At 29.3% G+C, this 57671-nt stretch carries 53 protein-coding genes (2 of these 53 only partly in view); 32 read left to right on the top strand and 21 right to left on the bottom strand.

Going from position 1 to position 57671, the window contains the following annotated elements:
• On the bottom strand, positions 1-624 hold the beginning of the coding sequence (locus FDK22_RS06500; protein WP_138152100.1) for an NFACT RNA binding domain-containing protein. Its footprint begins 705 nt before the window's first position; 624 of the gene's 1329 nt are visible here — the first part of the coding sequence; the start codon lies at positions 622-624; the stop codon falls past the left edge of the window.
• Positions 625-719: 95 nt separating this feature from the next.
• On the opposite strand from FDK22_RS06500, the gene FDK22_RS06495 reads away from it, so the two are divergent.
• The 3 genes from FDK22_RS06495 to FDK22_RS06485 all read left to right on the top strand — a co-directional run bounded on the left by FDK22_RS06495 (position 720) and on the right by FDK22_RS06485 (position 3318).
• On the top strand, positions 720-1043 hold the full coding sequence (locus FDK22_RS06495; RefSeq protein ID WP_138152099.1) for a cytochrome C: 324 nt from the start codon (positions 720-722) through the stop codon (positions 1041-1043).
• A 167-nt stretch (positions 1044-1210) separates the two neighbouring features.
• Positions 1211-1534: a cytochrome C gene (locus tag FDK22_RS06490; RefSeq protein ID WP_138152098.1), complete on the top strand. Its 324-nt coding sequence runs from the start codon at positions 1211-1213 to the stop codon at positions 1532-1534.
• 215 nt (positions 1535-1749) lie between these two features.
• On the top strand, positions 1750-3318 hold the full coding sequence (locus FDK22_RS06485; RefSeq protein ID WP_138152097.1) for a DUF3373 family protein: 1569 nt from the start codon (positions 1750-1752) through the stop codon (positions 3316-3318).
• Between the two features lie 57 nt (positions 3319-3375).
• Here FDK22_RS06485 and FDK22_RS06480 read toward each other — a convergent pair whose 3' ends face one another.
• On the bottom strand, positions 3376-3888 hold the full coding sequence (locus FDK22_RS06480) for a hypothetical protein (protein ID WP_138152096.1): 513 nt from the start codon (positions 3886-3888) through the stop codon (positions 3376-3378).
• Positions 3889-3998: 110 nt separating this feature from the next.
• On the opposite strand from FDK22_RS06480, the gene thrS reads away from it, so the two are divergent.
• The 4 genes from thrS (at position 3999) to rplT (ending at position 7180) form a co-directional block, all read left to right on the top strand.
• Positions 3999-5807, top strand: coding sequence for a threonine--tRNA ligase (gene thrS, locus FDK22_RS06475; protein ID WP_138152095.1), 1809 nt, complete (start codon positions 3999-4001; stop codon positions 5805-5807).
• A complete protein-coding gene (infC, locus tag FDK22_RS06470) occupies positions 5804-6340 on the top strand; it encodes a translation initiation factor IF-3 (RefSeq protein WP_276309172.1) in 537 nt (178 codons plus the stop codon). Before thrS ends, infC begins: the two co-directional genes overlap by 4 nt.
• Positions 6341-6503: 163 nt before the next feature.
• Positions 6504-6701, top strand: a complete 198-nt coding sequence (gene rpmI, locus FDK22_RS06465; RefSeq protein WP_138152094.1) for a 50S ribosomal protein L35 — start codon at positions 6504-6506, stop codon at positions 6699-6701.
• 119 nt (positions 6702-6820) lie between these two features.
• Positions 6821-7180, top strand: coding sequence for a 50S ribosomal protein L20 (gene rplT, locus FDK22_RS06460; protein ID WP_138152093.1), 360 nt, complete (start codon positions 6821-6823; stop codon positions 7178-7180).
• A 144-nt stretch (positions 7181-7324) separates the two neighbouring features.
• Here the strand turns inward: rplT and FDK22_RS06455 are convergent, their stop codons facing one another.
• The 12 genes from FDK22_RS06455 to glmM form a co-directional block, all read right to left on the bottom strand.
• Positions 7325-8509: a rhodanese-like domain-containing protein gene (locus tag FDK22_RS06455; protein ID WP_138152092.1), complete on the bottom strand. Its 1185-nt coding sequence runs from the start codon at positions 8507-8509 to the stop codon at positions 7325-7327.
• Between the two features lie 15 nt (positions 8510-8524).
• Entirely contained in the window at positions 8525-9718 is a 1194-nt protein-coding gene (gene nrfD, locus FDK22_RS06450; RefSeq protein WP_138152091.1) for an NrfD/PsrC family molybdoenzyme membrane anchor subunit, read from the bottom strand.
• A 10-nt stretch (positions 9719-9728) separates the two neighbouring features.
• Positions 9729-10292 (bottom strand): 4Fe-4S dicluster domain-containing protein, encoded by a 564-nt coding sequence (locus FDK22_RS06445; protein WP_138152090.1) that lies wholly within the window; start codon positions 10290-10292, stop codon positions 9729-9731.
• 2 nt (positions 10293-10294) lie between these two features.
• Positions 10295-12742, bottom strand: coding sequence for a molybdopterin-dependent oxidoreductase (locus tag FDK22_RS06440; protein ID WP_138152089.1), 2448 nt, complete (start codon positions 12740-12742; stop codon positions 10295-10297).
• Between the two features lie 167 nt (positions 12743-12909).
• Positions 12910-14031 (bottom strand): cytochrome b/b6 domain-containing protein, encoded by a 1122-nt coding sequence (locus tag FDK22_RS06435; protein WP_138152088.1) that lies wholly within the window; start codon positions 14029-14031, stop codon positions 12910-12912.
• 295 nt (positions 14032-14326) lie between these two features.
• Positions 14327-14989 carry a c-type cytochrome gene (locus FDK22_RS06430; protein ID WP_138152087.1) on the bottom strand — a complete coding sequence of 221 codons (663 nt, stop codon included), beginning with the start codon at positions 14987-14989 and terminating at the stop codon, positions 14327-14329.
• Between the two features lie 15 nt (positions 14990-15004).
• Positions 15005-15574, bottom strand: coding sequence for a Tll0287-like domain-containing protein (locus FDK22_RS06425; protein WP_138152086.1), 570 nt, complete (start codon positions 15572-15574; stop codon positions 15005-15007).
• A 12-nt stretch (positions 15575-15586) separates the two neighbouring features.
• Entirely contained in the window at positions 15587-17068 is a 1482-nt protein-coding gene (locus tag FDK22_RS06420; RefSeq protein ID WP_138152085.1) for an NAD(P)/FAD-dependent oxidoreductase, read from the bottom strand.
• A gap of 100 nt (positions 17069-17168) precedes the next feature.
• Positions 17169-17735 (bottom strand): molybdenum cofactor guanylyltransferase MobA, encoded by a 567-nt coding sequence (gene mobA, locus FDK22_RS06415; RefSeq protein ID WP_138152084.1) that lies wholly within the window; start codon positions 17733-17735, stop codon positions 17169-17171.
• Positions 17736-17737: 2 nt separating this feature from the next.
• Positions 17738-19018, bottom strand: a complete 1281-nt coding sequence (locus FDK22_RS06410) for a 3-isopropylmalate dehydratase large subunit (protein ID WP_138152083.1) — start codon at positions 19016-19018, stop codon at positions 17738-17740.
• A 68-nt stretch (positions 19019-19086) separates the two neighbouring features.
• The gene (gene lspA / locus FDK22_RS06405) at positions 19087-19551 is read right to left on the bottom strand and encodes a signal peptidase II (RefSeq protein ID WP_138152082.1); all 465 of its coding nucleotides are present in this window, start codon (positions 19549-19551) and stop codon (positions 19087-19089) included.
• 3 nt (positions 19552-19554) lie between these two features.
• Complete coding sequence (gene glmM, locus FDK22_RS06400) at positions 19555-20889, bottom strand: phosphoglucosamine mutase (protein ID WP_138152081.1); 1335 nt, start codon at positions 20887-20889, stop codon at positions 19555-19557.
• Between the two features lie 107 nt (positions 20890-20996).
• On the opposite strand from glmM, the gene rpsT reads away from it, so the two are divergent.
• The 18 genes from rpsT (at position 20997) to FDK22_RS06310 (ending at position 41951) form a co-directional block, all read left to right on the top strand.
• Positions 20997-21257: a 30S ribosomal protein S20 gene (gene rpsT, locus FDK22_RS06395; RefSeq protein ID WP_138152080.1), complete on the top strand. Its 261-nt coding sequence runs from the start codon at positions 20997-20999 to the stop codon at positions 21255-21257.
• Positions 21258-21305: 48 nt separating this feature from the next.
• The gene (gene prfA / locus FDK22_RS06390) at positions 21306-22373 is read left to right on the top strand and encodes a peptide chain release factor 1 (RefSeq protein ID WP_138152079.1); all 1068 of its coding nucleotides are present in this window, start codon (positions 21306-21308) and stop codon (positions 22371-22373) included.
• Between the two features lie 173 nt (positions 22374-22546).
• Positions 22547-23599 (top strand): substrate-binding domain-containing protein, encoded by a 1053-nt coding sequence (locus FDK22_RS06385; protein WP_138152078.1) that lies wholly within the window; start codon positions 22547-22549, stop codon positions 23597-23599.
• 140 nt (positions 23600-23739) lie between these two features.
• The gene (locus FDK22_RS06380; RefSeq protein WP_138152077.1) at positions 23740-25461 is read left to right on the top strand and encodes a GGDEF domain-containing protein; all 1722 of its coding nucleotides are present in this window, start codon (positions 23740-23742) and stop codon (positions 25459-25461) included.
• Between the two features lie 59 nt (positions 25462-25520).
• Positions 25521-26450, top strand: a complete 930-nt coding sequence (gene pstC / locus FDK22_RS06375) for a phosphate ABC transporter permease subunit PstC (protein WP_138152076.1) — start codon at positions 25521-25523, stop codon at positions 26448-26450.
• Positions 26447-27631: a phosphate ABC transporter permease PstA gene (pstA, locus tag FDK22_RS06370; RefSeq protein ID WP_138152075.1), complete on the top strand. Its 1185-nt coding sequence runs from the start codon at positions 26447-26449 to the stop codon at positions 27629-27631. Before pstC ends, pstA begins: the two co-directional genes overlap by 4 nt.
• A gap of 13 nt (positions 27632-27644) precedes the next feature.
• Positions 27645-28415 (top strand): phosphate ABC transporter ATP-binding protein PstB, encoded by a 771-nt coding sequence (gene pstB / locus FDK22_RS06365; RefSeq protein ID WP_138152074.1) that lies wholly within the window; start codon positions 27645-27647, stop codon positions 28413-28415.
• A complete protein-coding gene (locus FDK22_RS06360; RefSeq protein ID WP_138152073.1) occupies positions 28415-29083 on the top strand; it encodes a phosphate signaling complex PhoU family protein in 669 nt (222 codons plus the stop codon). Before pstB ends, FDK22_RS06360 begins: the two co-directional genes overlap by 1 nt.
• Before the next feature lie 58 nt (positions 29084-29141).
• The gene (locus FDK22_RS06355; protein WP_138152072.1) at positions 29142-29816 is read left to right on the top strand and encodes a response regulator transcription factor; all 675 of its coding nucleotides are present in this window, start codon (positions 29142-29144) and stop codon (positions 29814-29816) included.
• The gene (locus FDK22_RS06350; RefSeq protein ID WP_138152071.1) at positions 29810-31186 is read left to right on the top strand and encodes a sensor histidine kinase; all 1377 of its coding nucleotides are present in this window, start codon (positions 29810-29812) and stop codon (positions 31184-31186) included. The genes FDK22_RS06355 and FDK22_RS06350 overlap by 7 nt, the downstream gene beginning before the upstream one ends.
• A gap of 76 nt (positions 31187-31262) precedes the next feature.
• Positions 31263-31682: a 50S ribosomal protein L13 gene (gene rplM, locus FDK22_RS06345; protein ID WP_138152070.1), complete on the top strand. Its 420-nt coding sequence runs from the start codon at positions 31263-31265 to the stop codon at positions 31680-31682.
• Between the two features lie 5 nt (positions 31683-31687).
• Positions 31688-32077 carry a 30S ribosomal protein S9 gene (gene rpsI, locus FDK22_RS06340; RefSeq protein ID WP_138152069.1) on the top strand — a complete coding sequence of 130 codons (390 nt, stop codon included), beginning with the start codon at positions 31688-31690 and terminating at the stop codon, positions 32075-32077.
• Between the two features lie 181 nt (positions 32078-32258).
• On the top strand, positions 32259-35003 hold the full coding sequence (locus FDK22_RS06335; protein ID WP_171012932.1) for a PAS domain S-box protein: 2745 nt from the start codon (positions 32259-32261) through the stop codon (positions 35001-35003).
• A gap of 35 nt (positions 35004-35038) precedes the next feature.
• A complete protein-coding gene (locus tag FDK22_RS06330) occupies positions 35039-36538 on the top strand; it encodes a peptide-binding protein (protein ID WP_138152067.1) in 1500 nt (499 codons plus the stop codon).
• A 38-nt stretch (positions 36539-36576) separates the two neighbouring features.
• Complete coding sequence (locus tag FDK22_RS06325; RefSeq protein ID WP_138152066.1) at positions 36577-37230, top strand: HAD family hydrolase; 654 nt, start codon at positions 36577-36579, stop codon at positions 37228-37230.
• 237 nt (positions 37231-37467) lie between these two features.
• Positions 37468-41046 carry a pyruvate:ferredoxin (flavodoxin) oxidoreductase gene (gene nifJ, locus FDK22_RS06320; protein WP_138152065.1) on the top strand — a complete coding sequence of 1193 codons (3579 nt, stop codon included), beginning with the start codon at positions 37468-37470 and terminating at the stop codon, positions 41044-41046.
• Positions 41047-41178: 132 nt separating this feature from the next.
• Positions 41179-41559, top strand: coding sequence for a hypothetical protein (locus FDK22_RS06315; protein ID WP_138152064.1), 381 nt, complete (start codon positions 41179-41181; stop codon positions 41557-41559).
• A 38-nt stretch (positions 41560-41597) separates the two neighbouring features.
• Positions 41598-41951: a hypothetical protein gene (locus FDK22_RS06310; protein WP_138152063.1), complete on the top strand. Its 354-nt coding sequence runs from the start codon at positions 41598-41600 to the stop codon at positions 41949-41951.
• Positions 41952-41957: 6 nt separating this feature from the next.
• On the opposite strand, the gene FDK22_RS06305 is transcribed toward FDK22_RS06310, so the two are convergent.
• Positions 41958-44225 carry a HAMP domain-containing methyl-accepting chemotaxis protein gene (locus tag FDK22_RS06305; RefSeq protein ID WP_171012931.1) on the bottom strand — a complete coding sequence of 756 codons (2268 nt, stop codon included), beginning with the start codon at positions 44223-44225 and terminating at the stop codon, positions 41958-41960.
• A 200-nt stretch (positions 44226-44425) separates the two neighbouring features.
• Between FDK22_RS06305 and FDK22_RS06300 the strand changes: the two genes are divergently transcribed.
• Genes FDK22_RS06300 through FDK22_RS06285 form a run of 4 tightly spaced genes read left to right on the top strand, consistent with a single transcriptional unit; the run spans position 44426 to position 47110 of the window.
• Positions 44426-44974 carry a DUF1439 domain-containing protein gene (locus FDK22_RS06300; protein ID WP_138152061.1) on the top strand — a complete coding sequence of 183 codons (549 nt, stop codon included), beginning with the start codon at positions 44426-44428 and terminating at the stop codon, positions 44972-44974.
• 51 nt (positions 44975-45025) lie between these two features.
• Positions 45026-45541: an S-ribosylhomocysteine lyase gene (gene luxS, locus FDK22_RS06295; protein ID WP_138152060.1), complete on the top strand. Its 516-nt coding sequence runs from the start codon at positions 45026-45028 to the stop codon at positions 45539-45541.
• Between the two features lie 11 nt (positions 45542-45552).
• On the top strand, positions 45553-46290 hold the full coding sequence (locus FDK22_RS06290; RefSeq protein ID WP_138152059.1) for a tRNA (5-methylaminomethyl-2-thiouridine)(34)-methyltransferase MnmD: 738 nt from the start codon (positions 45553-45555) through the stop codon (positions 46288-46290).
• A complete protein-coding gene (locus FDK22_RS06285; RefSeq protein WP_138152058.1) occupies positions 46277-47110 on the top strand; it encodes a hypothetical protein in 834 nt (277 codons plus the stop codon). The genes FDK22_RS06290 and FDK22_RS06285 overlap by 14 nt, the downstream gene beginning before the upstream one ends.
• Here the strand turns inward: FDK22_RS06285 and FDK22_RS06280 are convergent.
• From FDK22_RS06280 to FDK22_RS06265, 4 genes are all read right to left on the bottom strand, one after another.
• Complete coding sequence (locus FDK22_RS06280; RefSeq protein WP_138152057.1) at positions 47079-47900, bottom strand: bacteriohemerythrin; 822 nt, start codon at positions 47898-47900, stop codon at positions 47079-47081. The two genes, FDK22_RS06285 and FDK22_RS06280, sit on opposite strands and share 32 nt — an antisense overlap.
• Positions 47901-47981: 81 nt before the next feature.
• Positions 47982-49499 (bottom strand): gamma-glutamyltransferase, encoded by a 1518-nt coding sequence (gene ggt / locus FDK22_RS06275; protein WP_138152056.1) that lies wholly within the window; start codon positions 49497-49499, stop codon positions 47982-47984.
• Positions 49496-50575, bottom strand: coding sequence for a carboxylate-amine ligase (locus tag FDK22_RS06270; protein ID WP_138152055.1), 1080 nt, complete (start codon positions 50573-50575; stop codon positions 49496-49498). The genes ggt and FDK22_RS06270 overlap by 4 nt, the downstream gene beginning before the upstream one ends.
• 74 nt (positions 50576-50649) lie before the next feature.
• Positions 50650-51147: a hypothetical protein gene (locus FDK22_RS06265; protein ID WP_138152054.1), complete on the bottom strand. Its 498-nt coding sequence runs from the start codon at positions 51145-51147 to the stop codon at positions 50650-50652.
• 88 nt (positions 51148-51235) lie between these two features.
• Between FDK22_RS06265 and FDK22_RS06260 the strand changes: the two genes are divergently transcribed.
• Positions 51236-51835 (top strand): DUF2238 domain-containing protein, encoded by a 600-nt coding sequence (locus tag FDK22_RS06260; protein WP_138152053.1) that lies wholly within the window; start codon positions 51236-51238, stop codon positions 51833-51835.
• Between the two features lie 163 nt (positions 51836-51998).
• Here FDK22_RS06260 and metH read toward each other — a convergent pair whose 3' ends face one another.
• Both metH and FDK22_RS06250 read right to left on the bottom strand, forming a co-directional pair.
• Positions 51999-55472, bottom strand: coding sequence for a methionine synthase (gene metH / locus FDK22_RS06255; protein WP_138152052.1), 3474 nt, complete (start codon positions 55470-55472; stop codon positions 51999-52001).
• A 90-nt stretch (positions 55473-55562) separates the two neighbouring features.
• A complete protein-coding gene (locus FDK22_RS06250) occupies positions 55563-56159 on the bottom strand; it encodes an SAM-dependent methyltransferase (protein WP_138152051.1) in 597 nt (198 codons plus the stop codon).
• A gap of 179 nt (positions 56160-56338) precedes the next feature.
• Here FDK22_RS06250 and FDK22_RS06245 point away from each other — a divergent pair, with 179 nt between their 5' ends.
• Positions 56339-57259 (top strand): branched-chain amino acid transaminase, encoded by a 921-nt coding sequence (locus FDK22_RS06245; RefSeq protein ID WP_138152050.1) that lies wholly within the window; start codon positions 56339-56341, stop codon positions 57257-57259.
• A gap of 23 nt (positions 57260-57282) precedes the next feature.
• Positions 57283-57671 carry the 5' portion of an SPFH domain-containing protein gene (locus FDK22_RS06240; RefSeq protein WP_138152049.1) on the top strand. It continues 703 nt past the right edge of the window, so 389 of the gene's 1092 nt are visible here — the first part of the coding sequence; the start codon lies at positions 57283-57285; its stop codon lies beyond the right edge, outside the window.

Genomic DNA, 57671 nt, shown 5'->3' with positions numbered 1-57671 from the left:
AGTTTTTTCTAGTTTTCTTAATTTCTTTTCAACTTGAGAAATTTTTTGCTTTTTTATATTCTGAATATTTTTTTCTTCTATTTGTTCATAAACATTAAAAAGATACTCTTCTATATTATCTACCTTCTCAATTTTAGGTATAAAGTTTTGTTTAGGAATCTCTTCTAGTTTTATTCCAACTTTAACAACTCTGCTTGAAGAAAACTCATCAATATGTCTTAAAGCTTCTAATATCACTCTATTTTCATCTAATATGATAATATTTGTATGTTTCCCTGTAAACTCCAATTGTAGTATTGTTGTTAGTTTTTTATATGAGGAAGATGAGCTTACTTTTATATTTATAATTTTATCATCGTTATAAAGAGAAATATCTTCTATTTTTGACTTAATAAACCTTTTTTGAAGTACAACATCAAAAGGTGCATTAAAATCTTTTTTAGATTTTGGATCTTCTTTTCTTTTATAAATTAAACTATTTCCCTTACTCATATCGAAGTAAATAATATTTCTATTATTAAATTCAATTATAATTGTATTATTATCGATTCGTTTACAAAGCTTTATATTTTGGGCATTTATAGATAAATAGTTAATCACTTCTTTCAATAGATAGTATTTCACAATAAATTCACTTTTACTTATTAAGATTACAGCAGTTTTTTATCAACATGTGCTATAATTGTAGCCAAATTATAATTAGATAAGGAGAGAGTTAAATGAAAAACTTACTTAAAATTGCATTAGCAGTTACAGTATTCTTAGGTATTGCAGCTTCAACTGCATCAGCGGATCCAGTAAAGGGGCAAAAGATTTTTATTAAAAAATTTAAAAAGCCTTGCGGTTTCAATGGTGCTAAATTCGCAGTTAAACATACTCAAGGTGAATGGAAAGCACTTATGGATGAAGGTAAATTTGTTGATGAGATGATTAAAATTTGTCCAAATGTAAAAGCAGAAGATGTTAAAGAGAAATGGATTCAACATATTTATGATTTCTCATATGAATATGCAAGTGATTCAGGAAATGTTCCATCTTGTTAATATTTAATATAATATAAACTTATAAAAAGGGAGAAAGTTTTACTTTCTCCCTTTTTTTATCTCTAATTTATCAAAATTATAATGAATACTTATTCATAATTAATCTTACCTTAATTTTTTACATTATATAATTACATCAGCTTATATTAAAATTAAAAGGAAAAGTTATGAAACAACTTCTTAAAATAGCTCTAGCAGCTACAGTATTTTTAGGTATTGCAACAACTGTTGCATCAGCTGACCCAGTAAAAGGTCAAAAGATTTTTATTAAAAAATTCAAAAAGCCTTGTGGTTTCAATGGCGCTAAATTCGCGGTTAAACACACTCAAGGTGAGTGGAAAACAATTATGAGTGAAGGTAAATTTGTTGACGAGATGATTAAAATTTGTCCAAATGTAAAAGCTGACGATGTTAAAGAGAAATGGATTCAACATATTTATGATTTCTCATATGAATATGCAAGTGATTCAGGAAATGTTCCATCTTGTTAATCTATGAATAAGGTTTATCATTAGATTTAAATTATTTTTGAAAAGGAGGATTTTAAATTCTCCTTTTTTTACTTGGCAAAAAGTTTTATATAATATAAGTTAATATTATAAGTTTTAGTTTTAATTATCATAACAAATGATTATCTATTCTTAAATTTAACTTAAATAAATTGTTATATAATCCTTTTAAACTATTTAACACAAAGGAAGAGAAAATGAAAAAATCGATAGTTGTCCTATCAGCAATTGCTGCATTGTCTACAACTTCATTCGCTGCAGATGTAAGCAATGAAGCTATGTTAAAACAAATTGAGATGTTAAAAGCTCAAATTGCTGCATTAGAAAGTAAATTTGAAAAAACTGAAAAAGCAGTTAGTGATGAAAGATTCACAAAATTAGAAAAACAAGTTCAAAGTAATAAAAAACTAGCACTTGGCGCAAAAAAACAAAGTGCAAGTGATAATATCAAATGGGATATTGACTTTAGAACGCAAGTTGATAATATTCAATATAAAACAGTTAATGGTAACAAACCTAAAAATAATGCCCTATTAACTAATAGATTATGGTTAGGTGCAGCATATGCTCCAAACGATAATACAGTATTTAAAGGTAAAATCTCATATAACAAAGCATGGGGAGATACTGCAAATCACTCACAATCAAATACAACTCCTGGTTATGCAGATTTTGATTGGGTAACAAATGAAAATGCTACTGATAATACACTAAAAGTAAAAGAAGCATATTGGTTATATAAAGATAAAACAATTGGTGGACTTGATATTCCATGGACTGTTTCTGTTGGTAGAAGACCTTCAACTGATGGACTTCCAATAAATATGAGAAATATGCAAAAAGCAAATTCTCCATTATCACATGTAGTTGATGTAGAGTTTGATGGTTACTCATTAAAACTTGATACTGAAAAAGTTTTAGGACTTCCTGGTTCTTGGATTAAAATCTGTGGTGGTAGAGGTTTAACAAATGCAACTCCAAGATTTGATATGTTTAGCCCAGCTTATTCTACAGATAATTCAAAAAATGCTGATGTTGATATGTTAGGATTTATTGCTGTACCATACGATGATGGTCAATACTCAATTCATTTAAATTATGCACATGCATGGGATTTAATTGGGTTTGATGGTGCATCATTATCATCTTTTAATACAGCATATCAAACATATATGACTACACCTACAGCAGCAAATGCATATGCAATGCAAATGGCAATACCATCTTTTAAATCAGTAGGTAATATAGATTATGCAACAATTTTATTAAAAGCATATGGTATTGGAGATGGAATATCTGATTATTTAGATGATACTACAGTATTTGCATCATTTGCAATGTCAAAAACTGATCCAAATGCAAATGTTCCAGGAGGAATGTTAGGTTCAACAGAATCTGAAACAGGTCATTCAATTTGGGTTGGAGTAAATGCTCCTTGTCCAATTTCACCTAATGATTCAAGAATTGGTGTTGAATGGAATAAAGGGAGCAAATACTGGAGATCAATGACTTATGGAGAAGATTCATATGCTGGTTCTAAAATTGCGGCAAGAGGTACAGCTTGGGAAATTTATAGAAATCAAAAAATCAACAATGCACTATCATGGGGATTAAGTTATACTAATATTAAATATGACTACACAGGTTCAAACTCTTTCTTTGGGGCTGATGGTACACCGTATGATATCAATAGTGTAGCTGCACAACAACAAGATGCAGTAAAAGAAGCTCAAGATATTAGAGCTTACGTAAGATATACATTCTAAAAATGTATATACAAAATAAAAAGAGGTTCTCCTCTTTTTATTTTCCTATTAAACTTTTTATCTAAAAGAAATCTTATCTAAATCAAAAACAACTTTTTCAGCTAATTCAATCATCTCAATATTTAATCTTTTAAATTTTTCATCTTTTATATTTACAAGTAACTTATCATATACATTTGCATATGGATATATAGTAAAGTAGATATATTCTTTTGATTTTGATTCTTTATCTAATTCTTTAAACCAAACCGCAAGCATAGAAAAATATAACATTGCAGGATTAAAAAGTTTTCCACCTTCAAGTTCTTTTGAAACTCTTTTATTTATGAAATTGTAGCTTTGTAAAACTGCTTTAATTCTATAATGGTTTCTATTTGCTATATAGTGTTCATTTGGGAAGGTACATTTTTCAATTTGTTTATACATCTCATTTGAAATATCATCAATATATCTATTTATATCTTCATCAATTTCAAAAATAATTTCATCTTTATCTTTATAAGATGCAATTAAATCTTTACAAAACAATAGTAAGCTCTCAGTTTTTATTTTTGATAAGTTTAAAATCATAGTTAATTCTATCAAAAATATATTGAAAAATAACACTTAAGAATAAATTTAAGTTCATTTAAGATAAAATGTAGCAAATTTACGAAAAATAAACTAAAAAAAGGAAATTATTGGAACAAATTGGTGTTTTAAGTGAAGGAAATATATATGACCTTCAGACTGCTGAAGCTTTAAACATCACTGGTGATGAAATTAAAGCTGATAATTCGCCTGAGTCTCTAGAGATTCTTAGACACTCATGTGCTCACATGATGGCGCAAGCTATCAAAGAGTTATATCCTGAAGCAAAATTCTTTGTAGGACCTGTTGTAAAAGAAGGGTTTTATTACGATTTTAAAGTAGATTCAAAAATCTCGGATGATGATCTTCCAACCATTGAAAAGAAGATGAAAGAGATCGCCAATAGAAAACTTCCTATTGAAAGATTTCAAGAATCTAGAGAAGAGATTGAAAACAAATTTGCTAATGATGAATTAAAACAAGCTGTATTAAAAAATATTACTGATGATACGCTAACAGTTTACAAACAAGGTGATTTTGAAGACCTTTGTAGAGGACCTCATTTGCCAAATACAAGAATGATTCGAGCTTTTAAACTTACACGTGTAGCTGGAGCTTATCTTGGTGGTGATGAAGAAAATGAGATGATCACAAGAATCTATGGAATTGCATTTTTTGATAAAAAAGAGTTAAATGACTATGTAAAAATGCTTGAAGAAGCTAAAAAAAGAGACCATAGAAAACTTGGAAATGAACTTGAACTATTTGCTTTTAATGAAGATATAGGTGCAGGACTTCCTTTATGGCTTCCTAATGGGGCAAGACTTAGAGGGAAACTTGAAAGACTTCTTTATAAAGCACATAGAGTAAGAGGTTATGAGCCTGTACGTGGTCCAGAGATTTTAAAAGCAAATCAATGGGTTAAATCTGGTCACTATGCTAATTATAAAGAAAATATGTATTTCACTACTATTGATGAGCAAGAGTATGGTATCAAACCTATGAACTGTGTTGGTCATATTCAAATTTATAAAAATGACTTAGTATCATATAAAGATTTACCAAAGAAATTTTTTGAATATGGTGTTGTTCATAGACATGAATTAAGTGGGGCAATGCATGGATTATTTAGAGTAAGAGAGTTTACTCAAGATGATGCACATATTTTCTGTTTACCATCGCAAGTTAAAAATGTTATTATTGATGTACTTGAATTTGTTGATTCATTAATGAAACTATTTGATTTCAAATATGAAATGGAAGTTTCAACAAAACCTAAAAAAGCTATTGGTTCAGATGAATTCTGGGAAACAACAACGCAAGCTATAATGAATGCACTTGATTCAGAAGGTTTAGAATATGGAATTGATGAAGGTGGAGGAGCATTTTATGGTCCTAAAATCGATATTAAAATTCTAGATGCTATTGGAAGAAAATGGCAGTGTGGTACTGTTCAAGTTGATATGAATTTACCAACATCTTTTGAGATGGAATATATCAATGATAAAGGTGAAAAAGAACAACCAGTTATGATTCATAGAGCTATACTTGGTTCATTTGAAAGATTTATTGGTATTTTAACAGAACATACAGCGGGAGAATTCCCATTTGTAATTGCACCTACACAAGTAATTATTGTACCAATTGCAGATACACATGTTGAATATGCAAAACAGATTCAAAAAGAATTACTTTATGATGAAATTGATTCAGAAGTTTTTGATATGAATGAATCATTAAATAAAAGAATTAGAATGGCAGAGAAAAAAAGAGTACCTATGATTTTAGTTCTTGGTGATGAAGAGGTTGAAAATAAAACTGTAGCTCTTAGAGATAGAAGAAAAAGAGAGCAATCAAATATGAGCAAAGAAGAGTTCATAAAAATGTTAAACGATATAAATAATGGGAGCAAAATTTGAGTAGAGGGAAAAAACAAGAAGCAATAATGAATGAAGACATTACTGCAAGTGAAGTAAGATGTATGGGGGATGATGGTACTAACTATGGTATTATATCAACAAAAGATGCACAACAAACTGCAGATGATCTAGGTTTAGACTTAGTTCTTATTGCTCCTGATGGAAAACCACCAGTTGCTAAAATTATGGATTATGGTAAGTTTAAATACCAACAAGAAAAGAAACAAAAAGAAGCTAAGAAAAAACAAAAAATCATTGTTGTTAAAGAGGTTAAGTTTTCTGTTAAAATTGCAGAAAATGATATTAACTATAAAGTTAAACATGCAATTGAATTCCTTGAAAAAGGTTATCATGTAAAATGTAGGGTTTTTCTAAAAGGGCGAGAAATGGCTCATCCTGAAGCTGGAGCAGAAGTACTTGAAAGAGTATGGCCAATGCTTGAAGAATACGGACAAAGAGAATCAGAACCTAAACAAGAGGGAAGATTTGTAAATATGTATGTAACACCAAAAGGTGAACATAGTAAAAACTAAAAATGAAAAAGAGAATCTACTCTCTCTTTTTCATACTTTAAAACACTCCAAAACAATTCATTTAAACTTAAATAAAGCAAATTTTAAGTAAAATCTCACACTTTTTCAATATTTAAAATATTTTTTAATTGAAAATGCAAATTTATAAGAAAGGAACTGTACGATGCCAAAGATGAAATCTAACAGTGGAGCTTTAAAAAGATTTAAAGTAAAAAAGAATGGTTCTATCAAAAGAGGATCAGCTTTTAGAAGCCACATCTTAACAAAAATGTCTCAAAAGAGAAAAAGAAATCTTAGAGGACCACAAACTGTTGCTAGCACTGATGCTGGTAGAGTTAAATTAATGTTAAACAAAGCGTAATTAAGTAAACAAACTTAATTTTTAGTCCCTCCATCTAAAAAATGGACAAGTTCGACCCACCAATTTATGGAAGAGTTGTCGACACCTATTAAATAAATAGAGTAAAGAAAGGAAACGATATGCCTAGAGTAAAAACTGGTGTAGTTAGAAGAAGAAGACACAAAAAAGTTTTAAAGCAAGCTAGAGGATTTTTCTCAGGAAGAAGAAAACACTTTAGAAAAGCAAAAGAACAATTAGAGCATTCATTAGTATATGCTTACAGAGATAGAAGACAGAAAAAAAGAGATATTAGAAAGCTTTGGATCGTTAGAATCAATGCTGCTTGTAGATTAAATGATATTAACTATTCAAGATTCATGAACGGTTTAAAATTAGCTAACATTGAACTTGATAGAAAAATATTAGCTGATATGGCTATCAATGATGCTGAAGGTTTCTCATCACTTGTAGTAAAAGCTAAAGAAGCATTAGCAGCATAATTATAAATTTGCAAATAATACAAAAGGGTTGAAGTTTTACTTCAGCCCTTTTTTTATGTCTAATACTTTTTTAGTATCAAATAAGAAATAAAAAAAGGGAAAAGCCTAAACTCTTCCCTTTTTAATAAGTAAAAATATTAATAATTAACCGATAGGTTCATTAACCTCAACTTTACACTCAGTTCCTTTACAATCTATATTTGCATCAAAATAGAAAATCTCAGAAACATCATATTTCGCACCTTGTAATTTTTGCCAAGCTTCTACAGATCTACCACCAGCACTACAATGGAATACTAAAGTTTTACCTTTTGGTAGTTTTTCATAAAACTCTTTAGCGCTTGCTTTTTCAGCTGGTACATTAATAGCACCTTTTAGGTGACCTTCTTTATATTCAGCTGCATCTCTAATATCAACAATTTGGATATATGAAGGAACATTACCAGCTTTATATAAACCATAGAACCATTCACCATCAACTCCACCTTCGTCAATACTTAGTTTTGCTCCATTTTTAGAAAACTTAGGTCCTTCTGCTTTTACAGGCGCTTTAGCTGTTGATGCAGATTTAGTTGTAGCTAATCCAGCTTTTTTCCATTCTGGCATACCTGCAGCATATACAGATACATCACTATATCCCATAGAGATTAATTTTTTTGCAACAATATGAGATTTTGCACATTTAAATCCACCACAGAAAGTGATAATTTTTTCACTATGGTTTACAGGAAATCTTCCTTTTAACTCTTCAACTTGAGTATCTGGAATAGCAATTGCTCCTGGGATTGTTTCTTGTAAATATTTAGGGAATGGTCTTGCATCAATAATAACTCCACTATTTTTAGCTTGTACTGCTTTAATAACAGGAAGACCAACTTCTCTATAATTTAATTTGTTCCACTCAGGTTCACCTGCTTGATATAATTTTACATTTGTAAATCCATCTTTTTTTAGCATATTTGCTACTTTTGGAGATTTACCACAATTCCATCCACCACAATAAACAACAATCTCTTTATTTTTTGGAGTATCTTTTAACTGTCCAACATAATTTGCATAATCAGTATCAGGGATGTTAATTGAACTTGGAATTGTTCCACCCATATATTTTTTAGCTGGTCTAGCATCAACTAAAACTATACTAGCTGTATTTTTTGTTCCCTTACCAAGTCTTGCTTTAACATAGTTGTAATCAACCATCTTAAGACCAAACTTGTCAATCATACTTTGTACTTTTGCACTAGGCTTTGTTAAAGCCCCTGGGTCGTTTGCTAAAACACCTGTAGTTAATAAACCAACTACTACTAAACTTCTAAGAATCATTTTCATTACATATCCTTTCTGTTAATGTTGTTTTTTATCGTGATCTAAATTAAATAGTTTCTCTGCAAAGTAATACATTACAAAGCAAACACCAATTCCACCAATTGCAATTCCAATTTCTGAAAATGATGGAAAATACTCAATAAATTCAGGTGCTACAGAATACTCTCTTAATTTAAGAGGGTTAAGTGGCATTAATTGTGTATCATGAACTAAATCATATCTCATAAAGAAAATACCAATCATACCAGTTACTGATGCCCAAACCATACCTTTTATATTTTTTCCTTTACTAGCTAAGATTACAATAAATGGAATTACCATTCCAAGTAATACTTCACCAATTAAGAAATTAGGTCCTGTTAAGATATGCCATGCAGCTTCTGCTTTGTCTGGCATTCCACCATAAATTGTTGTAAACATTCTCCAAATTTCAAAGAACATTAATATTGCTAATAATAATCCCAAGATTTTTGCTAATTTAGTTAGCATCACTTTAACTTCTTCTGGAAAATCCATTTTATATCTAAATCCATACATTAAGAATAATAGATATGATCCTGTAATCATTGCTGATAGGATAAAATAGATTGGGAAGAAAACACCATTAGCAATGGGTCTTGCAATAAGAAAACCAAATACAGCACCTAAATTTGAGTGTGCCGCAATACCAACTAGTAAACCTCCAAGTCCAAAGAACTTAGACCATTTATGGTCATCTCTCATTAAAAAGATGAATTCCATAATAATAAAACATAAATACAATCCGTATAACGTACCCATCCACCAAATAGCAGATGTGAAGTTTGGAGTTAAAACATTATAAATAACCATTCTTATTGGGTGACCAATCTCTAAAGCAATTACAACAAAACCACTACAAATAGTTACAATTGCACCTAAAATTGCTCTTTTACCAATAATTTCAAACTCTTTTATACCAAATACATGTCCTAGTGAAGACATAATACATAATCCTGTACTTGATACAACAAAGAATACATACATACCAATTATCAATCCCCAAGGGTGTTGTTTATATACATTGTATGAATGGTGTCCTTCAATAAAATAAATAGCAGCTCCAGCAATAAATAGAGCTAACAATCCTAAAGTTAATAAAGCCATTGTTACATTACTAAATCTTTTTTCAAATGTAAATAAGTCTTTTAAAGAGACCTCATTAAAAGGAATAATTGATCTTAAAAAATTCATTACAGCCTCCTTATGTTAAATAAAACAGTTTAGGTTTTGTACCTAAATGTGTTTTTAAAGTGAAATGTTCTCTAGTTCTTAATAATTCAGAAATTTCACTGTTTGGATCATCTAAATCACCAAATACCCTAACTTTTGTAGGACATGTATTTTGACAAGCAGTTGTTGTTTCACCTCTTGCAATTCTTGTATCTGCACAGAAATTACATTTATCAACTGTAACTGTTCTATCATCTACATATCTTGCATCATAAGGACATGCTGTCATACAGTAAGTACATAAAATACATTTTTCAGGGTCAACTCTAACCACACCATTTTCATCATAGAATGTTGCATTTGTTGGGCATACATCTTGACATGGTGCATTTTCACATTGTTGACATTGGCTTGGCATAAAATTTGCTGATGAGATATTTAAGAAAGGAAACTCCCCTTCAATCTCATGTGTTCCTACCCAAATTCTATGGCTCTCAGCACCTAATAAAATTCCGTTTTCTTCTTTACAAGCTGTTTCACAAGCTTTACAATTTATACAATCTTTATAATCTAAAGCCATTCCATATCGTGCCATGATTAAACCTTTCTAACATCAACAATTGTTTCGTGCATTGCTGCACTTCCGAACACTGGTTCTATTACATCATCAATAATCATATTGTCTGGTGCACCATTATTTTTAGCCAGTGTTAAACCATCAGAAGAAGCTCCAAATCCATGTACAAAGAATAATGTGTTAGGCCCAATTTTTTCTGTTGGGTAAGCTTTGATTTGGATTTTCCCTATTTTACTCTCTACTTCTACTAAATCTGCAAACTCAATACCTTTTTCTTTTGCAACTCTTTTATTAATCCATAAATAGTTTTCAGGCATCAAGTCTAATAACATCGCATTGTTTGCTGTACCATTTTGTGTAAACTGTGCATGTCTTCCAGTAATAAATTTAAATTTACCTTTAGGTGTTGGAGTATACATATCATCTTTCCAAACTGGCATTGCATCAACACCTTTTTTTGCCATATTTGGTAAAACACATTCTACTTTTCCAGTTGGTGTTTTAAAATTCTTTTTAAGTACAGCAATCTCTTTTTCATCAACACATGTGTCATGGAAAACATCAGATTTAAACTCACCTTTTACAACTGAATAAAATCTTCTTTGTTTTGGATACCATTCATATTCATTTGCTGATAGTTTTTTGAAATATTTATCCATATTTACATAAAACACACCTTTTTCTCTCAATGTGTGCCATGCTTCTTCACCATAAACTGATTCAACCATATGTTTATTAATCTCCTCTTGAGAGTGTTCATATGCATCAGCTAGGTTATAACCATTTTTTTCAAAATATTTTTCTTGTTCTTCATCAGACAAACCATCTAATTCATCTTGTAAATCTTCATCATATTTTTTAGAGATTTCCCATAGTGGTTTAGATAGTTTTTTACCTAATCCTCTTACTATTTCAATTACCGGTTTAGTCTCATACATTGGTTTTACGGCACGCTGTCTTAATGCAATTGAAGGTTGTGTACCACCAAATGATTTAACAGGGTCTTCTCTTTCTAAATAAGTACACTCTGGTAAAATAACATCTGCCATAATTGCACTATCACTTGGCATTGTGTCAATTGCAACAACTAAATCCATTTTTTTGAACATTTCAATAGTTTTTTTACTATTTGGAACTGATAAAACTGGATTTTGTTTATAAATAAACATTGCTCTAATTGGATATGGAGTTTTACCTTCTTGCACCATATTTCTCCAAGCAATCCATGAACCAGATCCACCAATTACAGCTGCTGCATCTTTTTCAATTCTTGGTTTTGGATTAGCATACATTGGAGCATTTACAGTATGACTTCCAAGTGGTAGTTTTTTACCAAAAACAATTCCACCCTCTCTATCAATTCCTCCACCTAATGCAGTAAAAATAGCTTGAGCTCGTCTTAATTGGAAGTCTTGTTTACTCCAAGCTGTTCTTCTACCTTGATAGTAAATAGATCTTGGTGCATAATGCATAAAGTCTCTTGCCATTTTTTTAATTTGAGCAACTTTTATACCAGTGATTTTTTCAGCCCATTCTGGAGTATAACCACTTTCAAAAATATGTTTTTTATATTCTTCAAAACCATTAAAGTTTAATCCAACAAATTTTTTATTATAAAGTTCTTCTTCTAATACTACATGTGTCATTGCTAAAACTAAAGCTAAGTCAGTACCAACTTCAATTGCAACCCACTCATCTGCATGTGCAGCAGTATTTGAGAATCTTGGATCAACAACTACTAGTTTTGCTCCTCTTCCTTTTGTTCTTTTAAAAATATCCATTGTATCAGGTGTTACTATCGCCTCAGCTCTGTTTGCTCCAGCCATAATAACATATTCAGCATTTTCTAAATCAGCTTGACCATATCCACCAATTGTAAGTGCATATCCTGAAACTGTTGTTTGAAGACAAATAGAAGCATGGTTTATAAAGTTAGTTGAACCTAATTTATCAAACATAAATGTTTTATAAGTATGTTCTGCCATACCTTCACCAGCACAATATCCTATAGTAGATCTATTGTCTTTTTCTTCGTCTAAAATTTTAACCATTTTTTCGGTGATGTAATCATAAGCTTCATCCCAAGTAACTCTTTTATATTTACCATCACCTCTTTCACCTACTCTAATAAGTGGGTATTTAAGTCTATCTGGATCATATATAGCTTGAATTCCTGCATTTCCTCTAGCACATAGCATATTTTTTGATTTTGGGAAATGTGGATTTGGATCTAACTTTTTAACTACACCATTTTCAACAACTGCATAAGCTGCACATTTATTCACGCACATTTCACATAAAGTAGGAACCTGTGTGATTTTGTTTTTATCAAAAGAAGTTTTTGATGTTCCAAAACTATTTGGTTCTTCATGTGTTTTTGTACTTGAAAGTGCAGAAGTTGATGCAGCTACAACTGATAAGGCAACTGTACCTTGAAGAAATTTTCTTCTTGAAATCTCAACTTGCATTTTCTCTCTCCTATCTATTATTAATATTTACTTATTATTTTATATTAACTGAATAATTTTAACATGTTTTTTGATAAATTATTCTTATTCTTGAATGATTATTCACTAAATTTATAAGATTTTTTGATTTTTTTTACTAATTATAAGAAAAAGTTATCAAAAATGGGCTATTTTGATAAAAATGTAATATTTATGTCTGCAAGAATTCCCTTTTCAAAATCTTTATGACATGCGATACAATTGGACTTTGTTTCTATTGTGTCACTTTTGAAGACTTCTTCGGGGATTTTTTCGTGTAATTTTTTCCAATAATCAGTTTTAGTTATAATAAATGCATTAGAATTAGATAATTCTTTCGTTATTTTATATGATGATTCTCTTGTTGAAGATTCAGAAGAATTTCTTATTAAAAAGTTTTCTATTGATTTTACCATTGTACTATCTAATTCTAAATCTTCTTCAAAATGATTGTCTTGATTTGCCATCAAATTTTTCCATGACTCTTTTGGTAATAAAAAAGGTGGAATTAAATTGTGACAGTCAGAACATTCAAATTGAAAATCTGAATGCAACTTTTTATAATCTATTTTTTCAAATTTACTTTTAACTATAAAATTATTAGGTATATAATATGTATATGAAGCTAAAGATAAAACAAATACAATATATAAAGAGCCATAAAATTTCATACAAAAAGTTGGTTCAATATCTTCACCCTTAGCTTTTTTATATCCAGTTATCATAGCAAACACCATAGATGTTTTATGATAAAACTGTTCTATTAATACTCCCGATATATGTGTTAATATCATTACTAATAATATATATGATAAAACCTCATGAATATCAAATAGATTTTCCATATACATATAATATGTAGTATTTAAAAAAGAAAAAATTCCATTACCTTCTTGAATACCATATAAAAGAAGTCCAATAAGACAACAAAAAATTCCAAACCATGTAACTAAAAAAGCAAACCATGAAGAAGCAGGATTGTGACCAGGTTCAATTTTTCTATATCTATTTCTAATTTTTTCTACAAAATAAAAATTTAAATCTTTTAATTTAAATTTGTAATCACTCCATCTCGCATATTTAGGACCAATTAATCCCCACACAATTTTTTTAATAAACATACCTAAAGCAATAATTCCAAATGTAACATGTAACTTTAAAAGGTTTTCATGAAAAGAAGTTATAAATGATATAAAAAATGAGATTACTAATAACCAATGACTAAGTCTTCCTAAGAAAGACCAAACATAAGTTTTATAATGATTATTCATTCAAATAAACCAACTAAAAAAATTTAGCCTCTGTTAAATAGTTTCTTTATAAGCTTGATAACAAGTCTTATAATACCAAATACTAAGTAGATTAAAAATGTATATAAAAAAGGATGGTAAGGCATGCCATGAGAAAAAAGAGCATTTATATGCTCAATTGGATGTGAAAACCAAATACTATTATGCACAAGCAATGATGAGATTATAAATAAAACAATATAAATTGTAATCTCTTTTTTAAAATTTATCAACATCTTTTCCCCATTTTAAATCTATAAGTAAAGAGGGTTTCTCTTTACTTATTATAGAAATGACCTTCTATATATTTAGCCATCTCTTTTGGGTCATATTTCATACCCTTTTTTTCAATCTTAGCTTGATTGTGTTCCATAACTTCATGATTAGTTCCAGAAGATTGATTCATCCCCTCATTTTGTATAGCATAAAGTTCAGATTCTATTTCGTGAGCAGTCATATCATTTAAAGCTGGACCTTTTTTTGCTGGATTACCCTCTGCATTTACTCCATGACATTTTGCACACATCTCTCCATATATTTCTGAAACTGTATATTTATGGTTAGGTTTAATCTCTTTATAAAAAACTGCATCTGGATTATAAGATTTAAAAATGTACATTGCCATCTCTTTAGGTTTATAATCCATACCTTTTTCTATAATTTTTTTCATATTGTGTTCCATTACTTCATGTTCAGTTCCAGATGATTGATTTAATCCTCCAGCCCTTAATTCAAAAAGTGAAAGTTCTAACTCATGTGCAGTTTGGTCATTTAAAGCTGGACCTTTTTTTGCTGGATTACCCTCACCATTTACTCCATGACAATTAGAGCACATTTGTTCATAAATTTCTGCATTTGTATATTTGTTTTCAGTAGCACTTGCACTTATAGTTATTAAACTTGCTAAAAAGCTTAAAAAAATTGTTTTTTTAATTTCCATAATAAATCCCTTTCCCTATTTAAAGATGGTGACAACAACTGCACCTCTTACATCTCCACTTTTATATCCATAAGCATTGTTATTTTTATAAACCTCGAAGAATCTATCTTTTGATTTTTTATCAACTTTCTTTTCAACCCCATGACATTTTTTACAGTCTCTACTATTCATAGTAATTGGTGAATAAACTTTAAAAGTGTTATCATCAACAACTTGGATAATTTCATCTGGCTGATACGCATCAGATTTTGCAATTAGTTCAAATGCTTTTAAAATCTTTTCTTCACTCTCGTCTGCTTTAGCTTTTTCATTTCTATTATTAAGACTAATTCTTTTTATAGAAACTTTTGGAGCATATTTTTCGTTAAGTTTTTTTGCAACCAATTTAGAGTCATTGATACAGTAATTAACCATACCCTCCAAATTGTTAGCTCTTTTTGAATCTTTTAACTCTTTTTTTAATGTAGAGTTATACTCTTTTATTACATCATGAGCTAATTTTTGAACACTTTCTTTAGTAAATTCTTGGGCAAAAGAACTAAAACTAATTGATAAAATCAAACCACTTATTAAAAACTTTTTCAATTTTTACTCTTTTTATGCTCGTCCAGATAACATTCCATAAACGGTCATAGGCTTAAGTGCATAAACTTTTAATAACCACCAAATGTATCTTTCAACTGTTGGGTCAAGAGGAAATGATGGAGTAGGTTTTGCTGTCCAGTTAAATTCAGCTAACATAACTGTTCCAATACCAGTGATTAACGGACATACAGTATAACCTGCATATTTAGAAGTCATCTCTTTCCCTTCCATTGCAGCAATTAAATTATCAGCTAAAACGGTATATTGCTTTCTTGCACTACCACCAGTTTTTCCCATAGCAATTCCAGCAACATCTCCAAGACCAAAAACGTTTGGATATCTAGTGTGTTGTAAAGTCTCTTTGTTAAGCTCTACCCATCCACCTTTTGCAGCACTACCTCTTTGCCATGCTAAAGAAGAGTTTTTAACAGCATCAGGTGCTCTCATTGGAGGAGTGATATGAATAAAGTCATATTCTCTTTCAATTTTTTTAGACATTGGAATCATCTCATAGTCTTCAATAATCTCATCATATGCACCTTTTTCTAACCATTTTTTCTCAAAAGTTGCAATTTTTTTATTTACATCTATTTCTACAAGATTGTTTTTATATTCCCATCTCATATCTCTTTCTTCAAACTGTTTTACAATAGCTTCATGATATTCTGGAACACCAAACATTTTTCCACCATTTGGATAGAAATATAATTCAGCATTGTCTCTAGCTCCTGCTTCTCTTAATCTAGCATCTGTTAAATACATGATTTTTTTAGGAGCTCCACCACATTTAATTGGTGTATTTGGGTGAGTAAATAAACCTTTTACTTTTTTACCCGATTTTGCCTCAGCAATAAACTCTTGCATACCTTTCCAAGTATTAACTGCTCCATCTGCATAATAAATAGAGTGAACTCCATTTTTACCAACTTTTTGAGATACTGTTTCATTTGCTTCAGAAGAGTAACCAACACCTTCTAAACCTTTAATTTTTCCATAATCAAGTACTAAACCTGTTGCAACAACCAAAAAGTCATATGAAATCTCTTGTCCACCTTCAGTTTTTACTTTATTTGCTTCAGGGTCAAACTCTACAACTTTATCTTTAATCATTTTAACGCCACTTGGAACAAAATCTTTTGTATTATAAACAATATCTGATTTTTCCCATACTCCTGATGCAACTAATGTTTGTCCTGGTTGATATGAAACAGAAATTGGATTTGGTTCAATAACTGTGATATCTGGGTTTGATAAGTTATTTGAAAGTTTTGCAGCAGTTGCAATACCAGCTAATCCACCACCAACAATTACAATTTTACCTTTTGCTTCACTAGCTTTTGCCTCTGTTGCTGCTTCAGCTTCAGTTCCTCCCATTAAAAATGAAGCTGAACCAAGTCCAGCAAGTTTAAGTGCATCTCTTCTAGATATCCCCTTCTTTTTAAGTTCACTATCTAGTATATCCAGTGCCCTTTTTAGCTCCTCATTTCTTCCCATTATAAAAGTCCTTAATTTAAATTGTATTTCCATTAAGATACCAAATGTTTGATAATAAGAAACTTAAACTATGCTGAATAAATAAATTATAATTATTACTTTAGCTTATAATAGATTTTGCCTTATAATATTCTTCTTTATTATTAAGATTTAAAAATTCATCTTCATTTTGAAACTCTATAAAAGTAGTATCCATTTTTTTTAGAAGGTAACCAACTTTATGAATATCCTTTTCTAGCATCTTTTCAACTTCAATAATTGCTTTAGTAGAAAAAACTCCACATAAGTTATGTTCTCTACTTGATGTCTTTGCAAGGGTTATATCATAATCTTTTGATTCATTTATCAATTTTTCTATTGTTGAGATTTCTACAAGAGGAGTATCCACTGTTATAATAAATAGTTTATTTTCATCTTTAAAAAATTCAAATATCGATTTTAAAGCAACTATAGGAGAATACTCTTTTTCTTTATCTAATATTAATTTATTTTTAAAGTTAAACTTTTCAGTTTTTGATGATAAATATACTTCTTTGAAATGGGGTTTTAATTTTTTGTATTGATATTCTGTGAGAGTTTTAAAAGTAGAGAATGGAAGAAGAGCCTTATCTTCTCCCATTCTTGAACTTTTACCACCGCATAAAATTACGCATGGTAAATTAAACATAATTAGATACTTTTTGGGTCAGTAATATAACCAGAAATTGCAGATGCTGCTGCAACAGCTGAATTTGCTAAGTAAATTTTAGATGATCGTGAACCCATTCTTCCTACAAAGTTTCTATTAGTTGTAGAGATACAAACTTCATTATCACCTAAAATTCCCATATATCCACCTAAACATGCTCCACAAGTTGGATTTGATACAACTGCGCCTGCATCAACTAAAGTATCAATATACCCTGCTTTAGTTGCATCTCTTAGGATTTTTTGAGTACCTGGTGTTAAAATCATTCTAACATGACGAGCAACTTTTTTACCCTCTAAAATCTCTGCAGCAATTTTAAAATCACTCAATCTACCATTTGTACAAGACCCAATAAATACTTGGTCAACTTTGATATTATCTTTTACAGCTTGAGAAACTGAGTGTCCATTATCTGGTAAGAATGGATAAGCAATTACAGGCTCTAAATTTGCTACATCGATCTCAATAACTTTAGTATAGTTTGCATCTTCGTCAGAATAATGAATTTTTGGCTCAGCTCTTAATCCACCATTTAACTCAGCAGTCTTTTCTAAGAACTCTTTTGTAGTTTCATCATATGCAAAAATTCCATTTTTAGCACCTGCTTCAATAGCCATATTGCAAATAGAGAATCTATCATCCATACTTAAGTATTGAACTGTATCACCAGTAAACTCTAAAGCTTGATATAAAGCACCATCAACACCTAATTGTCTAATAACTTCAAGGATAATATCTTTTCCAGATACAAACTCCCTTGGCTTTCCAGTCATTACAACTTTAATAGATTCAGGAACTTTAAACCAGTTTCCACCTGTAATCATACCAAATGAGATATCTGTAGATCCCATACCCGTTGAGAATGCTCCCAACCCACCATGTGTACATGTATGTGAATCTGCACCAATAATAACATCACCAGGTAAAACTAAACCTTTTTCAGGTAAAAGTGCATGTTCAATCCCCATATCTTTTTCATCAAAGAAATATTTTAAATCGTGTTTCATAGCAAAATCTCTAGAGATTTTTGCTTGATTTGCAGATGCAATATCTTTTGCTGGGATAAAGTGGTCAAGTACAATTGCAAAACCTTCTGGGTTTGCTAGTTTTTCAAAACCACCCTCTTCAAAAGCTCTAATTGAAATTGGAGTTGTAATGTCATTTCCAATTACCATATCAATTGGACTTCTTACAATCTCTCCTGCAAATACTTCTTTTCCTACATGTTCACTAAAAATTTTTTCCGTAATAGTTTGACCCATAAATACCTACTTTTAATTTTTTTCTTTTTCTTTTAGCCTTGGATTATAGCTAATTTTTTTTTAAGAGTTTAAACTTTGTTTTTTTTCTCTAATCTAGCTTGTTTTATTTGTATGTATATAATTATAGCAACAGCTAAATTTATAATAACATCGGCAATATTAAAAATTGCAAACTCAAAACCATAATGCCAATAAAAATAATCAACAACTCCACCATAGGTGAATCTATCTAAAATATTTGATAAACCACCTGCAAACAACAATGCAATTGGAATATAATACTCCATAAATACATTTTTATTTATATATAGATAAATAAGCCCAATTAATACCAATCCTAATTGAATATATTTTAAATATTCAGCTAGGAAAGAAAACATTGAAAAGGCTACCCCATAATTATAAGCCAACTGTAAAGACATATAAGGACCTTCAACATTCCAATCATAATTTGCAAAACCATATTTTATAATTTGGTCAAAAATAAATATACATAAAAATATAGTAAAACTAAGTTTTAATTTTTTTCCCATTTTTTATAATGCTTTTTTTATAAACGCCTCTAATTCTTTCATTGATTCAGCCACTTCTTTTTTATTTTTACCTTCCAATAAAAGTCTTATTTTATTTTCAGTCCCAGAATATCTAATTAAATCTCTAATACCTTTTTCTCTAATAGATTGAAGTAACTCTTCTAATCCTTTAATTTGATCTAATGGTTTTTTCTCACTTACGTTTAAATTTACTAATGTTTGTGGATATAAATCAAATGGATTTAAAACCTCACTAGCTTTTTTACCACTTCTAATAATAAGAGCTAAAACCTGAAGGGCAGAAGCAAGTCCGTCACCAGTTTTTGCTGCATCAGCAAAAATTATATGACCACTTTGTTCTCCACCAAAATTAATGTTATCTTTTTTCATTAATTCTAAAACATTTTTGTCACCAACATTTGATCTAAGTAGATTTAAACCATGAGAATTTAAAAAATCTTCCAATGCTTTATTTGACATAACAGTAGCCACACAAGCATCCCCTTTTAGTTGTCCCTCATTTTTCAAAAATAAAGTTAAAGCACCTAAAAGTTTATCTCCATCTACAACTTCACCATTTTCATCAACTACAACTAATCTATCTGCATCACCATCTAAGGCTATTCCTAAGTCAGCTCTATATTCCCTAACCAGCTTTCCAACATTTTCTGGATGTAACGCTCCACAATTATCATTAATATTGTAACCATTTGGTTTATCATTAATAGTTATAACCTCCGCACCTAATTCATCTAAAATAGTTGGAGCCACTTTATATGCTGCTCCATTGGCACAATCCAATACTATTCTCATATTTGCTAAAGATAAATCTTGAGGAAAAGTACTTTTAATTGATACAATATATCTTCCAATAACATCATCTATTCTTTTTGATGAACCTATACTTCTTCCTGTAACTTGTTCACTCATTAGTTTTTCTTCACATTTAAAAATACTTTCTATCTCTTTTTCAGCATCAGTTCCTAATTTATCACCATGATTATCAAAAAACTTAATACCATTGTCTTCATAAGGATTATGAGATGCACTAATCATGATTCCAGCATCGCATCTCATTGATTCTGTTAAATATGCAATAGCAGGTGTTGGCATAGGACCAATTTGAATTACATTGTATCCAACAGATGTTAAACCACTAACGAGAGCATTTTCAATCATATATCCACTTTTTCTAGTATCTTTACCAACAAGTATTCTTTTTGTACTAGAGTGTTTTCTGAAATAAATACCCGCAGCCTTCGCTAATTTTAATACAGTAATAGCGTCTAAAAATTCCCCAGCTTTACCTCTAACTCCATCTGTTCCAAACAGTTTCATAAAAGTCCTTCAATGTTTTTTATTAAATTTTGCTTATTTTAAGTAAGTTTTAAAGAAAATTAGATATTATTCTACCCTTAAAAATTTTATAAAGAGGTTAAAAAATAATGGCAAATCATAAATCTGCTGAGAAAAGAGCTAGACAAACTAAAGTTAGAACTGAAAGAAACAGATTCTATAAAACTAGAATTAAAAACGTAACTAAAGATGTATTATCTGCAGTTGAAGGTGCGGATAAAGAAAAAGCAAGTGAAGCAATGAAAACTGCAAACAAATATATTCACCACTGTGTTTCTAAAGGTATCCTAAAAAAAGGTACTGCAGCAAGAAAAGTTTCTAGACTGCAAACAAAAGTTAATGCTATATAATTTTATTTTTTAATATTAATTAGTCTATAACAATAAATTTAAACAAATATGCTACAAGATAAATTACAGCCTTTTATAGACAGATATGAGGAGATTAACCAATTGTTAATCTCTCCTGATATCATATCTGATATAAAAAGGATGACAGACCTTTCAAAAGAACAATCAAGTATTGAACCAATTGTTAACAAAGCTAAAGAGTATATTAAAACTCTAGAAGATATTGATGATAATAAAATGATGCTTGATGATGATGAATTAGGTGAATTAGCTAAAGAAGAGCTAAAAGAGCTAGAGCAAAGACTACCTGAAATTGCAGAAGAGATCAAATTCTTAATGCTTCCAAAAGATCCTAATGATGATAAGAATATCTATTTAGAATTAAGAGCAGGAACGGGTGGTGATGAAGCTGCAATCTTTGTTGGTGACCTTTTTAGAGCCTATTTAAGATACGCAGAATCAAATGGTTGGAAAGTAGAACTTATGAACCAAAGTGAAAGTGAAGCTGGCGGATATAAAGAGATTGTAGCTTTATTTAAAGGTGACCATGTTTATTCAAAATTAAAATTTGAAGGTGGTACCCACAGAGTTCAAAGAGTACCTGCTACTGAATCTCAAGGAAGAGTTCATACATCAGCGATTACAGTTGCTGTAATGCCAGAGGTTGATGATGTAGAAATTGATATCAATCCAAATGATTTAAAAATTGATGTAATGAGAGCAAGTGGTAACGGTGGTCAATCAGTAAATACAACAGACTCAGCTGTTAGAATTACACATATTCCATCAGGTATAGTTGTTACAAACCAAGATCAAAAATCTCAGCACAAAAATAAAGACAAAGCTATGAAAGTTTTAAAAGCTAGACTTTATGACCTAGAGTTGCAAGAAAAAATGCAAAAAGAGGGAGCTGATAGAAAAGAACAAGTTGGTACTGGAGATAGAAGTGGAAGAATTAGAACATATAACTATCCACAAGGAAGAGTTTCAGACCACAGAATTAACTTAACCCTATATAGATTAGATGCAATTATGAATGATGGACTTTTTGATGAAATCATTGATCCATTAATTGCAGACTATCAAGCTAGACTTATAGAAGCAAATGGGCTATAATCCCATTTACTTCTTTTAATCCCTCCCCACCTTTACAAAACAATTATAAAAATCAAAATTTTTATAAAACTTTTTATATAGATATTTATAGAAGATAAAACTAAAGTGTCACCAAAATGTAATCAGAATTAATTAAACTTTCACCATAAATTTAATTTTACGGAGACAATCAAATGAAAAAAACTTCAATTGCTTTATTAGCATCTGCAGCTTTAACTGTTTCTCTTTCTGCTAGAGATCAAATCAAAATCGTAGGTTCATCTACAGTATATCCATTCTCTTCTGCTGTTGCTGAAGAATTAGGTGCAACAACAAAATACCCAACTCCAGTAGTTGAATCAACTGGTTCAGGTGGTGGTATGAAATTATTCTGTGCTGGAAATGACATGAATACTCCAGATATCACTAATGCATCAAGAAGAATGAAAGCCAAAGAATTCGCATTATGTGAAAAAAATGGTGTAACTGATATTACTGAAGCTGTTATCGGTTTCGATGGTATTGCTTTTGCTCAAGATAAATCAAATGCAGACTTCTCAATCTCTATGGAACAATTAGCTTTAGCTGTAGCTGAAGAAGTACCTTCTAAAGATGGTAAATCATTAATTGCTAACCCATACAAAAAATGGTCAGACATTGACGCTTCTTTACCAAATAGAGAAATTATTGTTTATGGACCACCAAAATCTTCTGGAACAAGAGATGCTTTTGAAGAAATGGTAATGCAACACACATTCAAAAAAATGGCAGTATATACTGACCTTTACAATGCTGACAAAAAAGCTAATAAAAAATATAAAAAATACTCTGTAATCAGAACTGACGGTGTTTATGTACCATCAGGTGAAAACGATAATATTATCGTTCAAAAATTAACTAAAAACAAAGATGCATTTGGTATTTTTGGATACTCTTTCTTAATGGAAAATGATGATAAATTAGTAGGTGCTAAAGTAAATGGTGTTTTACCAACTCCTGAAACAATTGCTGCTCACCAATACCCAATTGCAAGATCATTATTCTTCTATACTAAAAACTCTCATAAAAAAGATGTTCCTGCAATGAACGATTATGTAAATATGTTCATGTCTGAGAATATGATTGGTTCTGAAGGTATTTTAGCTGAAATCGGTTTAATTGCTTTACCAGAAGCTACAAGAGCTGAGTATAGAAAATCTGTTACTACAGGTAAAAAATTAACTTTATCTGATTTAGAAAAAAAATAATCAAATAAACTCTCACTTTTAAAAAGAGAAGGCAGAAGCCTTCTCTTTTTTTATCTTTAATTTACATTTGGATTTTTAAATCTTATGGCGAACAATAAGAAAAGAAAATCCAAATCTAAATTAAATATTTTGGAATTTAAATGACTAACATTGTGTCAAATATTGACAAACTTGACTTTGCTTTTCAGCCAATCGTAAATACTTATTCTGGTAAAATCTTTGCAGTTGAAGCTCTCATTAGAAATACTCATTATTTAGGATTTAATGAGATATCTGATTTTTTTGATTATATCTATAGAAAAGAGATGCTATTTGAAATTGACAATATATTAAGAGAAAAAGCACTAAAAAAATATAAAAAAATTGGAATAAAAGATTTAAAGCTTTTTTACAATGTAGATAATAGATTTTTCACCGTAAAAGATTTTAAACTAGGTACCACTTTTAAACTGCTACAAAAACTTGATATAGGTGCTGACAAACTTTGTTTTGAACTAACTGAACACTTCAAGTTTGATGACCAAAAACTTTTTGTTGATATAATTAATTCTTACAAAAAATATGGTTATAGTATTGCAATAGATGACTTTGGAACAGGAATTTCAGGACTTCACTTACTTTATATATCTGATACAAACTATATAAAAATTGATAAATTTTTTATCCAAAATATAAATATAGACCATAAGAAAAAACTTTTTTGTGCATCATTAGTTGATATGGCACATATTATGGGTATAAAAGTTATCGCTGAAGGTGTGGAAAATATTGCTGAATATTACACTTGCAAAGATTTAAAAATAGATTTTATCCAAGGGTATTTAGTATCAAAACCAACATTAAATGTTGAAGATATTAAAAAATCATACACAAAATTAAAATTTTTTAAAGAAGATAAAAGAGTATCTTTTAATAATAAAATTGATAAATCTTATATTGAGCGAATTGAACCAATTTCAGATAGCTCAACTTTACATGATTTATTTATCTATTTTAAAGAACACACAAGAAATACTTTTGTCCCTGTTGTTGATAAAAACTCAAATATTTTAGGTGCTATTTATGAAGTTGATATCAAAAAAATCTCTTATTCACAATATGGGTTGGCATTATCAAAAAATGATTCTTTTAGGGCTAAACTAAAACATTTTATAAAACCAGTACCACAAATTGATATTAAATGGGGAATTGATAAAGCTTTAGAAATCTTTCATATGATGAATGATGCAAAAGGTATTTATGTAACAAAAGAGAATAAATATTATGGATTTATCAGCCTTAACAATCTTTTATCACTTTCATATAAAAGAAACTTAGAGATTGCACAAAATCAAAATCCACTTACAAAACTCCCAGGGAATAAACAAATAGAGGTTTTTCTTCATACTGTATTTAGTGAAAATCTATACTCAAATATTGTCTATTTTGATTTTAATGATTTTAAACCTTTTAATGATAAATATGGTTTTAGACAAGGAGATAGAGCAATATTAATTTTTTCTGAACTTCTTCAAAAAACTATTTCAAGTGAAAACTTTATTGCTCATATTGGTGGAGATGATTTCTTTATAGGATTTTTAGATAAAACCTATGAGGAGGTTTATGAGATTGTTAAAGTTTTAATGAAAACATTTAAAATTAATGTTTCAAGTTTGTACTCACAAGAAGATGTCAATAGAAAATATATCATTGCAAAGGACAGATTTGGAGTTGAAAGAAGCTTTAATTTACTTAGTGTTTGTGCTGCAATTGTCGAAATAAATGAAAAAGCATCAGAAGAAAAATTCAATGAAATGCTTGGAAAAATAAAAAAACAATCTAAACTCTACAGCCTGCCTTATGGCATATCTATAGGTGTGTAACTCTTCTGTAACCTAAGTTTTATAGAATTCATATAAAATTTTATTAACAAAGGTAAAACTTGCATTCTTTTGAGTCAAAAAATAAAGCAACTGAATTAAAAGAAAGAATAATCAAAATTGCATTGATAGTTGCATCAACTATTTCAATTTTAACTACATTTGGTATCCTTTTTTCAATTCTTTTTGAAGCAATTGAGTTTTTTAAACTTAGAAGCTTCTGGTACTTTCTAACAGGAACAGTCTGGTCTCCTGGACAAGTAGGAAGTCAGTTTGGTGCCGTACCAATTTTCGCTGGTACTATTATGATTACAGTAATTGCTTTAGCAGTAGCTATTCCAATCGGATTAGGTAGTGCAATATTTATGAGCGAATATGCTTCAAACAAAACAAGAGACTATTTAAAACCAATTTTAGAGATTTTAGCTGGTATTCCAACAGTTGTATATGGTTTCTTTGCAGCTATTACAGTTGCCCCTTTTGTTGTAAAAGCAGCTGCATTTTTTGGTCTTGAAGCAACATTTAACAGTGCCCTTGCATCTGGTGTTGTTATGGGGATTATGATTATCCCAGTAATTTCATCATTATCAGATGATGTTATTAGAGCTGTTCCTGATTCTCAAAGAAAAGCTGCATTTGGTCTTGGTATGACCCAAGGTGAAACAATCAAAGATATCGTCTTACCATCAGCATTGCCAGGTATAATTTCAGCTTGTCTATTAGGATTTTCTAAAGCTATTGGTGAAACTATGATTGTTGTTATGGCTGCAGGGTTGAGACCAAACTTATCAATCAATCCTTTAGAAGATATGACAACAGTTACAGTTAGAATTGTTGATGCACTTGTTGGTGACCAAGCATTTAACTCACCTGAAACACTTGTTGCCTTTGCACTTGGATTAGTTTTATTTGTTGTTACATTGGCACTAAATGTTGTTTCATTAATGATGATTAGAAAATTTAAAGAAAAATATAAAGTGAATACATTATGATTAGAAAAAATAAAAATAAACAAGACAATCCATTTTATGATCCTACATTAAATGCAAGACATAGAAGTGCAAAAAGGTTTAAAACTTTTACTATCTCTTCTTTAGTTTTTACATTGGCTTTCCTTGCATTCTTTTTATATGATATTATCACAAAAGGAACTCCTGCATTTGAACAAGCATACTTACAAGTTGATGTGACTTATTCTGAAGTTTCAAAGAAAAACTACAGAAAAGCAGTTGATAGTAAATATGTTAGAGTAGTTTCAAGATCATTTTTAAGAACTATCCCTTTAGAGATGGAAAAGAATCCTGACTTAATGGGGAAAACTATCAAAACTTGGGTAATAGCTGATGATAACGTTGACCAGTATTTAAAAGGTCACTACTATAAGTTAAAAGCAAAAGATAAAAAACTTATAGACAAAATGAAAGAAGATGGAACTGCCCAGTTGAAATTCAATGAAATTTTCTTCAAAAATGGAGATTCAAAAACTCCTGAATTTGCTGGTTTAAACTCTGCTATAGTTGGTTCAGTTTTAACTTTAATTATTACGATGTTATTTGCATTCCCTATTGGAGTTATGACAGCAGTTTATCTTGAAGAGTTTGCTGAAGATAATAAATTTACTCAAACAATTGAAGTAAATATCAATAACCTTGCAGCAATTCCTTCAATTTTATTTGGTCTATTAGGTTTAGCAATTTTTATTAACCTTTTTGGATTACCAAGATCTTCTCCAATGGTGGGTGGTCTTACACTTGCACTTATGACTTTACCAATTATTATTGTAAGTTCAAGAGCTGCATTAAGAGCGGTGCCAGATTCAATTAGACAAGCAGGATATGGTTTAGGTTTAACAAAAATTGAAGTAACAAGAGACCACGTTTTACCTTTAGCATTCCCAGGAATTTTAACAGGTTCTATTATTGGTTTAGCACAAGCAATGGGTGAAACTGCACCATTAATTATCATTGGTATGATTGCATTTATCCCTGATGCACCAGGCTCAATTTTTGAAGCTGCAACTGTTATGCCTGCGCAATTATTTACATGGGCTGGTATGCCAGAGAGAATGTATATTGAAAAAACAGCAGCAGGTATTATGGTGTTGTTAACAATTTTAATTTCGCTAAACTCTTTAGCGATTTATCTTAGAAAAAAATATGAAGTAAAATGGTAGAGGAAAAATTATAATGGCAAATGAAAATATAGTAAAAGTAGATGTAAAAGATTTAAATCTTTGGTATGGAGAAAACCATGCACTTCATGGAATTAAAGTTCCTTTATATGAAAATAAAATTACAGCACTAATTGGACCATCAGGATGTGGTAAATCTACATTTTTAAGATGTCTAAATAGAATGAATGATTTAATTTCAATTGTAAAAATTGATGGTTCAGTTGTAATTGATGAAAAAAATATTTATGATAAAGATGTTGATGAAGTTTCAGTAAGAAAAAAAATTGGTATGGTATTTCAACAACCAAACCCTTTTCCTAAATCTATCTATGATAACGTAGCTTATGCTCCTTTAAAACATGGATTAGTAAAAAAAGGTAAAGCTTGTGATGAATTAGTTGAAAAATCATTAAGAGATGCAGGACTATGGGAAGAAGTTAAAAATAAATTAACAGATCCAGGTACTTCACTTTCAGGTGGACAACAACAAAGATTATGTATTGCAAGAACAATTGCAGTTAAACCTGAAGTTATTTTAATGGATGAACCAACATCAGCACTAGATCCAATTTCAACAGAAAAAATTGAAGCTCTGATGCTTGAATTAAAAAAGAAATATACAATTATTACAGTAACACATAATATGCAACAAGCAGCAAGAGTTGCTGATTATACCGCTTTTTTCCATCTTGGAAAACTAATTGAATATGATGAAACAGAAACAATTTTTGTTAATCCATCAAATAAGAAAACAGAAGATTATATTACAGGAAGGTTTGGATAATGTTAAAGCCATACAAAGAAAATATTGAAACAATAAAAAATGAAATCTATTTAATGGGAGAAGAGATTGTTCATGCAAACAAAATCTCTTTATCTGCATTAAAAGAAAACGATTTATCTATGTTAAAAGATGTAAATCTTTCTATCAAGTCATTATCAGTAAGAGCAAATGAAATTGATAATTTAATTGTTAAAACTTTAGCTTTATATTCGCCAGAAGCTAGAGATTTAAGGGAGATGGTTTCATATTTAAAAGTTACAAATGAACTTTTAAGAGCAGGAACAAACTCAAAGTCATTTGTTAAAACATTTAAAAAATCATTTAATGAAGAGTTAGACAGACATACAATTTTAGAATATGCAATACCTTTATTAAAAGCATCGAATAATGCACTTGAAACAGCAGTTAATTTAGTAAAAGAAGAGAATGACAAAGAGGTTGAACTTGGATATAAAAAAGTAACTGTTGAAGAGAGTAAAACTGATGATTTATATGCAATGGTTGAAAAAAATATCTTCAAACTTGCATCTGAAAATATTGAACTTTCTAAAGACTATTTTGAAGTATTAAGTAGTTTAAGAAGATTAGAAAAAGTTGCTGATAGAGCGGCATCAATCTCTAATCTATTAGTTTTTGCTGAAGTTGGTGGTATAATTGAGCAAGCTTAAAAATTGTTTTTTTAACTTTTATGCAATAAAATACAATATTAACTAACAAAGAGAAGAAATGAGCGACAAACTAATACTAATTGTGGAAGATGAAGAGGATATTTTAGAACTTCTTGAATATAGTTTACAAAAAGAAGGTTATGAAACAATTGGCTTTTTAAGTGTAAATGAAAAACTTGAAAAAGTGTTAGACGAGGAAGCTATAGATTTAATCATTATGGATAGAAATCTTCCAGGAATTGATGGTACTAGTTTTATCAATGACATAAAAAAGAAAGGCTATACAACCCCTGTAATATATCTAACAGCAAAAGATAAAGATGAAGATATTCTTGAAGGATTTGAATCTTTTGCTGATGATTATATTACAAAGCCTTTCAATGTTAAAGAGATAGTTGCAAGAATTAAAGCAGTTATTAGAAGAACCACAAAAGATTTAGATGTAATAAAAGTTCGTGATATAGTTTATAAATCTGCAAAAAAGAAATTTTATATAGAGCAAGATGAAGTAGAATTAACCCACCTTGAGCACGATTTACTTTTAGAATTTATAAAAAATAGGGACATTTTGATGAGTAGAGAACATCTGCTTGAAGCAGTATGGGAAGACTCATATGATAAAAAACTAAAAACTGTTAATGTTGCAATTAAGAGACTAAAAGCTAAAATTGACCCAGAAAATAAAAAAGAATATATTAAATCAGTTAGAGGAGAAGGTTACTTATTTTGTTAAAACTGCATCAACTTTTTTTTAGAACCTTTCTTTTAATATTTATCTTTTTACTTCTTATTTTAAGTACCACTACTTATTATTGGTCAAAGAACATCTATCTGGATCAAATTGAAAAAAGTCTTTCACAAAATATTGATTCAATCTCATTTTCAATTACATCCTTAGATAATATAGACTATATTGTTAAAACATTTAAAGCTAAAACCGGACTAAGAATTACAATTATTGATGAAGATGGAAATGTTATAGCAGATAGTGATAAAAATAAAAATAAGATGGAAAATCATTCTAAAAGGTTTGAAATTATTCATGCTAAATATGATGGTTATGGAAAAATTATTAGATATTCAACCACATTAAAAGAGGAGCTTTTATATGTGGCAAAAAAAATTGTAATTGATGATAATATATATTATATAAGACTTGCTGATTATACTAAAAAAATACAAGAAAACTTTACTTCTTTGAGTTATCAAATCATTGCTTTTATTACTGCTTTTATAATAGTTGCTTTGATTTTCACATATTTTATAAGTATCAAAATAAAAGATGAAACAAACTCAATCTTACAGTTTTTAATTGACATGAGTAATAAAAAACCCACGAAAGAGATTTATTCAGAGTTTTCTGAAGAGTTTAATAAAATAACAAGACTTTTAAATAAAGTTTCTAGTAAATTATCTAAAAGAGAAAAACAAAAGGCTAAACAAACTGCAAAATTAAAAATTGCCAATAGACAAAAAGATGAAATTATATCTGCCTTATCCCATGAGTTTAAAAACCCAATTGCAATTATTTCAGGATATGCTGAAACTATTCTAAATGATGATGAATTGCCAAAATCTATGAAAGAAAAATTTCTTAGAAAAATTCAAAATAATGGTGTAAAAATGTCAAAAATTATTGATAAATTAAGACTTACACTAAAACTTGAAGAGGGAAAACAACAAGTTATAACAACAGAATGTTCAGTAAAAGAAATTGCTAATGAGATTATTTCTGATTTAAATGAAAGATATAAAGATAGAGAGATATTAATAGAGGGAGAAGATAAAAAACTTAATGTTGATGAAACACTTTTCTCATTAGCTTTAAGTAACCTTGTTGAGAATGCTTTAAAATATTCTGAGGATGAAGTTTTAATCAAAATTGAAGACTCTACAACAAGTGTCATTGATAGAGGAATTGGAATAAATGAAACAGATTTAAATAAAATAAATCAAAAGTTTTATAGAGTCTCTGAAAACGGTTGGAACAACTCTTTAGGATTAGGACTTTTTATCGTTACTTCTATACTAAAATTACACCAATTTGACTTAGAAATTAAGAGTAAACCCCTTGAAGGTTCAGAATTCATAATAAAATATTAAAATACACTTAATTTAAGTTAATTTTAAGCATCACTACACTATTATTCCACCTCATTAACAAAATCGGAGAAAATAGATGAAATTTACTAAAATGGCTAAAGCCAACGAAATCGAAAGAGATTGGGTAGTAATTGACGCAACAGATAAAGTATTTGGTAGAATTATTACTGAAGTTGCTACACTTCTAAGAGGTAAACATAAACCTACATTCACTCCTCACGTAGATTGTGGAGATTATGTAATAATTATCAATGCATCAAAAGCTAAATTTACTGGTGCTAAATTAGAAGACAAAAATTACTTTACGCACTCAGGATACTTTGGAAGTACAAAAACTCACAAAATGTCTGACATGCTAGTAAACAATCCTGAAAAACTATTCAAATTAGCAACTAGAGGTATGTTACCAAAAACAAAACTTGGTAAAGAGATGTTAAAAAAATTAAAAGTATACGCAGGTTCAGAACACCCACACACTGCGCAAATTAAAGGATAAGACTAATGGCAAAAGTATATGCAACAGGAAGAAGAAAATCTGCCATCGCTAAAGTATGGTTAGAAAATGGAAATGGTCAACTTACAATCAATGGTCTATCTTTAGATCAGTGGTTAGGTGGACATGAAGCAGTTAAAAAAAGAGTAACTCAACCATTAGAAGTAGCTAAACAAGAAACTTCAGTAAATGTAGTTGTTCAAACTTTAGGTGGAGGATATTCTGCACAAGCTGATGCTGTTAGACATGGTATTTCTAGAGCTTTAGTTGCTTATGATGAGCAATTTAGAGCTATCTTAAAACCTTATGGTTTATTAACAAGAGATGCAAGATCTGTTGAAAGAAAGAAATACGGAAAGAAAAAAGCGAGAAAATCAACTCAGTTCTCAAAAAGATAATCTTCAAATTCAAAATTTTATATACAAATATATACGATTATCAAAGGAGCGACAATTGTTGCTCCTTTTTTTATTTCTAAAATATTATATTACCTATTATTATATTCTTACTTTTAACTTAAATATATATCATTAAATATTTATGATTTTTATATTCAAATTCTTTTTGTATAATTACTATATGATTGAAAGAACAAAAGAAGAAAACGATTTTACGGTATACGACTTAATACCTTATTCTATAGCTTTAGTTGATTTTGAAAGTGGAAAAATTAAAAAATACAACAACACTTTTAAAGAATTAGCTTCCATTAAAAAACTTATATCTAAAAATATAAACTTTTTCGAATTTTTTTCAATAGATAAAAAACAAATAAAAGAAAACAAAAAGATAATATCAAAAGTACAAACTACTACAAATATAAAATACTACAAAATTAATTTTACATTTTTCAATAAAAATGAGATTCTTGTTTATATTGATGATGTAACAATAGAGCAAGAAAAAAATATAATTTATGAAGACAATGAAAAACTTTTGGAATATATCGCAATTGAAAAATCCTTTAACAAAACTCTAAATAAAATTGTAAACTTTGCACAAAAACGAATGGAAAATGTAAAATGTTCTATTTTATTACTTGATGAAGAAGGGGAACATCTTTTAAATGGGGCAGCGCCCTCTTTACCAAAATTTTATAATGATGCAATTCATGGGGTAAAAATTGGTGATAAGATTGGCTCTTGCGGAAGTGCCGCATTTAATAAAAAAAGGGTAATAGTTAAAGATATAAATACCCATGAGAACTGGGCTGCATATAAAGAGCTTGCAAAAAATGCTAATCTTGCATCTTGTTGGTCTGAACCTATATTTTCATCTAATAAAAAGGTTTTAGGAACTTTTGCAATCTATAATGAAGTTCCAAAAGCTCCAAATAAATTTGAGATTCAATTAATTAATTCATATGCAAATATAACTTCAATTGCAATTGAAAAATATCAAAATATAAATGAACTAAAACAATCAAAAGATGAACTTCAAAATATATTTGAAAATAGTTCAGTTGCTTTATTATATATGTCAAAGGATCGTGTTTTTATAAGATCAAACCTAACTGCTGCAAAAATATTTGGCTTTAAAACTCAAGAGGAGATGATAGGTTTAGAAGCAAAAAAACTGCATATATCAGAAAAAAACTATCATCAATTTAGAAAAAATTATTTAGATGTAATTAAACAAGGAAAAACTTTTACTTGTGATTATCCATTAAAAAGAATTGATGGTTTACATATATGGTGTGAACTTAGTTGCAAAGCCCTTGATAATAATAAATCTCCTGATTTAAGTAAAGGTATCCTATGGTCTGTAAAAGATATATCACTAAGAAAACAATATGAGAAAAAGTTAAAAAATAGTGAAATTCTAAATAAACAAATTATTAGTGCCATTCCCCAATTAATCTGGCTAAAGAATGAAAAAGGAGTTTATCTAAGATGTAATAAAGAGTTTGAAAAACTCTTTGGAGCAAAAGAGGAAGAGATTGTAGGAAAATCAGATTATGATTTTGTGGACAAAAAACTAGCTGACTTTTTTAAACAGAAGGATAAGGAAGCTATCTATTCTTCAAAGATAAATATAAATGAAGAGCTTCTAGAATATAAAGAAACAAAAGAGAAACATCTTATTGAAACCTCAAAACAAGCAATAAAAGATGAGGATGGGAATATAATAGGGATTTTAGGAATAGGTTTCGACATCACACAAAGAAAAAAAAGAGAGGAAGAACTAAAAAAATTAAATGCCTTAGCCCAAGATTTAAGCTCAAATCAAAAAACATTATTATCTTTATTCGATAAAGGGGATTCTGTACTATTTAATTGGAAAAATGATTTATCATGGAGTGTTGATTATGTCTCAAAAAGTGTAGAAAAACTTTTATCATATTCTACAAAAAACTTTATATCAAAGGATATAAACTACATAGATTGTATCTATGAAGATGATAAAAAAAGAGTTTTAAAAGAAATTGATAATGCAATTAAGAACAATCTAGACTATTTTAGGCATGAACCCTATAGAATAATCACTAAAAATAATGAGATAAAATGGGTTTTAAATTATACAGTTACTAAAAAAAATCCAAATAATAAAATTACAAATTTTATTGGATACTTAACAGATATTACAAACCAAATTAAAAATCAAGAGATTATGTATCAACAATCGAAAATAGCCTCTATGGGAGAGATGCTTGGAAACATATCCCACCAATGGAGACAACCTTTATCTGCAATCTCTACTTTAGCAACAGGAGCAAAGCTTAAAAAAGAAATAAATGTTTTAAATGATGAAGATTTTATTAAAACTATGGATTCAATAAACAATCAAGCACAATATCTTTCAAGTACTATTGATGACTTTAGAAACTTTTTTGCAGAAGATACAAAAAATAAAACAAATATTAATTTAAAAAACTCTTTGGAAACAACTTTATCTTTAGTAAAAGATTCTTATAAAAGTAATAACATTACAACTATTAAAAACATGAAAGATGCACATTTGCTATGTAATGAAAATATGTTTATTCAAGCGATTTTAAATATTTTAAATAATGCAAAAGATGCATATAAAAATAATAGAAAAAAAGAAAAACTAGTTTTTATAGATTTAATAAAAGAAGAAGAAACATATATATTAACAATTAAAGATAATGCAAATGGAATAGAAGAAAAAATCATGGATAAAATTTTTGAACCATATTTTACTACAAAGCATCAATCTCAAGGAACAGGAATTGGTCTTTATATGACAAACCAAATTATTACAAAACATTTCAAAGGTAAAATAATTGTTTCAAATGAAGAGTTTATTTATAATAATAAATCATACAAGGGCGCTTGTTTTAAAATTATACTTCCAATTTGAAGTGTTTTTTATTAAAAAGCCACTAAAATTATTCTATGAAATTTCTTATACTATTTAGTCTTTTTTTTAATGTTTTACTATCTTCAACTTTAAACCTAAGTATGGGTTCTAGTCCAAGTAGAATAAATCCTATTTTATCAAATGATAGTGCAAGTTCGCAGATAAGTCAATGGATTTTTAATGGTCTACTAAAATATGACAAAAATGGAAATCCTACAGTTGATTTAGCTAGTTCATATGAATTTGAAACACCTACAAAACTAATAATAAAAATAAAAAAAGGTGTTCTTTGGCATGATGGAGTTGAAGTAACTTCAAAAGATGTAATCTTTACCTATGAAAAGATTATTGACCCAAAAGTATATGTTAGCTTTAGGTCAAACTTTAATGAGGTAGAAAGTGTTAAAGCTTTAGACAAATACACAGTTGAAATAATATTTAAAAAACCATATTTTAAAGCCTTAGTTACTTGGATGGTTAGTCTTTTACCTGAACATATCTTAAAAGATGAAGAAAACTTAATGACTTCAAAATTTAATAAAAAACCAATAGGGACAGGTCCATATAAATTAAAAGAGTTTAAAAATAATGCAGATATTGAACTTATTGCTAATGATGATTATTTTGAAGGTCGCCCTAAAATTGATAAAATACTTTATAAATTTATTCCTGATACTAATACCTCTTTTTTATTTTTAAAGCAAAAAAAACTTGATGTAGGTGGCTTAACACCTTTACAATATGAAAGACAAATAGATAAAAAATTTAAAGAAGACTTTAAAATTATAGAACAACCCTCTCTTGCATATTCTTACCTTGGATTTAATTTAAGAGATAAGAAGTTTCAAAATAAAAAGTTAAGGCAAGCAATAGCATATGCAACAAATAGAAAAGAGATGATTGATATTTTATATTTTGGACATGGAGAGATATGTGATGGTCCCTTTGCACCTTCCTCTTTTGTATTTGATGAAAAATTTAAACCCTACAGATATGATTTAGAAAAAGCAAAAAAACTACTAAAAGAGTTAGGATATGATGAAAACAACCCTTTTAGTTTTGAAGTAATTACAAATACCGGAAACCCAATTAGAGCAAATGCAGCGCAGATACTTCAATACCAATTAAAAAAAGCTAATATTCACATGAATATTAGAGTTATGGAGTGGCAAGCATTTTTAAATACTATTGTAACTCCTAGAAAATTTGAAGCTATTTTATTAGGTTGGTCAACAACTCTTATGCCAGATGCCTATGCTTTATGGCATAGTAACTCTGATAAACTGGGAAGATTTAATTTAGTTGGCTATAGAAATGAAAAAATCGATGCGCTTATAGATAAAGGTTCAGGGACAGTTGATAGGGAAAAGTTTGCTAAAATATATAAAGAGATTTACTCTACAATTGCAGATGATTTACCATATTTATTTTTATATATCCCTAATTCTATCTCCGTTGTTAACTCACAAATAAAAAATATAGAACCCTCTGTTATAGGGATAATGCATAACCAAAAAGATTGGATTAAACCCTAAAACACTATAATATTTTCTATTAAATTTAAAGGTGATTTTTGAAGAATATTATATTATTTGATTTAGATGGTACCCTAATTGATTCAACGGATGCCATTTTATCAACTTTTCAACATTCATTTAAAGAAATGAATTACGATTTTAAAGGCTCAAATGAAGATATTAAATCTTTAATTGGTTATCCACTTGATGTTATGTATTTAAAACTTGGAATTAAAGAAAAATTTGTTTGGGATTTTGTTGATACTTATAAAAAAAGATATAAGTTAATTTCAAAACAACAAACTGAACTATTAGAAACGGCAAAAGAAAGTCTACAATATGCAAGTACCTTTGCTAGACTTTCAGTGGTTACTACAAAAACTGGCTCTTACTCAAAAGAACTCTTAGAACATATGGAAGTGATGCATTACTTTGAACATTTAATTGGTAGAGAAGATGTGCAAAATCCAAAACCTCATCCTGAACCAATTAATAAAACTTTGGAATTAATGAATGTTGAAAAAAATTCAAATATTTGGATGATAGGTGATACTGAACTTGATTTAATTGCTGCGAACTCTGCAGGAATAAAAAGTGTAGGGGTTTTATGTGGCTACGGCGATATATCAACTCTTAAGAAACACACTCCATATATAGTCAAAAACTCTCTTGAAGCAGTAAAGTTAATAGAAGAAAACTCTAGATTATAACTTTAAGTTATATATATACTATTTTTACAACTGTTATTAAAATAAACATATGACCATAAAATGGGACTTTTAATTGTCATATGTTTATCATACAATTTCATTAAACTTAAAATTAGCAAAATTACTTTAGATAATTAGTATAATTAATTAATCTAAGCTTATTTAGAGTAATATTCAAGTTAGTCTAAGTTTAATTTAATTAGTATGAATAACAAAAACAATAGATAAGGATAGTTTATGACGAAACAATTTGCAACTATGGATGGAAATGAAGCGGCTGCATATGTATCATATGCATTCACAGAAGTAGCTGGGGTTTATCCTATTACTCCTTCTTCTCAGATGGGAGATAATACTGAAAAGTGGGCTACACAAGGAAAGAAAAACCTTTTTGGTTCGACGGTAAAAGTTATTGAAATGCAATCTGAAGCAGGTGCGGCAGGTACATTTCATGGTTCATTACAAGCAGGTGCATTGACTACTACTTATACAGCATCTCAAGGATTATTATTAAAAATACCAAATATGTATAAAGTGGCAGGTCAATTACTTCCTGGGGTTATTCATGTAAGTGCAAGAGCATTAGCGGCACATGCACTTTCAATTTTTGGAGATCACCAAGATGTAATGAGTGCAAGAGCAACTGGTTTTGCTATGCTTGCAACTGGTTCAGTTCAAGAAGTTATGGATATTGGTGGAGTTGCTCACCTTGCTGCTATAAAAGGTAGAGTGCCATTCTTACATTTCTTTGATGGGTTTAGAACTTCACATGAAATTAACAAAGTTGAAGTGATGGATTATGCTGTATTTGATAAACTAATTGATTATGATGCAGTTCAAAAATTTAGAGATACTTCTTTAAATCCAGAATCTCCAGTTACAAGAGGTACTGCACAAAACGATGATATCTATTTCCAAGGTAGAGAAGCATGTAATAAATTTTATGATGCTGTACCTGATATTGTAAATGATTATATGCAAGAGATATCAAAAGTAACTGGAAGAAATTATGCTCCATTTACTTATTATGGGGATAGTGAAGCAACTGATATTATTATAGCTATGGGTTCTGTTACAGAAACTATTAAAGAGACTATTGATTATTTAACAAAAGTTGAGGGAAGAAAAGTAGGACTTCTTACTGTTCATCTTTATAGACCATTCTCAACTAAATATTTTATGGATGTTCTTCCAGATTCTGTTGAAAGAATTTGTGTAATTGATAGAACAAAAGAACCTGGATCACTTGGTGAGCCATTATACCTAGATGTAAAATCAGTATTTTATGGAACAAATAAACAACCAAAAATTATTGGTGGTAGATATGGTTTATCTTCAAAAGATGTTCCACCTGCACAAATTATTGCTCTTTATGATAACTTAGCATCACAAACACCTAAAGATAGATTTACTGTTGGTATTATTGATGATGTAACAAATACATCAATTGATGTTGGTGAAAATGTATCAGTAGTTGAAGATGTAAATGAGTGTCTATTCTATGGTTTAGGTGCTGATGGTACAGTTGGGGCTAATAAAAACTCAGTAAAAATTATTGGGGATAAAACTGATTTATATGCACAAGCTTATTTTGCATATGATTCTAAAAAATCTGGTGGTTATACAAGATCACACCTAAGATTTAGTAAAAACCCTATTAGATCAACATATCTAGTATCAAACCCTGGATTTGTTGCATGTTCAAAAGAGGTTTACTTAGAACAATATGAAGTTATTGATAAATTAAAAGATGGTGGAACTTTCTTACTTAACTCAATTTATTCAGTTGAAGAGGTTCAACAAAGAATACCTAATAGAGTTAAGAAAATTTTAGCAGATAAAAAAATTAATTTTTATATCATCAATGCAACAAAAATTGCAAGAGATATTGGACTTGGGACTAGAACAAATACAATTATGCAAGCAGCATTCTTTAAACTTGCTGATATTATTCCTTATGAAGAAGCTAAAACATATATGAAACAATATGCAGAAAAAGCATACGGAAACAAAGGTGAAGAGATTGTTAAAATGAACTACTTAGCAATTGATTCTGGTGAAGCGGGATTAGAGCAAGTTCCAGTATTAGAAGAGTGGTCAAATCTTGATGGTGGTGCATTAGTTGTAAATTCAGCATATAAAGGAACAGAATATGTTGAAAACTTTGCAAAAGTTGTTAATGCAGCTAAAGGTGATGAGATTCCAGTTTCATCTATAATAAATATGGGAATGGAAGGTGGAACATTTGAAAATGGTTCTACTAAGTTTGAGAAAAGATCAATCGCAACTATGGTTCCACAATGGAATGAGGATACATGTATTCAATGTAACCAATGTGCATTTGAGTGTCCACATGCTGTAATTAGACCATTCTTACTTGATGAAGAAGAGTTTGAAAAAGCTCCTGAAGGTGTAAAAACTCACTCACTTGACGCAAAAGCTAAGGGAACTAAAGATCAAGGATTAAAATATAAAATCCAAGTTTCAATTATGGACTGTACAGGATGTAATGTTTGTGTTGATATTTGCCCAACAAATGAAAAATCTCTTAAAATGGTTCCTTATGAAATTGAAGATGGGAATAATGAACAAGAGAATGCTGATTACCTATTTAATGATGTAACATACAAAGACCACCTTGTAAAAGCAGACACTGTTCAAGGTTCACAATTTGCACAACCTTTATTTGAGTTCCACTCTGCATGTCCAGGTTGTGGTGAAACACCATATATTACATTAGCTACTCAATTATTTGGTGATAGAATGATGATTTCTAATGCTACAGGATGTACTTCAATTTACTCAGCATCAGCTCCATCAACACCATTTACTAAAAATGCAAAAGGTGAAGGTCCTGCATGGGCAAACTCATTATTTGAAGATGCAGCTGAGTTTGGTTATGGTATGCATGCAGCAAATGAAACTATCAGAAATAGAGTTGGTAGAATCATGGAAGAGACTATGGAAACTGCATCTAATCCACTTAAAGCATTATATAAAGAATGGTTAGCAAATAGATCAAATGGAAAAATGACTCAAGAGATTAGAGATAAACTAGTTCCACAATTAGAACAAAATCAAGATTTACCAGGTGTTAAAGATTTATTATCTCTTAAAAAATACATAGTGAGAAAATCACAATGGATCATCGGTGGAGATGGTTGGGCATATGACATCGGTTATGGTGGTGTTGACCATGTATTAGCAACTGGTGAAAATGTTAATATGCTTGTAGTTGATACAGAGGTTTACTCAAATACTGGTGGACAATCTTCTAAATCAGCTAGAACTGGTTCAATTGCAGACTTTACTAATGATGGTAAACCAAACAAGAAAAAAGACTTAGGTTATATCTCTATGACTTATGGAAATATTTTTGTTGCACAAATCAACTCAAGAGCTTCTCAAAAACAAGCTGTACAAGCTATGAAAGAAGCAGAAGAGTATGATGGACCATCATTAATTATTGCTTACTCTCCTTGTATTGCTCACGGTATTCAAGGTGGATTGATGAAATCAGTTGACCAAGGGCAAATGGCTACAGATTGTGGATATTGGCCAATTTATACCTTTGACCCAAGAAAAATTGAAGAGGGTAAAAACCCAATCAAAATTTCTGGTAAAAAACCAAATTGGGACAAATATGAAGAGTTCCTATTAAGAGAAAATAGATATAGATCTCTTAAAAAACTTAATCCTGAAAAAGCTGATTTCTTATTAGAGCAAAATAAAAAAGAAGCGCAATACAGATATAGACAATTAACTAGAATGGCGGCAGCTGATTATTCTGACGAATTAGAAGGTCAAGACGCTTAATAAAATCTAACAAAGGAGTTCTTCTCCTTTGTTTTAATACTTCTTTATACAGTTGTATAGTTTATACACATAAATCTTTATATAAAATCTTTAACTCTTGTTATACTTAATTAAAATATTTTAAGGAAAATGATGGGACTTTTTGATATTCAAATAAAAAAAGATATACAAACCCAAAAAGATGAAGTTATAAACTATTTAGAAAATAAGCTAACTCCTTTTAGTAAAGATACAACAATTAGTGAAAAAACTTTATTCTTCAAAGGTTTTAAACCTAAAAGCTCGCTCCTTACCTATGATTTAAACATTGATATTGAAAAATCAAAAAAGTCTATCTCCTTAAATATTTTTGGAGAACTACTACATGTGTGGATTCTAGTTATTCTTGTTGTTACAGGGATTTTATTTACCTATGGAATAGGTGTAATTCTAGTGATTGTTTTTGTTTTTTATCAGAAAATTACAGCTACTAAATATCTTAACAATCTTTTAGACAATATTCCAAAGGAATAAGGGTATAAATCTTGCATATTTTCTAAAAAGGATATGCAATGGATATACATCAAAAAGCTTACAACTGGGCACTAAATCATAATTTTGAATCAATAGAGATTGAATATGCTGCAAAACTTGCTTTAAAAATGTTAGATGATTCTTGTCAAATGACCCATGAAGATAGAAAAACTTTCTTTTTTGTATATGATGCTATTTGTGATAGAAAAGATATTGAACTAAATGATGATATGAATAGATTAATTTTCTTAGCTAGAGATAGAGATACGATTTTTTCAAAATCTGAATTTGCAGATATTGTTCATGCCTGTAAAGAGGAGATTATTCCAAATATGCTAAAAGTTCACATGAAAGCCTATAAGAAAATGGTAAGAAAACACCTAAATTTTTAGGAGAGTTTAAAAACTCTCCCAATCATCTTGCTCTTTAATTCTTTTTTCCATAGCTCTTTTTTCAAGCCCATCAAATTTTGTATCAATTAAATTTTTTCTTTTTTCTGAATTCTCTTTTCCAATAAACTCTTTTGCATTTGCATTTTCTAAAATTATAGAAGCAATTTTCTCACTAACACTTGCCACTTCTTCTGTTTGAGTTGCAATTGATGCATTTTTTTGAATCTGTACATCAAGATTGTTTATTGCAGAATTTATTTGTTCTATTCCATCTTTTTGTTCTTTAAATACCCGTTCAACTTCTAAAATTAATTCTAAAGTTTTTGAAACATTATCAGTTAAGATATCGTATCCACTAATCATTTGTGTTGATACATCTTTACCTATATTTGCTTTATTTGTTGCAGATTCAACTAATCTTTTTATTTGATTAGCAGCTTGAGCACTCCTATTTGCAAGATTTCTAACTTCTTGTGCCACAACGGCAAACCCTTTCCCTGCTTCTCCTGCTGTTGCTGCTTCAACTGCTGCATTTAGTGAAAGAATATTAGTTTGAAATGCAATTTGATCAATTACACTAATTGCTTCATTAATACTATTTACCTCATCATTAATCTCATCCATAGAAGAAGCTGTTTTCCCTGCATATTCTTTACCCTCTTTAGCTGAAGTTGATAACTCATTTGCAAAAGATGCCATTCTTAATATATTTTGAGTATTACTTGTTATTGTTGCTGTAATTTCATCTAAAGCACTTGCAGTTTCCTCTATTGAAGATGCGGCTTCAGTAGAAGCAGTACTAACAACTCTAACATTTTCCACAACTTTTTTTGCACTATCTTCTATGGTTAAGCCATTTGTTTTATTTTCAACTAGCATCTCATTTATAATATTTGCCAATTGATTCAGTCCAACTTCAACCTTAGCATTTGCATTATCAATTCTATGTCTAAAATCAAGTTTTGAATATGTTTCTAAAGCTTTTTCTATCTTATTAATATCATCTGAGATTTTTGAACTTAAAACATCTAACATCTCATTAAATAGAACTCTAAGTTCATTTAAGTTTTTATTATTAGATTTTACTTTTACCTCTTGGTTTACTTTTCCATCTTTAACTAAAGATACTACTCTTTTAACATCTTCAATTACTTTTGCATCATCTTTTAAACCTTTGTCTATTGACTCTAGATAGTTGTTAAAATTTTGGGCAATTTTTGAAATTTCATCTTTATTTTTAACTTCAACCCGTGTAGAGGTATCATTACTATTTAGTAGGTTTAATATCCCATTATTTAAACTATTTAAACCATTTGTAATACCCTTTGCAATGGTGATTGAAAAAGAGACTACTAAAATCAATACAATTAATCCTACAATAATTGTTTTGGTTTTTATCCCTTCATTTAAACTACTAACCTCTTCACCAATTAAATTCTGAGCTTTTTCACTTTGTTTTTTTGAATCATCAATTACTTTTTCAATATCATTTTCTAAACTATTGTTTTGTAAAATTAATTTATCCCGTTCATTGATATTTTTTACTATATCATCAACTCCATTTTTATATATAGGGATTAAATTACGAACTTGATTTAATTTATCTTTTCTTACTTCATTTTCTATTAAATCATCTAAGTCAGATACTTGCTCTAAAAGATATCCAAACTCTTTATTTATCTCTTTTACATCATCATTAGAACTTGAATCTAAAAACTTCATTGTATAAAGTCTTGCTAATAGCATAAATCTAATTGCATAACCTGATTGAACTGAGACTTCATATTTCTCATCAATTTCAGAAGTAAGCATTATTGAACTAAGTAACTCCTCAATATTTTTTCCATTTATTGCTAAATTATTTGTATAAATTTCATCAGTTTTTTCCATTAAGGATACTAAGCTTTCAAAATTAGTTTTGTAACTGTTTAACTTTTTAGTGATTAAGGCAAGTTGTTTTTTTTGATTTTTGTTACTGTATTTATTAGCTTCTTTTATTAAGTTTTCAACACCTTTATAATTATTTCCAAATCTTTTAATCTCTTCTTCTTTTGGATTATTTAAATAGCTCTTTAGATTATTATTTAGAAGTAGTATTTTTTCCTCTATTTGAATAAAATGAAGACTATTTTGTACACTACCTTTGTAACTTTGAAAACCTTTGGAACTTTTAGATAAATCAAAAATACTTGTAATAGAAGAAAGTACAACCAATAATGCGATAATTGTAAATGAAATAATAAGCTTCATTTTTATAGAAATATTCCCCAACATTTTCATCTCCCTATCTTATTATTTATGAATTAAGATTCAATTATATGTTAAAATAACTTTAACTTATATTACTAATATTAAATTTTCATAAAGTTATTATCTAAATATAAAAGGTTATTTTTATTATTATTTAAAAGGCATTGCAAATTTATTAATTATACTATAGAATATCAAACTTAGCTAAAGGACTTATAATAAATATGAATATCAAATATACAGTAACTCTTGTTTTAAATACTTTCTTGCTAGTTTTTCTACTTTCGGGATGTGTTGGTAATTTGTCAAAAGATGGATTAGTATTAAGAGTTTCAGAATATGAACTTTCACAATCTTTTGAAGAATCATTTCCTTTTGAAAAAGACTTAGTATTTGGTTCTCTTATACTTCACAAACCTACAATCAAAATGCATAAAACAAAAAATAGTGTTAAAGTTAATATAGTATTAGGATTAAAAACTCTATTTACAAATCCAATAAAGGGTTCATTTATAATAAATGGCGAACCAGAATTTAGAAAAGATATTGCCTCTATTTATTTAAAAAATGTAAAAATTGAAAATTTTCATTTTGGAAAACTAAAAATGAGTGAACAATTTTCAAAAACACTTATAATTACAATGGAACCATTAATAAATAAAATTTTTAAAGAATACCCCCTTTACAAAGTACCAGAAGATTCTATTTTAGGAAGTTTTATAAAAGATATTAAAATTGGAGATTCTAAACTTCTAGTTACTTATGGAATTTAAGCACTTAGAAAAAAAATTTCGATAAAATCACAAAAAAATTAAGGATAAATCATGCCATTATTAGACAGTTTTAGAGTAGACCATACTATTATGCCAGCTCCTGCAGTAAGAGTTGCAAAAACTATGAAGTCTCCTTCAGGTGATATTATTACTGTATTTGATTTAAGATTCTGTGTTCCAAATGAAAAAATGTTAGGGGAAAAAGGTATTCATACTTTAGAGCACCTTTTTGCAGGTTTTATTAGAGAACATTTAAATTCAGATTCAGTTGAAATTATTGATGTATCTCCAATGGGATGTAGAACAGGTTTTTATATGAGTTTATTAGGTAATCCTTCTGAAGAAGAGGTTGCAAAGGCTTGGAAACTTTCAATGGAAGATGTTTTAAAAGTTGAATCTCAAAAAGATATTCCAGAATTAAATGAATATCAATGTGGTACTTATAAAATGCATTCACTTGAAGAAGCTAAACAAATAGCACAAGATATTATTGATAGTAAAATTGGTGTAATGTCAAATAAAGAACTTTATTTACCAGAAGAAAAATTAAAATCTTTAGGTTGCTAATACCATAAAAAATGCACAATTTTATTAAAACTTTCGATGGTTCAAATACTCTTTATTCTAAAAAGTATGACCAACACTTTCATGATTTGAAAACAGGTGCCATCGAAGAGTCTCTAACAAAACATGTTATTCCAGCATTTGAATTTCATAAAAATAAAAAAAATCTTAGAATACTGGATATATGTTTTGGTATAGGTTATAACACTCTAAGTACAATATATTATATAAAAAAACACTCTTTAAATGTAAAACTTGATATTTACTCACCGGAACTTGATTTAGAATTAATTAAATCCCTTGAAAATTTTGATTATCCAGTTGAATTTGAAAATATTAAAAATATAATAAAAGAATTATCAAAAAATTTCAAATATGAAGATAAAGATATAAAAATAGAACTTTTTATTGGTGATGCTAGAAAATATATTAAAACTCTTGATTCAATAGATATTGTTTATCAAGATGCCTTTAGTTCTGAAGTTAACCGTGAACTATGGAGTGTAGAGTATTTTAAAGATATCTATAAAATTTGTTCTGATGATTGCGTGTTAACTACCTACTCTATTGCAACGCCAGTTAGATTATCTTTATATAAAGCAGGTTTTGAAATATATGAAATTAATCCAATAGGAAAGAAAAAACAAACATTAGCATTAAAAACTAAAAAAGATATTGATGGAAAATATATTGATATGCAACTAAAACAACAAAGAAATAAAGAAGCAAAAGCTATATATGATCAATTCTAATACTCATGAGTATATAGAGTTTTATGAAGGAACTCTTCCTATAATACTATCTGCTCCCCATGGTGGTGAAATACTCCCAAAGGAGATAAAAACAAGAACATCTGGAGTTTTTGAAAAAGACGATTATACAAAAGAACTAACATTAGAAATAATTAAGGAGTTTGAAAAAAGTTTAGGCAAAACTCCCTATGCCGTAATCGCTTCAATTTCAAGGGAAAAAATTGATTTAAACAGAAAAAAAGAAGAGGCCTTTGAAGATAAAAAGGCCTCAAAGATATATGATAGATTTCACAATTTAATTAAATTTTCTAAAAATGAAGTTGAAAAAAAATTTGCTAAAGGGATTTATATTGATATTCATGGACAATCTCATCCACACAATTATTTAGAGTTTGGATATATGCTTGATAACTCAACTTTAAACCTACATGAAACACAACTAAAAGAGTATCAAGAACAATCAAGTATAAAAAATCTAGCTAAATTTTCAAAACAATCTTTTTTTAATCAACTAAAAGGACCTTTTTCTATGGGAAGTTTGATGACAAATCTAGGTTTTGACTCCGTTCCTTCAGTTAAACTTCCATATGCTGCTGATAATAACTATTATGAAGGAGCTTATAATACCTATTTACATGGTTCTTTAGATAAAAGAAATATTAGTGGTATTCAAATAGAATTCCCCTATGTAAACTGTAGAGATACGAAAGAAAATAGACAAAGATGCGCCAAAGCATTTGTTTCTGCCTTGACAAAATTTTTAGAGGTTCATTTAGAAGTAAACTTTCCTAAGATTGATTGCTTTGAACAAAACTTATAATTTTTCTATCTTCATATAAGATATGATTAATTAACCAAATATCCATATATTCAATTAATTTTTTTTCAAAATTGATTATTGATAAAGTTGGCAATTTTTTAATAAAAGCATTCATCTGTTCAATAATATTTTCATGAATTGCCCTATGTTCTTCTAATAGTGGATATCCAATTTGAACTAAATACTCTTCTTCATGATTAAAATGGGTTTTCATATATTCATACAATTCATTAACTGTAATTTTCACATGTGTTTTTATATTAGTTCCATGGTAATTCAAAGATTTCAAAGCTATATTAAATAATTGTTCATGTTCTTCATCTAATAATTGATTTTTTAATTGATACTCTATATTCCATTTAAATCTTTCTCTTAAGTGTTCCCTTGGCTTAATCTCATGGTGTACTTTTTTATCTTCTATTAAAATATGTTGTAGAATATTTTTATTAACTAATATACTTAATTGAAAAATTGTTTCTTCCATATCTTGAGTACTAATTTTTTTTAAAACCTCATTTAACGCCTCAACTAAGTTTTGGTGTAAAACCTTATGTTCAGCAAGCCTTGAAAAGTTTAATTCTCTCATAAACCTCTCTTCATTTGCAAAATGAAATTTTGTATATTTAATTAGTTCTTTTAAGATAGTTGTTAAATGTATTTTATTTGTACAAACATTTAACTCATTTGCAATATCAAAAAGTCTTTGATGCTCAGCATCAATTTTTTCATCCCCTATTGAATAGGCATTACTCCATATAGAAATATAACAACTATCAATCTTTGCATTCATGAAACACCCCCTTTGAATAACCCTCGATTATTATTCTAACAAAAGAATGTCTCACTATTGTCTCATATAGTTATTTTAATGTTATACTTTTATTACACATGCTCCTCTTCTACTATCACAACCCCCTTCAAGACTACCATTTACTGCCTGTACACCTCCAAAAAAGATGTTTAAAGAATCAAAATATTGAAGTTTATAATGTTTTTCTAATTCATTTCTAATAGCCATATCTAATTCAGGTTCCACGCAAACAACCCCTTTTTCAAAATGAATCCTAGGGGAATTAATACTTTCATTTAAATTCATTCCATATTCAAGATTATTAATTATAGTTGAAGTGATAGCTGAACGAATTCTATTACTCCCTGCACTTCCAAGGATTAACTCAGGGTGTCCATCTTTTAAAACAGCTGTTGGTGCCATCATAGATGGTAATCTAATCCCCTCATCCCAAGCAAACCATCCATGAGGATTTAAGTCCTCTTCACCCATCATATTATTAAGCATAATTCCTGAACTAGGTATAACATGACCACTTCCTTCACCATTTGTTGTAGTTACAGAAACGGCATTTCCTTTTTCATCAATTACAGATAAATGGGTTGTATTTCCCCAAAGATTTAGTCTACTATGCATTGTTGTACAATAATTTTTTATTAGTCTATCATTAAACAAGATATCTTTTAATTTTTCATCGTGTAAAAACTCATCTACATGTTCACGTCTAAAATCACTTGTTGTATTAAAGCTTTCTATTAAACCTTTTACATACTCAAAACTTCTAAAATCTTTTAAGTCATATTGTTCGAGAAGTTTCATTGTAAAAGCAATTAATATACCCCCTCCACTAGGTGGTGGATTTGTTACAATCTCATAATCTTTATATTTAAAATCTATTGGATTTCTTTTTATAACTTCATAGTTTTTTAAATCTTCTTTATAAATAAGTCCATCATTCTCTTTTGATATTTTTTCAATTTCTGATGCTACTTCACCTTCATAAAAAAGTCTAGCACCCTCTTTTGCAAAAGCTTCTAAAAAGTCTGCATATTGAGGATTTTTAAAAAGATGTGTTTCATCAATCAAATTTTTATCATCAATTCCATATACATCCATACTAGATTTTGTTGATGTAAAAATTGGCTCAAGTAACTTTACAAAACTTGCTTGCATAGGAGATAAAAAAATACCCTCCCTTGCATACTTTACTGCTGGTTCTATAATTTTACTAAGTGGCAAGGTGCATTTTTCTTTATGAACTTTTTCAATCCCTTTTATTAAACCTGGGATTGCCACGCTTCCAGCACCAATATGAAACTCTTGAATAGCTGCTCCAAAATCTACATATATAGGATAAAACTCTGGTTCTGATAATCTCTTTTTAGGAACTTCAACAAAAAAATCGTAAAGTTCAGGCTTTTTATCTTTTTCTAAACCTAATAAAAAACCCCCTCCCCCTAAGCTTGTAAATAGTGGCTCACAAATTGGAGCAGCTAGCATTACTGCTAAGGCTGCATCATAAGCATTACCACCCTCTTTTAAAATATCAGCTCCTGCTTGAGCGGAATTTTTATCTCCAGCTGCAACTACACCTTTCATTCAAATACACCTAACCTTTCTACTTCTTTTAAACTATTTGTTCTTTTATATAAATTTTCCATTTTTTTAGAGATAGATTCTTTTTCTATTAATCTATTTGCTCTTTGTGAAAAATCTTTATCTATCAAATTATTAGCTAAAGCTTTTTTTACCAATTGTTTTAATTCATCTCTAATTAAACTAACTTCGCCCTTATGGTTAACTATTTCTCCATCCATAGAATATCTAGTTGCACTCCACATATTTTGCTTTAAAATTTGCATTGGAACTTTTTCAAATCTATCTATTTGAGATAATTGACACATCACTCTAATAAGTTGAATAATAATCTCTAATCTCTCAAAATCATTGACAGCATCACAGATTCTAAATTCAACTGTTTTAAAATGGGGCTGGATTCTTACATCCCACCAAATATCTTTTGTAGAATCAATTACATTTGATTTTTCTAATAATTGATATATGTTATTCATCTGCTCATAATTGTCAAAGTATTCTGGAATGGAAGCCTTTGGAAGTCTTGAAAAGATTTTTGTTCTATAAGAATGGATACCCGTATCAATACCATTATAATACAAAGATGAAGCACTTAATGCTAAAAAAAGTGGTAAATAATAAATTGAGTAATTATAAGCTTTTAAAGCCTTATCAAAATTTTCAAATCCTATATGAACATGGGTTCCGCAGATAGAAAAATCATCTAACAAAACTTTATGTTCATCATAGATTTTTTCATATCTTTTATCTTTACATATATTAAAATCTTCACTTTTTTGTGCATAGGTTCCACTAGTTTGTAAAGATAATGATTTTTGTGAGGCAACTTTTGATAATTCACTAATTATGTTTTTTAGATAAGTAATTAAATCTTCTTCATAATGGAAAATAGGAGTATTAATCTCTATCATAGAATCTAAAAACTCTTTTGCAATATTTGCCTTGAATTTTTCATCTAGATTTGAATAAATATAATCAAATTCATCTTTAGGAGATAAAGTAAATTTATCTAATATTCTTAATTCTAACTCAATACCTATTGAGAAATGGTTTCCGGTTTCAAACTTTTCAAACTTCATAAAAATCCATTTTTTAAGGGATAGTACTATTGTACTTGTTTTTTACTTATTTTGAAAAGTTAAATTTAATTATTTTAATCTTCTACTAGATTATCTAAGATATATTTTTCTAAATCTTTTTTTGAAACTTCATTTTTTAATGCTTGTAAATAAATCTCTTCAATTTTTTTATTATATTCATGATAAGGGAAATATGGAAATCTTAATTGCCAAGATTTTTTAATTTGTCTATATGAAATTATATCTCTCATTTTAGATCTAAAAAAGTTAAACCCCATAAAAATTATGGCAGTAATAATCATTGCCCCTAAAATAGAAATATGTGGATCAATATTTGCTAAAGGATAATGCAAAATTGTTGAAATTGGAACTAAAATAGCTAGTACAATCAAGATATATACTAAATAAGCTCGTCCAAGTTTTAATCTGAATCCTAACTTCGCAGGGTCAACATGCATACCTTCATTGAATTGTCTATTTGCTTCAAGTAAATCTCTTAGTAAAATTGGTTGTTTTGAAAGTATATAAATGTAATTGATTATCTTATCAGTAAGCGTTTTTTCTTTTTCCATTACAAAGTTCCTTTTTTAAGTAGTTAGATTTTATCAAAAAATAGATAATAATGAGTTAATTCAAATATTAAAAAGAGTAGAATATCCCATGAAGTATTTATATTTATTAATATTTTTTTCTTTTTTATTATGGTCAGGGATTAATCCAAAAGATCAATTTACTTGGTTTCTAGAAGTTTTACCAGCAATTATTGGAATAATTATCCTAATGATTACATACAAAAACTTTAAATTAACAACACTAGTTTATTCTCTTATTTTAGTGCATTGCATTATACTTATGATTGGTGGCCACTACACTTATGCTCAAGTTCCTTTTTTCGATTTAATAAAAGAGGTTTTTAATCAAGATAGAAATAATTATGACAAAGTAGGACACTTTGCTCAAGGATTTATTCCAGCAATGATTGCTAGGGAAATATTAATACGAAAAAATGTAATCCCAAATAGTGTTTGGAGAAATTTTTTTATAGTATGCTTTTGTTTAGCTTTTTCTGCTTTTTATGAACTTATTGAATGGTGGGTTGCAATTTTTTCTGGCGAAGATGCCGAAGCTTTCTTAGGAACTCAAGGTTATGTTTGGGATACCCAAAGTGATATGGGATTAGCACTATTAGGGTCAATTGTTGCCTTAATTTTACTTAATAAATATCATGATAAACAGTTAAAATCTATAATAAATTTATAAAAATATATTATTTTAGAAAAGTAAAAAAGAAGAATCATAGAAATTGCTAGTTTGAGTAAGATTCAAGGCAAACAATAAAATCTAGAAAGGAGTTTACTGTAGTAAATGACTTTCTAGATTTTTGAAGTTTAACGAAGAAGATTGCTTAAAATAGCAATTTCCCCTAGATATTGTAATAGTTCGCTTTGTGGTGAGGAACTATTATTGCGCATGTACTTTGTTCCGGATGAATCTGGAAAGTCTCACTTAACTCTATCCCAAACTCTTCAGGATTTAGTAAATCAAACATATCCCTACTTTGTTCTAAGTCTGGACAAGCAGCATACCCAGGAGAGTATCTACAACCTACATATTGTTTCATTTGAACATCATGTAAGGTATTTCCCTCTTTTGGCACAATATCTAAATCAAGTCTAACTTGTTTGTGAATTACCTCAGCTAAAGCCTCAGCTAATTCAACACCTAATCCATGAACTTGATAATATTCTGTAAATTTACTATCTTTATAAAGTTCTGCTTCATATGGACTTAGTTTAAGACCTGCACTAGCAAAAGAAAATGCCACTACATCTAATCTATCATTTGCAAAGAAATCAGCTATACATCTATGTGGTTTTTTCTTTTGTCTTGGAAACTCCATAACTTTTATTGCTTTTTCTAAAGGTGGCACATTTTTAGCTTCTTCAAGGGAATGGAAAGCATATTCTTCAGAGAAAATATAAAGCTTATTCTCTTTTGAAATACATGGATAATATGCATAAATAGCAATTGGGTCAAAAAGTTCTTTTTGAATAAACTCTTCTTTTAATCTTTCATAAAGTGGTTCAACAACATCTTGTTCATGTTTTAAAAACTCTTCACTAGATTGTTTTCCTCTTTTATATCCCCATCTTTGTCTAAATAAAACTCTATGATTTATCCATTTAAAAACTAAATCTTTATCAACACCTTTTCCATATAAAGCAACTCTACCCCAAAGTGGTGGGAATGTAAAAGTCCCAGATTCTGGAAGTTCTACATCCTCTTCTTTTACGATTACTTCTTCTTTATCTTTTTTAACAACACCATCTTCATCATCAATTAAATCTGCGGCTAAAGCTGTATTATCTAACTCACCCTCTTCTATTCTTTGCATAGAAACAACACCATCAAAAGCATCTCTACAATAGAAAATAGGACCATCATAAATTGGTCTACAATAATCGTTTACAAAACCTTTTGTAAGTGCCGCACCACCTAAAAGTACAGGAATATCAATCCCCTCTTTTTGTAAAGCTTCAAGGTTCTCTTTCATTACAGCAGTAGATTTAACTAAAAGTCCACTCATCCCAATTGCTTGAGCTTTATGCTCTTTAACAGCAATGATAAAGTCATTTAAATCAGCTTTTATACCAATATTTATAACTTTAAATCCATTATTTGAAAGGATAATATCAACTAAATTTTTACCAACATCATGAACATCACCTTTAACAGTTCCTAAAACTAAAACAGTTTCACTAGCTTTATCCTCTTTTGGTAAATATGGATTAAGTGCATCAACTGTTGCTTTCATAGTTTCAGCACTTTGAAGTACAAATGGTAATTGCATTTGTCCACTTCCAAAAAGTTCTCCAATCACTTTCATTCCATCAATTAGCCACTCATTTACAATGATTTCAGGGTTTACTGTGTGTCTTAATTCATCTACAAGTGGTAGCATTCTTTCTTTATCACCATCAAGAAGAAGTTTTTTAACTTTATCAATTGGTTCAAGTTTTTGATACTCCTCGTCACTTTGCTCTTCCATATCAGCAACATTAGAGAAGTGTTCAATAAACTTAAATAGGGGATCACCATCTTCTTGGTTATTGAAAATTAAATCATCACAAGCTTTTTTATCTTCATCGGAGATTTTGTTTAATGGCAAGATATGTTTTACATTTACAATAGCAGATGTTAATCCAGCTTTTACACAATGGTCTAAATAGATAGAATTTAAATATATTCTTGCATTTATTGATAATCCAAATGAGATATTTGAAAGCCCTAATGTAGTTCCAACTTCTGGGTGACGAATCTGAAATTCTCTAATAGCTTCAAGGGTTTCAACACCTGCTGTTCTATACTCATCATCACCAGATCCAATTGTAAAAGTTAGCATATCAAAAACTAAATCATCTGGTTTAAATCCATGTCTATTTACACATAAATCAAAGATTCTTTCAGCAACTTCAAGCTTACGCTCTTTTGTTTTTGCCATTCCTATTTCATCAATAACTAAACAAACAAGTGCTGCTCCAAATTTTTTTGCTAATTTACAAACTGCATCAAATTTTTCTTCCCCATCTTCGAGATTTACTGAATTGATTATACATCTTCCACCAATTTGTTTTAAGGCAGCTTCAAGTGCTGGAAGTTGAGTAGAGTCGGGCATAAGTGGTAATGAAACTTTTTGAGAATAAAGTTCAATAACCTTATCCATATCTCCTGTTTCATCCCGTCCAGCAAAACCAACACTTACATCAATAACATGAGCCCCAGCTCTTACTTGCTGTTGACCAACTGATAAAGTTCCTTCATAATCATTTGCTTTTAACAATTCTCTAAATGCCTTCGAACCTGTGGCATTACTTCTTTCACCTATTAATAATGGTGCTGGGTCTTGTTTTAATGGAACAACATTAAATAGTGAAGCTAATGATGCTTTTAAAAATCCACAAGGTTTTAAAGGTTTAATCCCCTTAACACCTTCACGTAAAGCTTTAATATGCTCAGGGGTTGTACCACAACAACCACCAAGAAAACTAACCCCATTTATTTCAAGGAACTCTTTTTGCAATTTTGTAAATTCATCTGGTCCCATTGGATAATAAGTTTGACCACCTCTATTTTGAGGAAGCCCTGCATTTGCATGTACAGAAATAGGGAATTTACAAACCTCACTTAAGGCTTTAACGTGTTTATGAACTTGTTTTGGCCCAGTTCCACAGTTAAATCCTAAAGATAAAATATTAAAAGGTTCTAAAATAGCTGCAATTGTCATAGCATCAGTTCCAATTAACATAGTTCCTGACATCTCAATAGTTACACTTACCATAATAGGTATTTGTGGGGCTACTTCATTTAAAGCATGTAAAGCCGCTTTAATTTGTAACGGGTCTTGACAAGTTTCTAATAAAAATACATCTGTTCCACCATCAGCTAATCCCTTAGCCATGATTTTATAACCTTCGAACATCTCATCATATTTTATATGTCCAAGAGATGGAAGTTTTGTTCCTGGACCTATTGAACCAAATACAAATTTTGGGTCTTCTGGAGTGTTATATTTTTCTTTAATTTTATTAGCAATTTGGGCACCTAGTTTTGATAATTCATAAGAAGTTTCAGGTATACCATATTCATCTAAAACCCAAGGCATAGAACCAAAAGTATTTGTAGTTAAAAAATTTGCCCCTGCTTTAGCATAATTATCATGAATAGTTTCAAGAATATGTGGAGCAGTTAAATTTAAAAGTTCGTTACACCCTTCTAAATCGTTACCTTCATATTGCCATTGTTCATTTTTAATATCTGCAAGTTGAAGCTGTGTCCCCATAGCTCCATCAATAATTAAAACTTTTTCTTCAATTAATTTTTTTATTTTTTCTGTCATTAAATCTTCTTAAATTTTATTAAATTTGTCGTTGTAAAAGGTTAATAGTATATTTAAAACTAGATTAAAATTTTGTAAAGAGAATATAGACTATTTTTCTAAAAATACTCTTATCACACAAGCTTCACCTTGGTGACCTTTCCCCTCATCTAAAATTGTAATTTGCTCTTTAACTTCCGCACCACTAAAAGTATAGTGTGATTTAAAATCTTCAACTGTATATAAAAGGTCTAAATCTTTTGGTCCACCACTATTATACGATATTTGTTTTTGAGAAAAAAACTCCCCAATAAATAATCCATCAACATTTAAAGAGTCATCAATTTTTTCAAATAAGTCATCTCTATCTTCTTTGTACATATGCAAATATGAAGCAACTATTACATCATACTTTGAATCAACTTCCCAGTGATTTAAATCTATACATATTGTTTTTATTTCTAAGTTCTCTTCATCTGCTCTTTGTTTAAGTTTAGAAAGACCAATATCAGAAGCATCAATTGCAGTTACATCAAAACCTCTTTTTGCTAAAAAAATAGCATTTCTTCCTTCCCCCTCACCTAAACATAAAACTTTTGCATCTTTTGGAAATGATTTAATTTTTGAGGCAATAAAACCATTTGGCTTTAAACCATATAGAAAACCTTCCCTTGAAAATTTACTATTCCAAAACTCTTGTTGGCTCATTTAATCTCCTAAAATTTTAAAAAAGCAAGTAAGTTGCATTTAAATTTTTTTGCAATTGTAATGAGTCATATATAAAAAACTCTTATTACAAATGATATAAATCTTTTATCTCACTAAACTTTAATAAAACCTTAGATAGACTATCTGCTAAATTTCAAACGATATATAGGATTATAAAAATGACTGAAGCAAAATACATCTGGATGGATGGGAAATTTGTTGATTGGCATGAAGCAAAAGTTCATGTATTAAGCCACACATTACATTATGGTAATGGTGCAATTGAAGGTACTAAAGCTTATAAAACTCATGATGGAAGATGTGCAATTTTCAAATTAGAAGAACACACAAAAAGACTTTTAAATTCTTCTAAAATGACGTTAATTGATGTTCCTTTTACAGCAGAAGAGTTAAATGATGCTCAAGTTGAATTATTACAAAAAAATGAGTTATTTGAAGGTGCTTATATTAGACCTTTAGTATATCTTGGTTACGGAGTTATGGGACTTTATCATAAAGATGCTCCTGCACAAGTTTCAATTTCTGCATGGGAATGGGGTGCATACCTTGGTGAAGAGGGTATGAAAAAAGGTGTTAGAGTAAAAATCTCATCTATGACAAGAACTCCTAATACATCAGGTATGGGAAAAGCAAAAGCAGTAGCTAATTACTTAAACTCTCAAATGGCAAAATTTGAAGCAGTAGAAGCTGGTTATGATGAAGCTTTATTAAGAGATGACCAAGGTTATATCGCTGAAGCATCTGGTGCTTGTTTCTTTATTGTAAGAGATGGAGTTATTATTACTCCACCAAATGATAACTCATTAGAATCAATTACACAAGCAACAGTAATTGATATTGCAAAAGATATGGGTTATGAAGTTGTTAGAAGAAGAATTACAAGAGAAGAGATTTATATTGCAGATGAAGCATTCTTTACTGGTACAGCTGTAGAAGTAACTCCAATTAGAGAAGTTGATTGTAGAGTTATTGGTGCAGGTGAAAGAGGACCAGTAACTGAAGCACTTCAAAAGGCTTACTTTGATGTAGTTCAAGGTAAAAACGAAAAGTATGTTAAGTATTTAACTTACGTAAACTAAAAAAATAAAAAAGGGTAGTAAATATGCCAATTGATAACGACTATTTTAAGAATAGACAACAGCAAAACAAAAGTAATGGTAATGGTTCTGGTGGAAACGGTGGTGGAGGAAATTATCAACCACCTTTTGAGCCACCTGAATTTTTCAAAAGTTTTGGTAAAAAAGCAGGATTTATTTATGTTATTGTAATTATATTTGCTATTTTATTCATAACAAAACCATTTATGACAATTGAATCAGGTAATGTTGGTATTAAACAAACATTAGGAAAATATGAAGAACAACCATTAAGACCAGGTTTTCACTTTATTCTACCAGGGTACCAAAAGGTTACAGTAGTTGATACAAAAGTTAGACTTATGAACTATGCTTCTGTAGAAACAAGTAATGGTTTTGACCAAAGTATTAGAAG

The organism is Arcobacter arenosus (genome assembly GCF_005771535.1).
Taxonomy (GTDB): domain Bacteria; phylum Campylobacterota; class Campylobacteria; order Campylobacterales; family Arcobacteraceae; genus Halarcobacter; species Halarcobacter arenosus.
This window is presented reverse-complemented; position numbering and strand designations above follow the sequence as displayed.

Coding starts and splice junctions, on each gene's coding strand:
- FDK22_RS06495 (WP_138152099.1), top strand. CDS start 720: ATGAAAAACTTACTTAAAATTGCATTAGCAGTTACAGTATTCTTAGGT.
- FDK22_RS06490 (WP_138152098.1), top strand. CDS start 1,211: ATGAAACAACTTCTTAAAATAGCTCTAGCAGCTACAGTATTTTTAGGT.
- FDK22_RS06485 (WP_138152097.1), top strand. CDS start 1,750: ATGAAAAAATCGATAGTTGTCCTATCAGCAATTGCTGCATTGTCTACA.
- FDK22_RS06480 (WP_138152096.1), bottom strand. CDS start 3,888: ATGATTTTAAACTTATCAAAAATAAAAACTGAGAGCTTACTATTGTTT.
- rpmI (WP_138152094.1), top strand. CDS start 6,504: ATGCCAAAGATGAAATCTAACAGTGGAGCTTTAAAAAGATTTAAAGTA.
- rplT (WP_138152093.1), top strand. CDS start 6,821: ATGCCTAGAGTAAAAACTGGTGTAGTTAGAAGAAGAAGACACAAAAAA.
- FDK22_RS06455 (WP_138152092.1), bottom strand. CDS start 8,509: ATGAAAATGATTCTTAGAAGTTTAGTAGTAGTTGGTTTATTAACTACA.
- nrfD (WP_138152091.1), bottom strand. CDS start 9,718: ATGAATTTTTTAAGATCAATTATTCCTTTTAATGAGGTCTCTTTAAAA.
- FDK22_RS06445 (WP_138152090.1), bottom strand. CDS start 10,292: ATGGCACGATATGGAATGGCTTTAGATTATAAAGATTGTATAAATTGT.
- FDK22_RS06440 (WP_138152089.1), bottom strand. CDS start 12,742: ATGCAAGTTGAGATTTCAAGAAGAAAATTTCTTCAAGGTACAGTTGCC.
- FDK22_RS06435 (WP_138152088.1), bottom strand. CDS start 14,031: ATGAATAATCATTATAAAACTTATGTTTGGTCTTTCTTAGGAAGACTT.
- FDK22_RS06430 (WP_138152087.1), bottom strand. CDS start 14,989: ATGGAAATTAAAAAAACAATTTTTTTAAGCTTTTTAGCAAGTTTAATA.
- FDK22_RS06420 (WP_138152085.1), bottom strand. CDS start 17,068: ATGGGAAGAAATGAGGAGCTAAAAAGGGCACTGGATATACTAGATAGT.
- mobA (WP_138152084.1), bottom strand. CDS start 17,735: ATGTTTAATTTACCATGCGTAATTTTATGCGGTGGTAAAAGTTCAAGA.
- FDK22_RS06410 (WP_138152083.1), bottom strand. CDS start 19,018: ATGGGTCAAACTATTACGGAAAAAATTTTTAGTGAACATGTAGGAAAA.
- lspA (WP_138152082.1), bottom strand. CDS start 19,551: ATGGGAAAAAAATTAAAACTTAGTTTTACTATATTTTTATGTATATTT.
- glmM (WP_138152081.1), bottom strand. CDS start 20,889: ATGAAACTGTTTGGAACAGATGGAGTTAGAGGTAAAGCTGGGGAATTT.
- rpsT (WP_138152080.1), top strand. CDS start 20,997: ATGGCAAATCATAAATCTGCTGAGAAAAGAGCTAGACAAACTAAAGTT.
- prfA (WP_138152079.1), top strand. CDS start 21,306: ATGCTACAAGATAAATTACAGCCTTTTATAGACAGATATGAGGAGATT.
- FDK22_RS06385 (WP_138152078.1), top strand. CDS start 22,547: ATGAAAAAAACTTCAATTGCTTTATTAGCATCTGCAGCTTTAACTGTT.
- FDK22_RS06380 (WP_138152077.1), top strand. CDS start 23,740: ATGACTAACATTGTGTCAAATATTGACAAACTTGACTTTGCTTTTCAG.
- pstA (WP_138152075.1), top strand. CDS start 26,447: ATGATTAGAAAAAATAAAAATAAACAAGACAATCCATTTTATGATCCT.
- pstB (WP_138152074.1), top strand. CDS start 27,645: ATGGCAAATGAAAATATAGTAAAAGTAGATGTAAAAGATTTAAATCTT.
- FDK22_RS06360 (WP_138152073.1), top strand. CDS start 28,415: ATGTTAAAGCCATACAAAGAAAATATTGAAACAATAAAAAATGAAATC.
- FDK22_RS06355 (WP_138152072.1), top strand. CDS start 29,142: ATGAGCGACAAACTAATACTAATTGTGGAAGATGAAGAGGATATTTTA.
- rplM (WP_138152070.1), top strand. CDS start 31,263: ATGAAATTTACTAAAATGGCTAAAGCCAACGAAATCGAAAGAGATTGG.
- rpsI (WP_138152069.1), top strand. CDS start 31,688: ATGGCAAAAGTATATGCAACAGGAAGAAGAAAATCTGCCATCGCTAAA.
- FDK22_RS06335 (WP_171012932.1), top strand. CDS start 32,259: ATGATTGAAAGAACAAAAGAAGAAAACGATTTTACGGTATACGACTTA.
- FDK22_RS06330 (WP_138152067.1), top strand. CDS start 35,039: ATGAAATTTCTTATACTATTTAGTCTTTTTTTTAATGTTTTACTATCT.
- nifJ (WP_138152065.1), top strand. CDS start 37,468: ATGACGAAACAATTTGCAACTATGGATGGAAATGAAGCGGCTGCATAT.
- FDK22_RS06315 (WP_138152064.1), top strand. CDS start 41,179: ATGGGACTTTTTGATATTCAAATAAAAAAAGATATACAAACCCAAAAA.
- FDK22_RS06310 (WP_138152063.1), top strand. CDS start 41,598: ATGGATATACATCAAAAAGCTTACAACTGGGCACTAAATCATAATTTT.
- FDK22_RS06305 (WP_171012931.1), bottom strand. CDS start 44,225: ATGTTGGGGAATATTTCTATAAAAATGAAGCTTATTATTTCATTTACA.
- FDK22_RS06300 (WP_138152061.1), top strand. CDS start 44,426: ATGAATATCAAATATACAGTAACTCTTGTTTTAAATACTTTCTTGCTA.
- luxS (WP_138152060.1), top strand. CDS start 45,026: ATGCCATTATTAGACAGTTTTAGAGTAGACCATACTATTATGCCAGCT.
- FDK22_RS06290 (WP_138152059.1), top strand. CDS start 45,553: ATGCACAATTTTATTAAAACTTTCGATGGTTCAAATACTCTTTATTCT.
- FDK22_RS06285 (WP_138152058.1), top strand. CDS start 46,277: ATGATCAATTCTAATACTCATGAGTATATAGAGTTTTATGAAGGAACT.
- FDK22_RS06280 (WP_138152057.1), bottom strand. CDS start 47,900: ATGAATGCAAAGATTGATAGTTGTTATATTTCTATATGGAGTAATGCC.
- ggt (WP_138152056.1), bottom strand. CDS start 49,499: ATGAAAGGTGTAGTTGCAGCTGGAGATAAAAATTCCGCTCAAGCAGGA.
- FDK22_RS06270 (WP_138152055.1), bottom strand. CDS start 50,575: ATGAAGTTTGAAAAGTTTGAAACCGGAAACCATTTCTCAATAGGTATT.
- FDK22_RS06265 (WP_138152054.1), bottom strand. CDS start 51,147: ATGGAAAAAGAAAAAACGCTTACTGATAAGATAATCAATTACATTTAT.
- FDK22_RS06260 (WP_138152053.1), top strand. CDS start 51,236: ATGAAGTATTTATATTTATTAATATTTTTTTCTTTTTTATTATGGTCA.
- metH (WP_138152052.1), bottom strand. CDS start 55,472: ATGACAGAAAAAATAAAAAAATTAATTGAAGAAAAAGTTTTAATTATT.
- FDK22_RS06250 (WP_138152051.1), bottom strand. CDS start 56,159: ATGAGCCAACAAGAGTTTTGGAATAGTAAATTTTCAAGGGAAGGTTTT.
- FDK22_RS06245 (WP_138152050.1), top strand. CDS start 56,339: ATGACTGAAGCAAAATACATCTGGATGGATGGGAAATTTGTTGATTGG.